Origin of the sequence: Streptomyces griseorubiginosus, assembly GCF_001514195.1 — a bacterium.
Lineage (GTDB): Bacteria > Actinomycetota > Actinomycetes > Streptomycetales > Streptomycetaceae > Streptomyces > Streptomyces griseorubiginosus.
The window spans coordinates 1397199-1454869 of the sequence record NZ_KQ948734.1 but is presented as its reverse complement, the minus strand read 5'-3'; the positions used below and the strand labels follow the sequence as shown (position 1 = coordinate 1454869).

Annotated in this window: 41 protein-coding genes (1 of these 41 only partly in view); 13 read left to right on the top strand and 28 right to left on the bottom strand. The window is 72.2% G+C overall.

Translation table 11 applies throughout. From position 1 onward, the window contains the following. From eccE to AQJ54_RS06450, 4 genes are all read left to right on the top strand, one after another. Positions 1-313 carry the 3' end of a type VII secretion protein EccE gene (eccE, locus tag AQJ54_RS06465; protein ID WP_062234679.1) on the top strand. It extends 1028 nt beyond the left edge of the window, so 313 of the gene's 1341 nt are visible here — the last part of the coding sequence; its start codon lies off the left edge, out of view; its stop codon occupies positions 311-313. Beyond that, positions 313-1140 (top strand): hypothetical protein, encoded by an 828-nt coding sequence (locus AQJ54_RS06460; RefSeq protein WP_062026674.1) that lies wholly within the window; start codon positions 313-315, stop codon positions 1138-1140. Before eccE ends, AQJ54_RS06460 begins: the two co-directional genes overlap by 1 nt. Before the next feature lie 135 nt (positions 1141-1275). Next, positions 1276-1593, top strand: a complete 318-nt coding sequence (locus AQJ54_RS06455; RefSeq protein WP_062026675.1) for a DUF397 domain-containing protein — start codon at positions 1276-1278, stop codon at positions 1591-1593. Between the two features lie 289 nt (positions 1594-1882). Beyond that, positions 1883-4891, top strand: a complete 3009-nt coding sequence (locus AQJ54_RS06450; RefSeq protein WP_062234675.1) for an SCO5717 family growth-regulating ATPase — start codon at positions 1883-1885, stop codon at positions 4889-4891. 156 nt (positions 4892-5047) lie between these two features. Here the strand turns inward: AQJ54_RS06450 and AQJ54_RS06445 are convergent, their stop codons facing one another. The 9 genes from AQJ54_RS06445 to rimP all read right to left on the bottom strand — a co-directional run bounded on the left by AQJ54_RS06445 (position 5048) and on the right by rimP (position 17589). After that, the gene (locus tag AQJ54_RS06445; RefSeq protein ID WP_062026677.1) at positions 5048-6001 is read right to left on the bottom strand and encodes a bifunctional riboflavin kinase/FAD synthetase; all 954 of its coding nucleotides are present in this window, start codon (positions 5999-6001) and stop codon (positions 5048-5050) included. 140 nt (positions 6002-6141) lie between these two features. Then, positions 6142-9639, bottom strand: a complete 3498-nt coding sequence (locus AQJ54_RS06440) for a trypsin-like peptidase domain-containing protein (protein ID WP_062234672.1) — start codon at positions 9637-9639, stop codon at positions 6142-6144. A 913-nt stretch (positions 9640-10552) separates the two neighbouring features. Then, positions 10553-11458 (bottom strand): tRNA pseudouridine(55) synthase TruB, encoded by a 906-nt coding sequence (gene truB / locus AQJ54_RS06435; RefSeq protein WP_062234669.1) that lies wholly within the window; start codon positions 11456-11458, stop codon positions 10553-10555. Then, complete coding sequence (rbfA, locus tag AQJ54_RS06430; RefSeq protein ID WP_020138838.1) at positions 11455-11907, bottom strand: 30S ribosome-binding factor RbfA; 453 nt, start codon at positions 11905-11907, stop codon at positions 11455-11457. Before rbfA ends, truB begins: the two co-directional genes overlap by 4 nt. 32 nt (positions 11908-11939) lie before the next feature. Continuing rightward, entirely contained in the window at positions 11940-12233 is a 294-nt protein-coding gene (locus AQJ54_RS06425) for a DUF503 domain-containing protein (protein WP_030315687.1), read from the bottom strand. Between the two features lie 146 nt (positions 12234-12379). After that, the gene (gene infB / locus AQJ54_RS43280; protein WP_079069752.1) at positions 12380-15523 is read right to left on the bottom strand and encodes a translation initiation factor IF-2; all 3144 of its coding nucleotides are present in this window, start codon (positions 15521-15523) and stop codon (positions 12380-12382) included. Positions 15524-15669: 146 nt separating this feature from the next. Beyond that, positions 15670-15966 (bottom strand): YlxR family protein, encoded by a 297-nt coding sequence (locus tag AQJ54_RS43275; protein ID WP_078616769.1) that lies wholly within the window; start codon positions 15964-15966, stop codon positions 15670-15672. 127 nt (positions 15967-16093) lie between these two features. Next, positions 16094-17089 (bottom strand): transcription termination factor NusA, encoded by a 996-nt coding sequence (nusA, locus tag AQJ54_RS06410; protein WP_030315690.1) that lies wholly within the window; start codon positions 17087-17089, stop codon positions 16094-16096. Positions 17090-17091: 2 nt separating this feature from the next. Continuing rightward, on the bottom strand, positions 17092-17589 hold the full coding sequence (gene rimP, locus AQJ54_RS06405) for a ribosome maturation factor RimP (protein ID WP_062026681.1): 498 nt from the start codon (positions 17587-17589) through the stop codon (positions 17092-17094). A gap of 176 nt (positions 17590-17765) precedes the next feature. Between rimP and AQJ54_RS06400 the strand changes: the two genes are divergently transcribed. The 3 genes from AQJ54_RS06400 (at position 17766) to AQJ54_RS06390 (ending at position 19779) form a co-directional block, all read left to right on the top strand. Then, positions 17766-18323 carry a hypothetical protein gene (locus tag AQJ54_RS06400; protein WP_062234663.1) on the top strand — a complete coding sequence of 186 codons (558 nt, stop codon included), beginning with the start codon at positions 17766-17768 and terminating at the stop codon, positions 18321-18323. Then, entirely contained in the window at positions 18320-18766 is a 447-nt protein-coding gene (locus AQJ54_RS06395; protein ID WP_062234660.1) for a ferritin-like domain-containing protein, read from the top strand. Before AQJ54_RS06400 ends, AQJ54_RS06395 begins: the two co-directional genes overlap by 4 nt. Positions 18767-18864: 98 nt before the next feature. Next, the gene (locus AQJ54_RS06390) at positions 18865-19779 is read left to right on the top strand and encodes an aminoglycoside phosphotransferase family protein (protein ID WP_062234656.1); all 915 of its coding nucleotides are present in this window, start codon (positions 18865-18867) and stop codon (positions 19777-19779) included. 42 nt (positions 19780-19821) lie between these two features. Here AQJ54_RS06390 and AQJ54_RS06385 read toward each other — a convergent pair whose 3' ends face one another. The 3 genes from AQJ54_RS06385 to AQJ54_RS06375 form a co-directional block, all read right to left on the bottom strand. Then, positions 19822-21525 (bottom strand): proline--tRNA ligase, encoded by a 1704-nt coding sequence (locus AQJ54_RS06385; RefSeq protein ID WP_062234653.1) that lies wholly within the window; start codon positions 21523-21525, stop codon positions 19822-19824. A 179-nt stretch (positions 21526-21704) separates the two neighbouring features. Beyond that, positions 21705-22235, bottom strand: coding sequence for a GNAT family N-acetyltransferase (locus AQJ54_RS06380; protein WP_062026686.1), 531 nt, complete (start codon positions 22233-22235; stop codon positions 21705-21707). A gap of 339 nt (positions 22236-22574) precedes the next feature. Continuing rightward, positions 22575-23423: a GNAT family N-acetyltransferase gene (locus tag AQJ54_RS06375; RefSeq protein ID WP_030315702.1), complete on the bottom strand. Its 849-nt coding sequence runs from the start codon at positions 23421-23423 to the stop codon at positions 22575-22577. A gap of 240 nt (positions 23424-23663) precedes the next feature. Here AQJ54_RS06375 and AQJ54_RS06370 point away from each other — a divergent pair, with 240 nt between their 5' ends. Further along, complete coding sequence (locus AQJ54_RS06370; RefSeq protein ID WP_062234650.1) at positions 23664-24401, top strand: hypothetical protein; 738 nt, start codon at positions 23664-23666, stop codon at positions 24399-24401. A gap of 10 nt (positions 24402-24411) precedes the next feature. Here the strand turns inward: AQJ54_RS06370 and ispG are convergent, their stop codons facing one another. From ispG to AQJ54_RS06350, 4 genes are all read right to left on the bottom strand, one after another. Further along, positions 24412-25569 (bottom strand): flavodoxin-dependent (E)-4-hydroxy-3-methylbut-2-enyl-diphosphate synthase, encoded by a 1158-nt coding sequence (ispG, locus tag AQJ54_RS06365; RefSeq protein WP_028809840.1) that lies wholly within the window; start codon positions 25567-25569, stop codon positions 24412-24414. A 170-nt stretch (positions 25570-25739) separates the two neighbouring features. Beyond that, positions 25740-27032, bottom strand: coding sequence for a M50 family metallopeptidase (locus AQJ54_RS06360; protein ID WP_107121021.1), 1293 nt, complete (start codon positions 27030-27032; stop codon positions 25740-25742). An 8-nt stretch (positions 27033-27040) separates the two neighbouring features. Then, the gene (gene dxr / locus AQJ54_RS06355; protein ID WP_062234643.1) at positions 27041-28297 is read right to left on the bottom strand and encodes a 1-deoxy-D-xylulose-5-phosphate reductoisomerase; all 1257 of its coding nucleotides are present in this window, start codon (positions 28295-28297) and stop codon (positions 27041-27043) included. A 73-nt stretch (positions 28298-28370) separates the two neighbouring features. Continuing rightward, the gene (locus tag AQJ54_RS06350; protein WP_062234640.1) at positions 28371-30302 is read right to left on the bottom strand and encodes an acyl-CoA dehydrogenase family protein; all 1932 of its coding nucleotides are present in this window, start codon (positions 30300-30302) and stop codon (positions 28371-28373) included. Positions 30303-30667: 365 nt separating this feature from the next. On the opposite strand from AQJ54_RS06350, the gene AQJ54_RS06345 reads away from it, so the two are divergent. Together AQJ54_RS06345 and AQJ54_RS06340 are read left to right on the top strand one after the other, a co-directional pair. Continuing rightward, the gene (locus AQJ54_RS06345; protein ID WP_062026691.1) at positions 30668-31681 is read left to right on the top strand and encodes a LacI family DNA-binding transcriptional regulator; all 1014 of its coding nucleotides are present in this window, start codon (positions 30668-30670) and stop codon (positions 31679-31681) included. Positions 31682-31813: 132 nt separating this feature from the next. Then, positions 31814-33862 (top strand): glycoside hydrolase family 31 protein, encoded by a 2049-nt coding sequence (locus AQJ54_RS06340; RefSeq protein WP_062234637.1) that lies wholly within the window; start codon positions 31814-31816, stop codon positions 33860-33862. Between the two features lie 65 nt (positions 33863-33927). On the opposite strand, the gene AQJ54_RS06335 is transcribed toward AQJ54_RS06340, so the two are convergent. The 8 genes from AQJ54_RS06335 to AQJ54_RS06300 all read right to left on the bottom strand — a co-directional run bounded on the left by AQJ54_RS06335 (position 33928) and on the right by AQJ54_RS06300 (position 45568). After that, positions 33928-34548, bottom strand: a complete 621-nt coding sequence (locus AQJ54_RS06335) for a chorismate mutase (protein ID WP_062234634.1) — start codon at positions 34546-34548, stop codon at positions 33928-33930. 35 nt (positions 34549-34583) lie between these two features. Then, positions 34584-35297 carry a glycoside hydrolase family 12 protein gene (locus AQJ54_RS06330; protein ID WP_062026694.1) on the bottom strand — a complete coding sequence of 238 codons (714 nt, stop codon included), beginning with the start codon at positions 35295-35297 and terminating at the stop codon, positions 34584-34586. 38 nt (positions 35298-35335) lie between these two features. After that, positions 35336-37609, bottom strand: a complete 2274-nt coding sequence (locus AQJ54_RS06325; RefSeq protein WP_062234631.1) for a glycosyl hydrolase family 95 catalytic domain-containing protein — start codon at positions 37607-37609, stop codon at positions 35336-35338. Beyond that, positions 37606-39585, bottom strand: a complete 1980-nt coding sequence (locus tag AQJ54_RS06320) for a beta-galactosidase (protein ID WP_062234628.1) — start codon at positions 39583-39585, stop codon at positions 37606-37608. Before AQJ54_RS06320 ends, AQJ54_RS06325 begins: the two co-directional genes overlap by 4 nt. Beyond that, the gene (locus AQJ54_RS06315; protein ID WP_062234625.1) at positions 39585-41792 is read right to left on the bottom strand and encodes a WD40/YVTN/BNR-like repeat-containing protein; all 2208 of its coding nucleotides are present in this window, start codon (positions 41790-41792) and stop codon (positions 39585-39587) included. Before AQJ54_RS06315 ends, AQJ54_RS06320 begins: the two co-directional genes overlap by 1 nt. Before the next feature lie 100 nt (positions 41793-41892). Further along, positions 41893-42819, bottom strand: coding sequence for a carbohydrate ABC transporter permease (locus tag AQJ54_RS06310; protein ID WP_020138813.1), 927 nt, complete (start codon positions 42817-42819; stop codon positions 41893-41895). Beyond that, entirely contained in the window at positions 42816-43877 is a 1062-nt protein-coding gene (locus tag AQJ54_RS06305) for an ABC transporter permease (protein ID WP_062234622.1), read from the bottom strand. The genes AQJ54_RS06310 and AQJ54_RS06305 overlap by 4 nt, the downstream gene beginning before the upstream one ends. Then, entirely contained in the window at positions 43877-45568 is a 1692-nt protein-coding gene (locus AQJ54_RS06300; RefSeq protein ID WP_062026700.1) for an extracellular solute-binding protein, read from the bottom strand. The genes AQJ54_RS06305 and AQJ54_RS06300 overlap by 1 nt, the downstream gene beginning before the upstream one ends. 323 nt (positions 45569-45891) lie before the next feature. Here AQJ54_RS06300 and AQJ54_RS06295 point away from each other — a divergent pair, with 323 nt between their 5' ends. Next, a complete protein-coding gene (locus tag AQJ54_RS06295) occupies positions 45892-48747 on the top strand; it encodes a glycoside hydrolase family 3 C-terminal domain-containing protein (protein WP_062234619.1) in 2856 nt (951 codons plus the stop codon). A gap of 153 nt (positions 48748-48900) precedes the next feature. Here AQJ54_RS06295 and AQJ54_RS06290 read toward each other — a convergent pair whose 3' ends face one another. The 3 genes from AQJ54_RS06290 to AQJ54_RS06280 form a co-directional block, all read right to left on the bottom strand. After that, positions 48901-50346, bottom strand: coding sequence for an aldehyde dehydrogenase family protein (locus tag AQJ54_RS06290; protein ID WP_062234618.1), 1446 nt, complete (start codon positions 50344-50346; stop codon positions 48901-48903). Between the two features lie 114 nt (positions 50347-50460). Further along, entirely contained in the window at positions 50461-52167 is a 1707-nt protein-coding gene (locus AQJ54_RS06285) for a PucR family transcriptional regulator (RefSeq protein WP_062234609.1), read from the bottom strand. Between the two features lie 130 nt (positions 52168-52297). Beyond that, entirely contained in the window at positions 52298-54403 is a 2106-nt protein-coding gene (locus AQJ54_RS06280; protein ID WP_079069751.1) for an ATP-binding protein, read from the bottom strand. Between the two features lie 236 nt (positions 54404-54639). Here AQJ54_RS06280 and gabT point away from each other — a divergent pair, with 236 nt between their 5' ends. Further along, entirely contained in the window at positions 54640-55974 is a 1335-nt protein-coding gene (gene gabT, locus AQJ54_RS06275; protein ID WP_062234606.1) for a 4-aminobutyrate--2-oxoglutarate transaminase, read from the top strand. 135 nt (positions 55975-56109) lie between these two features. After that, complete coding sequence (locus tag AQJ54_RS06270; RefSeq protein ID WP_248845305.1) at positions 56110-56934, top strand: phosphatase PAP2 family protein; 825 nt, start codon at positions 56110-56112, stop codon at positions 56932-56934. Between the two features lie 266 nt (positions 56935-57200). Here the strand turns inward: AQJ54_RS06270 and AQJ54_RS06265 are convergent, their stop codons facing one another. Then, positions 57201-57659: a hypothetical protein gene (locus AQJ54_RS06265; protein ID WP_062234600.1), complete on the bottom strand. Its 459-nt coding sequence runs from the start codon at positions 57657-57659 to the stop codon at positions 57201-57203. Between the last annotated feature and the right edge of the window lie 12 nt (positions 57660-57671).

Genomic DNA, 57671 nt, shown 5'->3' with positions numbered 1-57671 from the left:
GCACACCACGTACTGGATCTCGAAGTGGCCCCAGTTCGGCGGTGCCGGACCGGCCTTCCCCCGGCTGGTCGGTGCGCTGACCTCGGCGCCGACGCTCGCCAGCACCTTCTCGCTCACCATCAGCAGGCGGCGCGGCAAGCTCCTCGCCCTGTCCGGCCACGTCCGGCTGACCGGCCGCGGTGAGAACGAACTGGGCGAGGCCGCAGAGCACTTGGAGCGGGCCGCGTCCGCGTTCAAGGTCGGCCTGGTGCGGCTCGACCGTGAGCAGCTGCCCGGAGTCCTGGCCACCCTGCCGCTGGGAGGTACCCGCTGATGTCCGCTCCCACCATGCGTCCCGGCGGCCGCTCCGGCTTCGGGAACTCCGCCCCGGGCTTCCCCGGTCAGCGTCCCGGGCATCTGCCCCGCTCCCCCGAGCCCGCCCGGGTCGGTCCCGAGCGGCGCCTGCGGGAGGCGTTCGGCCTGCTCGGCCCGCGCCGTGAGCGCCACCTCGTCGACGCCGACGTGCTCGCACAGCTGACCCTGCCGGTCGGCGACGACGGCCTGATCCTCGGCATCGACCAGGACAACCAGCCCGCGGTGCTGGGCCTGTGCCGCCCCACCCGCCTCGACATGGTGCTGGTGGGCGGCACGTGGATGGCCCAGGTCATCGCCCTGCGCGCGGCGGCGATCGGCGCGCGCGTGGCCGTCGAGACGGCCCGTCCGCAGCTGTGGGCGCCGATGGCGCAGGCGGCCGGCGGCGGCCAGCAGTGCGTGACCGTGCACCAGGTCGGGCGGATCGCCCCGCAGGGGCCGTCCCCGGCCAGCCCGGTGCTGATCATCCGCGACCTGGGCATCCGCCCGCCGCGCAGCCGTCTGACCACGACGCCCTGGCAGTCGGTGCTGACCCTGCTCCCCTATCTCGGCCCCACCGCGCCCCGGCTGCTCGCCAACGCGGACGTCGTCGGGGTGCAGCGGATCTCCCCGCAGGAGTCCCAAGTGGTCGGCAAGTCCATGCGGTTGCCCCAGGGCGACTCCGCGTCCCTGTCCTCGCTCGCCGACAACGTCGCCCTGTGGTGCACGCAGAAGTCCCGGCAGTACGTGATGACCCAGCCCACCGACGCGGAGACCGGTCTGCTCGGAGCACCTCGCCGGATGGACTGACCGGCGCGGTCACGGCAGGCCAAGGCGGCACCCCCTCACGCGAGTTCGTGATCGCACCGTAGCGCTGTGTGAGGGGGGCCAGGCCAAGTAGGGTGCTCCTGCACGAGGTTCGCTCAGGAGAAAGGGCTGCCGACCATGGCTGACGCGGACGACATCGCCGCAAAGACACCGGACGAGGACGTCCGGGCGCGAAAGGCGAGGGAACGGGACGAGCTGTACGGCCTGGACATCTCCGGTGTCGAGTGGCACAGCGCGCCCGGCACCGAGGACCACGAGGAGCGCGTCGAGATCGCCTACCTCCCCGAGGGCGCGGTGGCCATGCGGTCCTCCCTGGACCCGGACACCGTGCTGCGGTACACGGAGGCCGAGTGGCAGGCCTTCGTACTGGGCGCCCGCGACGGCGAGTTCGACCTGGAACCCGCGTCGGACCCCGGCGGTCTCCCGGCGGAGTAGGGGCGGCGGCCGGGCCGCGGAACCGACCGTCCCTCCAGAAGTACCGACAACCGTCACAAGGCCGACATCGGGGCAGGCGGACGTCCGGTGCGTGCGAGCGCACAGCGGACGGGCCTGCCCCGCTGACGGTTGTGGCGTTTAGGCTTGATGCGGGTGCGACGCAGGAACCCACGGGTGGGTCGTTCGCGTCCAGGGACTTCAGTCGGACCGGACAACAGGAACGGTCGCCCCCGGCACGGCACATGAGTGCCCACACGGCACGAGGGTGCTCGACCAACCAGGAGGAATTGTGCAGAGCGATCGGGACGGGCTGCGCGCGGGCTGGACGACGCCCAGCGACGACCAGTCCGACGCGGAGTCCGCCACGGAGATGACGGGCGAGTTCACCATCGACTACGCCGCACCCGCCTGGTACACGCAGAGCGCGGCGCCCCAGCCCGAGCCCGAGCCCGAGGCAGCGCCTCCCGCGCCGACCCCTGCCCCTGCCGCACCCGCACCGCACCCCGGTCACCCCGATCCGTCCGGTCACTCGCCGTCGCCGGCCGCCGCGACCCCGCCGCCCCCGCCGTGGTCGGGCACCCCGGCGGCCCCTCAGCCGCCGGCACCCCCGCACCCCCAGGGCGGCTACGGCTACCCGCAACCGCCGAACCCGCAGGCCGGCTACGGCTATCCGCAGCCGCCCGCGCCGCCCAACCCCCAGAGTGGCTACGGCTATCCGCAGCCCCCGAACCCGCAGGCAGGCTACGGCTACCCGCAGCCCCCAGCGCCGCCCAACCCCCAGAGTGGCTACGGCTACCCGCAGCCCCCCACGCCTCCTACGGCGCCCCCCGCGGCCTCGGCACCCCCGGCGGCCCCGGTCGCTCCCGCGCCTCCGGTCGCCCCCGCTCCTCCGGAGGTCCCCGTGGCCCCCGCTCCTCCGACCGCGCCCGTGGCCCCCGCGCCCCCGGTCGCCCCCGTCTCCGCCGGTGACGCGGAAGGCCGTACCGACGCGCCCTCCGCCCCCGCCCCGACGACGAGCGCCCCCGAGCCCCCTACGGCCCCCTCGGCTCCGGCGCCCAGCGCCCCCGAGCCCGCGGTACCCGCCGTAGCCCCGCAGGCGTCCGCGGAAGCGGAAACCGAGGCGCAGGCGCAGGCGACCCCGGCCGAGCCCACCTCCCCCGGGGAGACCGGAACCAGCGGCGAGGACGCGGACACCGGCCGGGCCTCCGAGGACACGGCACCGGAAGCCCCCGAAGCCCCGGCCACGGCCCCCGCCGTCGATCCCGAGCCCGGCACCGAACCCCAGGCCGCCGCGCCCGAGGCGCCTGCCGTCCAGGCCGACGCCTCGGAGCAGCCCCAGGCCGCACCGACCGCACCCCCGGAGCAGCCGCAGGCACCCCAGAGTGCCTCCCCCGAGCAACCGCAGGCCGCCCAGGCCTCGCTGGTCCCGGCACCGGAGCAGCCCTCGACCGCAGCCCAGGCGCCCGCTCCCGAGCAGCCGCAGGCCGACGCCCAGCACGAGGGCTGGCGTCCGCCGCCTGCGCCGCAGGGCGCGGTCCCGCCGCTGCCGCCGCAGTTCGCCCAGGGGGCCCCGGGTGCGGCCCCCGCCCCGGCGCCGGAGTGGTCGACGGGTGGACAGCCGCAGCCACCCACCGCTCAGCCCGGCGCCCCGCTCCCGCCCGCCCAGCCGACGCCGACCGCGGGACAGCCACAAGCCGCCCAGGCTCCGCAGGCCCCGCAGCCCGCCCCGGGCACGTGGCCGGCCACCCCGCACCACCCCGACGCCCAGGCGGCACCGGGCGGTTACGGCTACCCGCAGCCGCCGGCCCCGCAGCCCGGCTACGGATACCCCCAGCCGCCCGCGCCCCAGCCCGGCTACGGATACCCCCAGCCCCCGGCGCCCCAGCCCGGCTACGGCTACCCGCAGCCCCCGGCACCTCAAGGGCAGCCCGGCCAGCCGGGTCAGCCGGTGCCGCCGCCCCCCGCGCAGCCGGGACCCCCCGCCCAGCCGGAGCAGCCGCAGCCGCAGTTCCCGGGGCAGCAGCCGCCCCAGGCGCCGAACCCCAACCCCTACGCGGGCGCTCCGGGCCAGCCCGGCGTGGACCCCCGTGCCGGTGCCGGGTGGCCGGCCGCCGTCCAGCACGACCAGCGGCAGCAGGTCGCCGGCGCGGGTGCGCCGCTCGGCTACAACGCCGCCGTCGAGCTGACCTCGGACCGGCTGGTCAACAGCAAGAAGCAGAAGGCCAAGAGCAGCCGGCCGGCGCCGGGCGGATCGAAGTTCAAGCTCGGCGGCAAGAAGGAGGAGGCGGAGCGGCAGCGCAAGCTCGACCTCATCCGCACGCCGGTGCTGTCCTGCTACCGGATCGCGGTGATCAGCCTCAAGGGCGGCGTGGGCAAGACGACCACGACCACCGCCCTCGGCTCGACCCTCGCCACCGAGCGCCAGGACAAGATCCTCGCCATCGACGCCAACCCGGACGCCGGCACCCTCGGCCGCCGGGTGCGGCGCGAGACCGGCGCCACCATCCGTGACCTGGTCCAGGCGATCCCGTACCTCAACTCCTACATGGACATCCGGCGGTTCACCTCGCAGGCGCCGTCCGGCCTGGAGATCATCGCCAACGACGTCGACCCGGCCGTCTCCACGACGTTCAACGACGAGGACTACCGGCGCGCGATCGACGTGCTGGGCCGCCAGTACCCGATCATCCTCACCGACTCGGGCACCGGTCTGCTCTACAGCGCGATGCGCGGGGTGCTCGACCTCGCGGACCAGCTGATCATCATCTCGACGCCGTCGGTGGACGGGGCGAGCAGCGCCAGCACGACCCTAGACTGGCTGTCGGCGCACGGGTACGCGTCCCTGGTGTCTCGGTCCATCACCGTGATCTCGGGTGTCCGCGAGACCGGCAAGATGATCAAGGTGGAGGACATCGTCACCCACTTCGAGCAGCGCTGCCGGGGCGTGATCGTCGTACCGTTCGACGAGCACCTGGCGGCCGGTGCCGAGGTCGACCTCGACATGATGCGCCCGAAGGTCCGGGAGGCGTACTTCGACCTCGCCACGATGGTGGCCGAGGACTTCGCGCGGGCCCAGCAGGAGCAGGGTCTGTGGACGGGCAACGGCACCAACCAGCCGCCGACCATGGCTCCCCCGATGCCGGGCCAGCCGCAGCCGCAGCCCCCGGGCGCACAGCAGCCGCCGTTCCAGGGCTTCCCCGGCGCCCAGCCCGGTCAGCCGTGGCAGACGGGTCAGCCCCAGCCCGGATACCCGCAGCAGCCGTACGACCCGAACGCGGGCCGGCCGCCGCAGCAGTGACCGGAACGTGAGAAAGGGGGCCGGCACCTCGAAGGTGCCGGCCCCCTTTCATGTGCCCACGGTCAGGACCGGTTCACGTGCCCACCGTCAGTGCCGAGATGTGTCAACGGTCAGCGCCGGCACCTGTCCACGGTCAGTGCCGGGACCTGTCCACGCTCAGTGCCGGGAAGCCGCCTCGATCAGCTCGCCGCAGCGCTTCACGTCCTCGGCCATCGCCTTCAGCAGCGCGTCCAGCGTGTCGAACTTCTGCTGCCCGCGGACGTAGGCGAGGAAGTCCACCGCCACGTGCAGGCCGTACAGGTCGAGCCCGACGCGGTCGATGGCGTACGCCTCCACCGTGCGCTCGGTGCCGTCGAACTGCGGGTTGGTGCCGACGGAGATCGCGGCCGGCATCGCCTCGCCCTGCGCGTGCAGCCAGCCGGCGTAGACGCCGTCGGCGGGGATGGCGGTGTGCGGGAGGGTCTCGACGTTGGCGGTGGGGAAGCCCAACTCCCGTCCCCGCTGGGCGCCTCGGACGACCACGCCCTCCACGCGGTGCGGGCGGCCCAGGATCTCCCCGGCTCCCTCGACGTCCCCCTCGGCGACCAGGCGCCGGGTCAGCGTGGACGAGAAGGGCTCGCCGCCGCCCGCCGTGCCGGACACGTACAGGTCGACGACCTCGACCTCGAAGTCGTACGTCTTGCCCTGCTCGGCGAGGAAGTCGACGTTGCCCGCGGCCTTGTGGCCGAAGCGGAAGTTGGGGCCCTCGACGACCGCCTTGGCGTGCAGTTTGTCGACGAGGACCTTGACGACGAACTCGGCGGGCGAGAGCTTCGAGAACTCGGTGGTGAAGGGGAGGATCAGGACCGCGTCCACGCCCAGGTCCGCCATGAGTTCGGCGCGGCGGTGGTGCGGGGCGAGCAGCGGCGGGTGGCTGCCGGGGCGGACGACCTCGCTGGGGTGCGGGTCGAAGGTGACGACGACCGAGGGAACGCCCAGCTCACGCGCGCGGTCCACGGCGTGCCGGATGATCAGCTGGTGCCCGCGGTGGACCCCGTCGTAGGAACCGATGGTGACGACGCTGCGCCCCCAGTCCTCGGGGATGTCCTCCAAGCCACGCCAGCGCTGCACTGTGACCGCTCCTCGTCGAACCCGTGTCCGTATTGACTCTCAAGACCTGCGCAGGTCTAAGGGTGCCATGCCGGGCGCCCGTCGCTCGCATCGGCATGGGGGTGTGACCCGACGCACGCGCGCCCGGGACGCCGCTGACCTCAGGCGGGGACCCGTACGCCCGCGAGGTTCCCGATCATCCTCCGGGTGCTGGGCCCGACCACCGCCGCCCACTCCTGCGGGGCCTCGGCGAGCCAGCCGGCCACCAGCGCGGCGAAGCCGGGCACATGCCGGCCGAGGTCGACGAGTCCCCGGTCGAAGCGGGAGGCGCCGTCCGGGGTGCGGACCAGCAGGAGGCCGATGCGGTGGACGAGCTCGCGGAGGTCGGCGTCCGCGCGCGCGGCGACCGCGGGCAGCAGGGCGATCAGGACCGCGGGCTCCTCCTCGTGGTCGAGGAGGTGGTCGAGGAGTTCGTCGCGCAGCGCGCGGGACGCGGGGGTGCCCGGGCCCGCGAGGACCGCCGCCAGCACGGCCCGTACGCGTTCGGGACCGCCGTCGAGGAGCCCGGTGACCAGCGGCAGGAGGACGGCCCGGGCGCTGGGCCCCTGATCGAGGCGCCGGTCGACGTACGCGGCCACGTCCCCGGCGGTCTCCGGGCGCCCCTGGACGGCCTCCCGCACCAGCGCGGTGACCCGGCGGGCCAGGGCGGGCGTGGTGACGTCGGCGAGGGTGCGCAGCGCGTCCCCGGCACCGGGCAGCCGCAGCCGCTCCCGGAAGGCGTCCAGGACCGGGCCGGGGTGGGTGGCGAGGGCGGGGACCAGCGCGCCGGGCGGGAACCCGGGGTCGCCGGACGCGAAGTGCCCGAGCGCCTGCGGGAGATGACGGTCCCGGGTGTGTGGGTCGCGCACGAGCAGGGCGTGCGCGCCGCCGTGCAGGGTGGCGTCCTCCGGGCGGGCCAGCAGGGCGAGGGCGGCGTAGCGCAGCAGCTCGCGGTCGGCCTCGGTGCGTACGTGCGGCGCGGCCCGCAGTCCGTAGGTCACCGCCGCCACCCGGCGGGCCGGCCGCTCGTCGTGGGCCCACCGGTCCACGGCCCGGCACACCGCCGACGGCTCGTCCTCGGCGAGCACGGCGAGCAGTTCGTCGCCCCGCCGGTGCGCGCAGGCGACGAGGACCTCGGTGAGGTCGTCCAGGGCCCGGGTCCGGTGGGTGTGCAGCAGCGCCTGGGCGGCCTCGGCGACGGTCGCGTGCGGGGTCGCGGGCAGCGCCCGGTCGTCGTCGAACCAGCGGGTCAGCTGCGGCTGTACGGCGGTGGGGTCGACGGCGAGCAGCTCCGCCACGGCGTCCAGGAACCGCGGTCCGGGTTCCTGCGGGGGCCCGTCGGCGAGGACGAGCCGGCGCAGCAGGTCGAAGCGGGCGGCCGGCGGGAGCGGGAGGGCGGTCCAGAAGGCGGGTCCGAAGGCGGCCGGGACCGGCTCGCCGCGGCGGCGTCCGGCCACGAGGCGGTCGGCGAGCTGCCGCAGGACGTCGGTGTACGGCGTCGCGTCGGGCAGCCGCAGGAGGGTCTCGGTGAGGAGCCGGGCGGCCCACCAGGACTCCGGATCGGCGTCGAGGGCGTGCAGCAACTCCTCCAGCCGGTGGGCCAGTTGCGGGGTGCCGTGCTGGCGGGCGACGAGGAGCAGGGCCTGGACGACAGGGCCGATGCGGTGGTGCGGGACGGGCAGGGGGTGCTGCGGACCGGAGCGGCGGCGGTGGACCAGGGCGCGCAGGGCCTCGTCCAGGTCGAGGTGCGTGCCCTGGATCCAGTCGGCGAGCTCTTCATGGGCGAAGCGGTAGCCGGTGCCGGCGGGGACCAGGAGGCCTTCGGCGAGGACGGCGGAGGCCCAGCCGGAGCCGCCGAGCCGCTTCGGGGCCGGGCCCCAGGGGAACACCGCCTCGAACGACGCGCGGTCCAGTTCGCCCTGGCCGGGACCGAGGCTGCGGCGGGCGGCCTCGTGGACCTGCCCGGAGACCTTCGCGGCGAGTCTGCGCACGGCGGTGCCGCGCAGCCCGGTCGGACCGGCCAGCCGGACCGCGACGCGCAGGCACATCAGGTCGAGGTAGGCCTCGAAGACCTGGTCGCGGTCGACGGGGGCGTGGGGGGTGCCGGGGAGGGCGGCGCGGACCTCGGAGAGCAGCCGGAGGGTGAGGGGGTGCCGGTCGTCCGGGGCGGTGAGGGTGCCGTCGGTGAGGGCGTAGCGGGCCCGGGCCCGGCGGGCCTCGTCGTCGGTGAGGTCGGTGAGGGGCACGCGGGGCGGGATGTGCCGGCCGGGGTCGCCGTGGAGCAGGTCCGCGGGGAAGTCCGTGCCCTCCCAGTACTCCTCCCGGCACGCCACCACCAGCCGGGCGCCCGTCTCCTGCAACCAGCGCGCCGTGCCCCGGGTCCACTCGGCGAGGCGGTGGGCGAGGACCGGGGGCATCTCCTCGGGGCCGTCGAGGAGGAGGAACAGGGGGCGTCCGGCGGCCCGCGAGAGGTGGGCCAGGCGTTCGGGGGTGAGGTCGCCGAGGTCGGCCGGGCCGGTGTCCGCGGAGGTCGCGACGATACGAGCGGCCCGGCCGAGCGCGCGGCGCGCCGCGTCGGCCACCGAGTCGTCGGTGTCCTCCAGGTCGGCGCCGCGCAGCCAGAGGGTGGGGGCCGGGGCGGGGCCGCGGTGGCGGCGGGCGGCGAGCGCGGCGAGTTCCGTCGTACGGCCGCTGCCGGGCGGCCCGACGAGGCCGAGGACGGTGGCCGTGCCGTCGGTGAAGGCGGCGAACTCCCGTGCCGTGGCGGCTCGTTCGACCGGTTCCGTCGCGTCCCCCCGGCCCACGTGGCCGACCAGGATGCCGGACGGACCGTCCTGGCCCACGGAGGTGGCGGTCAGCTCCAGCACTCCGGCGAGGTTGAGATCGGCACCGTAGGCGGGGACGGTGGCCGCGTTCTCCGCGAGGAGGTCGGCGAGGGGGTCGGTGGCGGGGTTGTCCTCGGGCCGTTGGGGGACGGGTTGGTCGCCGGGCCGTTGCGGGAGGGGTCGGTCCCCTGGCCGTTGCGCGACGGGGTTGCCCGCGGGCCGGTCGGGGACGGTGTTCCCCGTGCGCACGCCAGCGAGGGGGCCGGTGCCGGGGGGCCGGAGCGGGATCGCGTGAGCGGTGTCGCGGTGGCCGCTCTGGAGGGCGGTGCCGAGGACGGCGACGACGGCTCCGGTCGCGGCGTCGAGCACGGGCCCTCCGGCGGCCCCGCCGCCCAGCCGCAGCGCGTCGCGGCCCGCGGTGCCGATGGCCAGCTCCAGGACACCGTCGAGGAGATGGCGGCGGTCGGTGGCCGTGTAGGTCACGGTGGCCGGGCCGAGCACGCGAGCCTCGCGCCAGCAGCCCGCGGGCAGGCGCACATAGGTGCCGGGCTCGACGGTGTCGCGCGGGGAGAGGGGAAGCGGGTCCACGCCGAGGCCCTCGGTGCGGACCAGCGCCAGATCCCGGCCGGGCAGCGGGGTCACGGCGTCGGCGCCCACCACGCAGCTGCGGTCACCGGCGTGCAGAACGATCCGGGCCAGCCCGTCGACGGCCTCGTGACTGGTGACGACGGTGCCGTGGTGATCGGCCACGAAGCCGAGCCCGCGAAGCCGTCCGGCCAGGTCGTGCACCCGCACGAGATCCTCGTCCCGCCCGACACCGCCGCCCTGAGCACGCGCCGCCCGCCCACCCCCGTGCCGCAACCGCCGCCCCCACCCCGACGCCCGTCCCCCGACACACCCACCACCACCGATGCCCGCACCAGAACCGACCCGCTCGACGCCACCGACCGCGATGCCCGCACCAGAACCGGCCGACGAGAACTCACCAGCGGCAAGGCCCGCGCCCGAGCCGGCCCAAGTCGCGTCATCGGAGGTGCGATCCGCGTCCGAATCAACCCACGCGGCGTCACCATCCGCAAACCCCGCACGAAGACCGGCCTGCTCAACGTCACCAGCCGCAAGCCCCGCACGGAAACCAGCCCGCTCAGCATCACCAGCCGCAAGCCCCGCACGAAGACCGACCCGCTCAGCATCACCAGCCGCAAGCCCCGCACCCGAACCGGTGCAAGGGACCTCCCCGGCCGCAAGCCCCGCCCCCGAACCCGCCCAAGAGACCCCACCGGCCGGAAGGCTCCCACCCCCGCCGGAAATCCGCCCCGCGGCCCCCGCTCCGGCGTCGTTCCCCCGAGCACCCGGCCGGACCCTCTCCCCCGCGCCCCCGTCACCGCGTCCCCCGCTCTCCCCTGCGGAGCCAACCGCTCCGCCGACGGAGTCACCCCCTGCCGTCATGGTCGAGCCTTCCCGCCGTACGCACGTTCCTGTTTTCGACGGTAGGTGCGGGGTGATCAGCGGGACAGATCGCGTGCGGAACGCGCCCCCTTCCACTCCCCCGGTTCACTCCGAGCGCCTGCCCGCGCGGGTGAATGGAAGGGGACCGGCGGATACACCCTAGGGGTGGGGGAACCGAGGGGGGACCGTGGAGCGGCGGCACAACCCCGTGATCGCCGCTCCACGGGCGAAGACCGCCCCGGTGCCCCGCGAAGAGGCCTCAGCCGAAGACGGCCAGGCTCTTCGCCTTGCCCTTCTGTTCCTCGACCAGCGCGAGGAAGACGCCCTCGGGGCCGAAGACGGCGACCGTGCCGGCACCCGCGTACTCCTCGGGCATGTCGAGCCGTACGCCGTTGGCGAGCAGCTTGGCCCGACGGGCGTCGACCTCCCAGCGCGGGAAGGCGGCAGCCGCGGCCTCGCCGATGGGCATCACCGTCAGCTCCTGCTGGAGCTGGTCGAGGGTCCGCGCGGAGTCCAGCTTGTACGGGCCCACCCGGGTCCGGCGCAGAGCCGTCAGATGGCCGCCCACGCCCAGGTCGGCGCCCAGGTCACGGGCGAGCGCCCGGATGTAGGTGCCGGAGGAGCAGACCACGGAGACCACCAGGTCGAGGACCGGGGTGCCGTCCTCGGCGACCGCGTCCCGGACGTCGTACACCGCGAAGGACGAGATCCGCACAGGGCGGGCCGGGATCTCGAACTCCTCGCCCTCACGCGCCCGCTTGTAGGAGCGCACGCCGTCGATCTTGATGGCGCTGACCTTCGACGGCACCTGCATGATGTCGCCGCTCAGCTTGGCGATCCCGGCGTCGACGGCCTCCCGGGTGACCTTCGAGGCGTCGACCGACCCCGTGATCTCGCCCTCGGCGTCGTCGGTCAGGGTCGTCTGGCCGAGCCGGATCGTGCCCAGGTACTCCTTCTCGGTCAGCGCGAGGTGTCCGAGGAGCTTGGTCGCCTTCTCGACGCCGAGGACGAGCACGCCCGTCGCCATCGGGTCGAGCGTGCCGGCGTGCCCGACGCGGCGGGTCCTGGCGATCCCGCGCATCTTGGCGACCACGTCGTGCGAGGTGAAGCCCGACGGCTTGTCGACGATGACAAGGCCGTCGGGCGTCCGGTTCTTCTCGGTCATTCGGCGGCGTCGTCCGTCTCGTCCTCGTCGCCCGGCTTGCGGTACGGGTCGGCCTCGCCGGCGTACTTGGCGCCGGCCGAGACCTCGCGCACCTTCTCGTCGGACTGGCGGGCCTTGTCGAGTAGGTCGTCGATGGTCTTGGCGGTGTCGGGCAGCGCGTCGGCCACGAAGGTCAGCGTGGGGGTGAACTTCACGCCCGCCGCGGCTCCGACCGCGGAGCGGAGCACGCCCTTGGCGCTCTCCAGTCCGGCGGCCGCGGCCGCCCGCTCCTCCTCGCCCCCGTACACCGTGTAGAAGACGGTCGCCTCCCGCAGGTCACCGGTGACCCGGGTGTCCGTGATGGTGACGTGTGAGCCGAGCCGCGGGTCCTTGATCCCGCGCAGCAGCTTCTGGGCCACCACCTCTCGGATGAGGTCCGCCAGCCTCTTGGCGCGCGCGTTGTCGGCCACTGGTCCGTCTCCTTAAGTACTTACTTGTTGCGTCAGTCTTCGTCGCTGTGGAGCCTGCGTCGAACCGAGAGCAGTTCCACCTCGGGCCGCCCGGCCACCAGCCGCTCGCAGCGGTCCAGTACGTCGGTGAGGTGTCCCGTGTCCCCGGACACCACCGCCAGCCCGATCTCGGCCCGGCGATGGAGGTTCTGGTTCCCCGTCTCCGCCACGCTCACCGCGTACTTGCGCTGGAGCTCGGCCACGATCGGACGGACGAGAGAGCGTTTCTCCTTCAGCGAGTGCACGTCACCGAGGAGCAGGTCGAAGGACAGAGTCCCCACATACATGTGTGTCCGGATGTCCCGCCGGTTCGGGGTACGGGCGCCGCGTCGACGCCGATACGGGAACCGTACACGCAACGGCCGGGGCCGATCGACGGAAATTCCCAGAGGGAACGGCTCCGCCGATCGGCCCCGATCGCGTGCTGTGACGGTCAGCCTCGCGGCTTCTCGCGCATCTCGTACGTCGCGATGACGTCGTCGACCTTGATGTCGTTGAAGTTTCCGAGGTTGATACCGCCCTCGAAGCCTTCGCGGATCTCGGTGACGTCGTCCTTGAAGCGGCGCAGGCCCTCGATGTTGAGGTTCTCCGCGATGACCTTGCCATCGCGCAGCAGTCGGGCCTTGGTGTTGCGCTTGACCTCGCCGGAGCGGATGAGAACACCCGCGATGTTGCCCAGCTTGGACGAGCGGAAGACCTCGCGGATCTCCGCCGTACCGAGCTCGACCTCTTCGTACTCCGGCTTGAGCATGCCCTTGAGGGCCGCCTCGATCTCCTCGATCGCCTGGTAGATGACCGAGTAGTAGCGGACGTCCACGCCTTCGCGCTCGGCCATCTGCTGTGCCCGCCCGGCGGCGCGCACGTTGAAGCCGATCACGATGGCGTCCGAGCCCATCGCCAGGTCGATGTCCGACTCCGTGACCGCACCGACACCGCGGTGCAGGACGCGGATGTCGACCTCTTCGCCGACGTCCAGCTGGAGCAGGGAGGACTCGAGGGCCTCGACGGAACCAGAAGCGTCACCCTTGATGATGAGGTTGAGCTGCTGGACCTCGCCGGCCTTGAGCACCTTGTCCAGGTCCTCGAGCGAGACACGGCGCGTGCGCTTGGCGAAGGCCGCGTTGCGCTCGCGGGCGGCACGCTTCTCGGCGATCTGACGGGCCGTACGGTCCTCGTCGACCACCAGGAAGTTGTCGCCGGCGCCCGGGACGTTGGTCAGACCCAGCACCTGGACCGGCGTGGACGGACCCGCCTCGGCGACGTTGTTGCCGTTGTCGTCGAGCATGGCGCGCACACGACCGTAGGCGTCGCCCACGACCATCGTGTCGCCGACCCGCAGGGTGCCTCGCTGCACGAGGACCGTCGCCACGGCACCGCGGCCGCGGTCGAGACGGGACTCGATGGAGATGCCCTGCGCGTCCTGGTTCGGGTTGGCCCGCAGGTCGAGCGAGGCGTCCGCGGTGAGGACCACGGCCTCCAGCAGGGAGTCGATGTGCAGACCCTGCTTGGCGGAGATGTCGACGAACATGGTGTCGCCGCCGTACTCCTCGGCCACCAGGCCGTACTCGGTCAGCTGACCGCGCACCTTGGTCGGGTCGGCACCCTCGACGTCGATCTTGTTGACCGCGACGACGATCGGGACGTCGGCCGCCTTGGCGTGGTTGAGCGCCTCGACCGTCTGCGGCATGACGCCGTCGTTGGCCGCGACGACCAGGATCGCGATGTCCGTCGACCGGGCACCACGGGCACGCATGGCGGTGAACGCCTCGTGACCCGGGGTGTCGATGAAGGTGATCGCGCGGTCCTCGTCGTTGACCTGGGTCGAGACCTGGTAGGCACCGATGTGCTGGGTGATGCCGCCGGCCTCGCCCGCGATGACGTTCGTCTTGCGGATGGCGTCGAGGAGTCGGGTCTTACCGTGGTCGACGTGACCCATGACGGTCACGACCGGCGGACGGACCACCAGGTCCTCGTCGTCGCCCTCGTCCTCGCCGAACTCGATGTCGAAGGACTCGAGCAGCTCGCGGTCCTCCTCCTCCGGGCTGACGATCTGAACCTCGTAGTTCATCTCGCCCGCGAGGAGCTGGAGCGTCTCGTCGGAGACGGACTGCGTGGCCGTGACCATCTCGCCGAGGTTCATCATGACCGCGACGAGCGACGCCGGGTTGGCGTTGATCTTCTCCGCGAAGTCGGTGAGGGAGGCACCGCGCGACAGGCGAATGGTCTCGCCGTTGCCGCGAGGCAGCATCACGCCGCCGACCGACGGGGCCTGCATGGCCTCGTACTCCTGGCGCCTCTGCCGCTTCGACTTGCGACCGCGACGCGCGGGACCGCCGGGACGACCGAAGGCGCCCTGCGTGCCACCACGGCCACCGGGACCGCCGGGACGACCACCGAAGCCGGGACGACCGCCGCCACCGGCGCCGGGACCACCCGGACGACCGGCGAAGCCGCCGCCACCGCCACCGGGACCACCGGGACGACCGGCGAAGCCGCCACCGCCGCCACCGGGACGACCGGCGAAGCCGCCGCCACCACCCGGGCGACCGCCGCCGCCACCGGGACGACCGCCTGCGCCGGGACCGCGGCCACCGGGGCCACCGCCGCCGGGACGCGGGCCGGCAGCCGGACGCTGCGGCATCATGCCGGGGTTGGGACGCGGGCCGCCGGGGCCGCCGCCGGGACGGGGACCGCCCTGCGGACGGGGCATGCCGCCCGGGCTGGGACGGGCGCCGCCCGGAGCCTGCGGACGGGGACCGCCCGCCGCGCCCTGGGGACGGGGACCGCCCTGGCCCTGACCCTGCGGACGCGGGGCGCCGCCGGGAGCGCCACCGGGGCCACCCGGGCCACCGGGACGCGGGGCACCGCCCGGACGGGGCGCCTGCGGGCGCGCCATGCCGGTGGAGCCACCAGAGGTGAAGGGGTTGTTGCCCGGACGGGGACCGGCCGGACGGGCACCGGGACGAGCACCCTGGCCACCCGGACGCGGGGCGCCGGGACGGTCGGTGCGGTCACCGCGGCCCTGGCCGCCCTGACCGGGGGCACCGGCCGGACGCGGGGCGCCGGGACGCGGGGCCTGCTGGCCGGCCGGACGCGGGGCGCCCGGACGCGGGCCGGAGCCCTGGCCCTGCGCACCCTGGCCCTGGGAGGCCGGAGCGGCGGGGGCCGACGGGGGTGCCGTGAACTCGGGCGTGGTCGGAGCCGGGGACGCCGGCGCGGGGCGCGGCGCGGGCTTCGGGCCCGGGGTGGGACGGGGGCCGGGAGTGACCGGCGCGGCGGGAGCCGCGGGCCGCTCGGCGGCGGCCGGCTTGGGGGCCGGCGGGCGCGGGGCGGCCGGACGGGCTGCCTGCGCGGGAGAGGGGGCCGCCGGACGGGCCGGGGCGGCCTTGCGTGCGGGGGCGGGCTTGCCGCCTCCGTTGCCCTGCTGGAGGGCGTCCGTCAACTTACGGACGACGGGCGCTTCGATGGTCGAAGACGCCGAACGGACGAATTCACCGAGTTCCTGGAGCTTGGCCATGACGACCTTGCTCTCAACCCCGAACTCCTTGGCGAGTTCGTATACCCGGACCTTAGCCACTTCGCTCCTTTTAGGTCCGGGTGCGTCCGGACCGTCGCTACTTCATGGGCGTACTCATCGCGTGCTCATCGAGTGCTCATCGCAATCTCGACCTACTTCCAACTCGCGGGGTACCAGGGCCGCACGGGGGTTCCGCACGACCTTCCTTACGGTGTTGCCTGCCGGCAACTCTCTGTCTGCTCGACGTACTGGCGCAACGCGTTTGTGTCGAGCGCTCCCGGGGCGCGCAGCGCCCGCGTGAACGCCCGGCGGCGTACCGCCTGGTCGAGACAGACCAGGGCGGGGTGGATGTACGCACCCCGGCCGGGCAGCGTACCGCGATGATCGGGGACGCATGCGTCCTTGATCGCCACGATGCGCAGCAGATCGGTCTTGGCCGCTCGCTGCCTGCATCCCACACAGGTGCGTTCAGGGCATGCGCGGGCGTGCGTCCGGCCAGACACTCTTAAGTCTACCTCCCCGTAACGACCTCACCCCTTGGGGGCAGGGATCGAACGGTTGTTGTCGTGATCTCAGCGGCGTACGGCTTGGATCTATTCCTCGGCCCGTCCGCCGTCCTGTTCGGGGGTCCTAGCGGTCCTGGTCGGCGGGCTGCTCGGTGTCCGGCCGGATGTCGATCCGCCAGCCGGTGAGCCGGGCGGCGAGCCGGGCGTTCTGCCCTTCCTTGCCGATGGCGAGGGAGAGCTGGTAGTCCGGGACGGTCACGCGCGCGGAGCGGGCGGCCATGTCCACGACCTCGACCTTGGAGACCCGGGCCGGCGACAGCGCGTTCGCCACCATCTCGGCCGGGTCGTCCGACCAGTCGACGATGTCGATCTTCTCACCGTTGAGCTCGCCCATGACATTGCGCACCCGGCCGCCCATGGGGCCGATGCAGGCGCCCTTGGCGTTCAGACCCGAACGGGTGGACCGGACGGCGATCTTGGTGCGGTGACCGGCCTCACGTGCGATGGCGGCGATCTCGACGGAGCCGTCGGCGATCTCCGGCACCTCCAGTGCGAAGAGCTTCTTCACCAGGTTGGGGTGCGTGCGCGAGAGGGTGACGGACGGGCCGCGCACACCCCGCGCCACCCGTACGACGTACGACCGCAGCCGCATGCCGTGCGGATACGTCTCGCCGGGGACCTGTTCCTGCACCGGCAGGATGGCCTCCAGCTTGCCGATGTCCACGAGGACGTTCTTCGGGTCGCGGCCCTGCTGGACCACGCCCATGACGATGTCGCCCTCACGTCCCGCGTACTCGCCGAGCGTCGCGTCGTCCTCGGCGTCGCGCAGCCGCTGGAGGATGACCTGCTTGGCGGTGGTGGCGGCGATGCGGCCGAAGCCCGAGGGGGTGTCGTCGAACTCGCGGGCCTCCTGGCCCTCCTCGAGGTCGTCGGGGTCCTCCTTCGCCCACACGGTCACATGGCCGGTCTCCCGGTTGAGCTCCACGCGCGCGTGACGGCGGCTTCCCTCGGTGCGGTGGTAGGCGATGAGGAGGGCCGACTCGATCGCCTCGACCAACAGGGGGAAGGAGATCTCCTTCTCCCGTACCAAGCCCCGCAGGGCACTCATGTCGATGTCCACGGCTACGCCTCCTCTTCGTTCTTGTCTTTGCGGTTGAACTCGACCTGCACGCGTGCCCTGTCGATGTCGGAGAAGGCGATTCTGCGCGCGGTGGCCTTGCGGCCCTTCACGCCGGGGACCTCGAGGTCGAGGCCTTCGTCGTCGACGGTCAGGATCCGCGCGACCAGTTCGGCGCCGTCGGTCAGCTGGAACTTCACCAGCCGGTCCACGGCGCGCACGTAGTGCCGGTGCTCCTTGAGGAGCCGCTCGGCGCCCGGGGTGCCGACCTCGAGGGTGTACTCCCCCGCGCCCATCGCGTCGTCCTCGTCGAGCTTCGCCGAGAGCGCACGGCTCACATCGGCGATCTGGTCCAGGTCGGCACCGGTGTCGGAGTCCACGACGACGCGCAGCACGCGCTTCCGGCCGACGGAGTCCACGGCGATCTCTTCGAGATCCAGGCCCTGGGAGGTGACGAGCGGTTCCAGGAGCTCTCGCAGCCTCTCGCTCTGGGTGGTGCTCATCCGGGTGACTCCTCGGCCGCGTGTGCTGTTGTGGGTAGGTCGCGTGTCTGGTCAAAGGGTATCCGGTCGCGGGGGGTGTTGCCGTCCAGGTGAGGTCGGATGCGCGGGTACCGTGATCGCCGGCGGGCCCGACCTCCCGCCCGTGTGTTCGTACGAGCTTCCCGAGGACGTCTGCCGTGTCGTACCCCCCTCCGCCGCGCGTTCCCCCCGGGCCGCGCAGAAGATCCCTGCTCGCGTCGGTCGCCGGCGGCGTCCTGCTGACGGGGTGCTCCGACGGCGACAGGAGCGGCGGGGAGGGGACCTCCGGCAGTCCCTCCGTCGCGGAGCGGGTACGCGCGCGTGCGGCGCGGGACAGCCGGGGGATCGTCGAGCGGTACGACGCCGTCCTGGCCGCCTTCCCGACGCTCGCGGAGCGCGTGGGGCCGTTGCGCGCGGAGGCGGTGCGGCACGCGGAGGCGTTCGGGGAGACGGCTTCGAAGGCCTCCCCGAGCCCGTCGGTCAGCCCCTCCGGCACCCCGGACGGGGCCTCACCGTCGCCGTCCGCCTCGCCGTCGGCCACCGTGCCCGCGACCGAGAAGGACGCCCTCGCGCAGCTCGCCGCCGTCGAGCGGGCGCTCGCCGACCGGCGGGCCAAGGCGCTGCTGGAGGTGCCGGGCGAGCTGGCCCGGCTGCTGGCCTCGGTGGCGGCGGCCGGCGCGGCCCACGCCTATCTGCTGACGGAGGGTTCCCGATGAGCGAGAAGCGTGAGCTGGAGGCCCTTCAGGAGGCGCTGGCCGCCGAGCACGCGGCGGTCTACGGCTACGGCGTCGTCGGCGGCCGGATCGGCGCCGCCCGGCGCACGGAGGCCGTGGCCGCCTACGACTCCCACCGGGCCCGCCGGGACAGCCTGGCGCGCGCCATAGGGGACCTGGGCGGCACCCCGGTGGCCGCGTCGGCCGCGTACGCGCTGCCCTTCCCGGTGCCGGACGCGGCCGCGGCCGTACGGTTCGCCGCCCTGCTGGAGGACCGGGTGGCCGGGGTGTACGCGGACGTGGTCCGGGCAACCGAGGGCGAGCGGCGTGGCACGGCCGCCGAGGCGCTGCGGGAGGCCGCGGTGCGGGCGGTGCGCTGGCGAGGCGGCAGCGTAGCCTTCCCTGGGCTCGCGGAGCGGGCGGGAAAGGCATCGCCCACGGCGTGACACGGCGGTCGCACACAGCGGTCGCAGACGGCGGGAACGGCGGGACACGGCAGTCGCACACGGGGCGGGACACGGCATCGGAAGGGAACGACTCGCGCATGGCTTTCGAACCGCCGCAGCGGCTGGTACGGGCGCTCGCCGAGAGCGCGCCGGACGGTGACGCCTGGGTGGAGGAGCTGCCCGAGGCGACCGAACGAGCCGTCGCCGAGCGGGAGTTGACCGTGGAGCGGGTCCAGGTGCCGGGCGGGCGCAGCAGCCTGGTGGTGCTGGTGCGACTGGCCGACGGCACCCCCGCGGCGCTGAAGCTGGCCCCGCCTCGGTACCGGCCGGAGGCCGAGCGGGCGGCCCTGGCGCACTGGGGCGGGCTGGGGGCCGTACAGCTGATCGAGTCGGCCGCGACGGACGGTGTCCCGCCGATGGAGGGTGTCCTGTTGCTGGAGCGGCTGCATCCGGAGGTCTCCGTGCGCTCGCTGCCGGAGGCGAAGGCGTGGCTGGAGGCGGCGGGGACGCTGCGGCGGCTGTGGGTGGCGCCGCCCGAGGGCACCGTCTTCGAGACGGTGGCCGAGCGCACCGGGCGGCAGGCCGTGGCCATGCGGGGCGCGTCCGCCCCGGCGGAGGTGGCGGCGCTGGTGGACGCGGCGCTCGCGGCCCGCGAGGAGCTGCTGGCCGCGCCGCCCGAGGTGCGGTTGCTGCACGGGACGTTCCGGCAGAGCAAGGTGCTGGCGGGCGACCGCGCCCCCTGGCTGGCGGTGGGCCCGGATCCGGTGGTCGGCGAGTGCGCGTTCGACCTGGCCCGGCTGGTGCGGGACCGGGTGGAGGACCTGATCGCCTCGCCGTCCGGGGCCGCGACCACGCGCCGCCGGGTGAAGCGGCTCGCGGAGTCGCTGGACGTCGACCAGGAGCGGCTGCGCGGGTGGACGCTGTTCCGGGCCGTGGAGTCCGGGGTGCGGGCGCTGCGGGTGGGCCGGCCCCGGGACGCGGAGCTGTTGCTGGAGTTCGCCGGGTGGCTGTGAGGCGGCGTCGGTGCACGCCGCCTCACCCTGTACCGGTTCTCCCTACGCGCTGAGGCGGGCGATCGCCTCGTCCACCGTCAGCTCCTCGCGCTCGCCGGTGCGGCGGTCCTTGAGCTCCAGGACGCCCTCGGCGGCACGGCGGCCGGCGACCAGGATCTGCGGTACGCCGATGAGCTCGGAGTCGGTGAACTTCACGCCCGGGGACACCCCGGCCCGGTCGTCGACGAGGACCCTGAGGCCCGCCGCGCGCAGCTTCTCGGAGACGTCGAGGGCCAGTTCGATCTGGAGGGCCTTGCCGGCGGCGACGACGTGCACGTCGGCCGGGGCGACCTCGGCGGGCCAGCACAGGCCCTTGTCGTCGGCGGTCTGCTCGGCGAGGGCGGCGACCGCGCGGGAGACGCCGATGCCGTAGGAGCCCATGGTCACGCGGACCGGCTTGCCGTTCTGGCCGAGGACGTCGAGCTTGAGGGCGTCGGCGTACTTGCGGCCCAGCTGGAAGATGTGGCCGATCTCGATGGCACGGTCCAGCTTGAGGCCGGTGCCGCACTTCGGGCACGGGTCGCCCTCCTGGACGACCACGACGTCGACGTACTCGTCGACCTCGAAGTCACGGCCGACCAGGACGTGCTTGGCGTGCGTGCCCTCCTTGTTGGCGCCGGTGATCCAGTCGGTGCCGGGGGCCACGCGCGGGTCGGCGATGTACTTGACCTTCTCCCCCAGGCCCTGCGGTCCGACGTAGCCGCGGACCAGGTCGGGGCGGCCCGCGAAGTCCGCCTCGGTGACCATCTCGACGGCGGCGGGCGCGAAGTGCGCCTCGACCTTGTCCAGGTCGACCTCGCGGTCACCGGGGACGCCGACGGCCACGATCTCGCCGTCGACCTTCACGAGGAGGTTCTTGAGGGTGGCGGAGGCCTCGACGCCGAGGTGGGCGGCGAGGGTCTCGATGGTCGGGGTGTCCGGGGTGGGGATCTCCTCGAGGGCGGGGACGGCGGTTCCGTCCACCGGCTTCAGCTCGTAGGTGATCGCCTCGGTGTTGGCCGCGAAGTCGCAGTTCGGGCAGTCCGCGAAGGTGTCCTCGCCGGCCTCGGCGGGGGCGAGGAACTCCTCCGACTTGGAGCCGCCCATCGCACCGGCGGTGGCCGCGCAGATGCGGTAGTCGAGGCCGAGGCGCTCGAAGACCTTCTGGTAGGCCTGGCGGTGCAGGGCGTAGGACTGCGCCAGGCCCTCGTCCTCGGTGTCGAAGGAGTAGGAGTCCTTCATCAGGAACTCACGGCCGCGCAGGATGCCGGCCCGGGGGCGGGCCTCGTCGCGGTACTTGTGCTGGATCTGGTAGAGGATGACCGGCAGGTCCTTGTAGGAGGACGCCTGGTCCTTCACCAGCAGGGTGAAGATCTCCTCGTGGGTCGGGCCGAGAAGGTAGTCGCCGCCCTTGCGGTCCTGGAGCCGGAACAGTTCGGCGCCGTACTCGTCCCAGCGACCGGTGGCGTCGTAGGGCTCCCTCGGCAGCAGGGCGGGGAGCAGGACCTCCTGGGCGCCGATCGCGTCCATCTCCTCGCGGACGATCCGCTCGACGTTGGCCAGCACCTTCTTGCCGAGCGGCAGCCAGGACCAGATGCCGGCGGCGGTGCGGCGCACGTACCCGGCGCGCACGAGCAGCTTGTGGCTGAGGACCTCGGCGTCCGCCGGGTCGTCGCGCAGCGTCTTCGCCATCAACTGCGACATGCGCTGGACCGGTGCGTTCGCCATGGTTCTCGTACTCCTGCCGGGAAAGGGTGATGGCCGGGGATGCCTGGCACCTTCCCGTCGTCCGCCGGGAGGGCGGGCCGCGCGGGATCCGGTGCGGGTGATCGCGAGGCGCCGGAGCCACCCTCGACGGGGATCCCCGGCGCGAGTTTAAGCCGGGGGCCGGTGCCGGTGGAAATCCGTCAGCGGCGGCGCAGCGGCAGAGGGGCGCCCATCACGGCGTACGGCTTCGGGGCGCTCGGGAAGAGGACCTGGCGGGCGAGGTCCTGGTAGCCGAGGGAGTGGTACAGGCCGCGGGCCGGGCTGTCGGTGTCGATCGCGGAGAGGATCGAGCGCGGCTGGGTGGCGCCGTCGGTGATGGTGGTGATCAGGGTCCGGCCGATGCCGCGGTTCTGGTGGTGGGGGTGGACGTGCAGCTCGGTGATCACGAAGGAGTCGTCGAGCCAGATGTCGTTGTGCTGGGCGCGGAGGTAGGGCTCCACGACGGTGGACCACCAGTGGGTGCGGTCGTTGGGCATGCCGTACACGAACCCGACGAGGGCCCCGCCGGCCGTCGCGCCCAGCGCTCTCGCGCCGGGGTAGGTCATGTGCCGCAGCACGATCTGCCGCCGCACCGCGACCTCGTCGGCACCGAGACCGAAGGCGACGGCCTGCACCGCGAGGGCCTCGTCCACGTGGGCGGACAGGTCCAGGGGGCCGATGACGAGGTCCATGTCGGCAGGGTACAGGGGGTGTTCGGGTGGGGGGCGAGGGGCGGGGCGGCTGCGGGGCGGCGGTGTCGGCGGGCGGGTGGCCGCGGCGGACCGGAGCGCTGCGCCCCCTCCGGGCAGGGGCGCCCGCGGCCGGGTATGCCGGTCCGCCGGCTCTCGTCAGGCGCGGGGCCGCCGGGCGGGCATGCCGGTCCGCCGGCTCTCGTCAGGGCCGGGGCTGCCGGCCGGGCATGCCGGTCCGCCTGCTCGCGTCAGGGGCGGGACTTCTGGGCGAGTCCGTCGGCTCCCGTCACGGCCGGGGCTGCTCGCGGGTGACCGGGCCGGACCGGACGGCAGCCGGAGTCAGAACAGCACGCTCATGAACGCGCCTACCTCCTGGAACCCCACGCGCGTGTACGTCCTTCTCGCGGGCGTGTTGAAGTCGTTCACGTAGAGACTCACCACCGGGGCCACGTCCGCGAGGGCGTAGCGCAGCACCGCCGCCATGCCGGGGGCGGCCACTCCCCTGCCCCGGTACTCGGGGGCCACCCAGACGCCCTGAATCTGACAGGCCCGGTCCGTCGCCGCGCCGATCTCCGCCTTGAAGACGACCTTGCCGTGTTCGTCGAGGCGGGCGAAGGAGCGGCCGGAGCCGACCAGTTCGGCGACCCGGGCCTGGTAGAGCAACCCTCCGTCGCCGGCCAGCGGTGAGACGCCGACCTCCTCGGTGAACATCGCCACGCAGGCCGGCATGATCGTCTCCATCTCGTCCTTGCGGATGCGACGGACGTACGGATCCGGGGCGACCTCGGTGGACATGCGGTCGGTGACCATGAGGGGCTGGTGGGCGCGGACCTCCCGGGCCGGACCCCAGGTGGGTTCCAGCAACCGCCACAGCTGGGCGGTGGGTTCGGCGGGCCCGACGATGGAGGAGCAGCGGCGGCCGGCCCGTCTCGCCCGGTCGGCGAAGGCGCGGACGGCTCGCGGGGTCGCGCAGATGGGCACCAGGTTGGCGCCGGCGTAGCAGAGGGACGTCAGCATGCCGTCCTCGTACCAGCCCCACATCTCGCCGCCGAGCCGCCAGGGGTCGAGGCCGGCCACCTGAACCCTCGACGTCACGAAGGCGTTCGCGACCGGCTCACGGTCGAGGACGGCGAGCGCGGCGTCCAGGTCGCTCGGTTCGAGGACCCGGGAGGTCGTCTGGGTCAACACGGGCGGGGCCTCACGGTGGGGTCAGCTGATCTCCGCACTGTACCTGCGGAAGCTGAGCCGTGCCGACCCGTGTTTCGGTGCCGGTCGCTTTGGAGGCCACGGGAGTTCCGGTGACCGTCTCCGGGGGCTGCCGCCCCCGGGCCCCCGCTTCGGCCCCGAAAGGGCCTCGTCCTCAAACGCCGGACGGGCTGGGTGGCTGGACCGGCGCTTTGGGGCTCAGCCCTCTGATAGGAAAGGCGGATGATCTTCAACGCCGTACGGTCCGATACGCGGAACTGGCCCCCGGAGCAGGTCGCGGAGTTGTTCAGCGAGGGCTTTCCGCAGTTCATCACAGCGGACCGGCTGGTGAAGGGGTACATAGGCCGGGTGCGGGAGTTCTTCCCCGAGCTGGATCTGATGCTGCTGGACGCGGAGGAGGTGCCCGTCGCCGCCGGATGGGCCGTGCCCCTGCGGTGGGACGGTCGGGCCGACTCGCTGCCCTCGGGGTACACGGACGCACTCGTGCGGGCCGTCGAGGGGCATGAGCAGGGTGTCCGGCCCGACACCCTCGTGATCTGCGGAGCGCTCGTCACCCCGTCGCTCAAGGGGCGGGGGCTCGCCGGTCGTATGCTCACCGCGCTGCGGGACGCCGGGCAGCAGGCGAGGCTGCCACGCGTGGTCGCCCCGGTGCGGCCGACCGCCAAGGCCCGTTATCCGCTGACGCCGATCGAGTCGTACCTGCGGTGGCGGCGGCCCGACGGAACCGCCCTCGACCCGTGGATCCGTACCCATGAACGCCTCGGCGCCGAGATCCTCGCCGCCGCGCCCGAGTCGCAGACGATGACCGGGAGCGTGGCCGAGTGGGAGGGCTGGACGGGCCTCGCCCTCCCCGACTCCGGCGACTACGTCATCCCGGACGGGTTGTCGGTGCTGCGGGTCGACCGGGACGCCGACCTCGGCCTCTACCGGGAGCCGAACGTCTGGATGCGGCACCGGTGAGCCACCGGGGTCAGCCCGCCACCGACACCGACGGCTCGCCCGACTCCACGCCCGCGTCCTGCATCTGCTCGGCGATCTTCATCGCCTCCTCGATGAGGGTCTCCACGATCTTGGACTCCGGGACCGTCTTGATGACCTCGCCCTTGACGAAGATCTGCCCCTTGCCGTTGCCGGAGGCGACACCGAGGTCGGCCTCACGGGCCTCGCCGGGGCCGTTGACGACACAGCCCATGACGGCGACGCGGAGGGGGACCTCCATGCCGGTCAGGCCTGCCGTGACCTCCTCGGCCAGCTTGTAGACGTCGACCTGGGCGCGCCCGCAGGAGGGGCAGGAGACGATCTCCAGGCCGCGCTGCTTGAGGTTCAGGGACTCCAGGATCTGGTTGCCGACCTTGACCTCCTCGACCGGCGGGGCCGAGAGGGACACGCGGATCGTGTCGCCGATGCCCTGGGAGAGGAGGGCGCCGAAGGCCACGGCCGACTTGATCGTGCCCTGGAACGCCGGGCCGGCCTCCGTGACACCGAGGTGCAGCGGGTAGTCGCACTGGGCGGCGAGCTGCTTGTACGCCTCGATCATGACGACCGGGTCGTTGTGCTTGACGGAGATCTTGATGTCCCGGAAGTCGTGCTCCTCGAAGAGGGAGGCCTCCCACAGCGCGCTCTCCACGAGCGCCTCCGGGGTCGCCTTGCCGTACTTCTGGAGCAGACGGCGGTCCAGGGAGCCCGCGTTCACGCCGATCCGGATCGGGGTGCCGTGGTCGCGCGCGGCCTTCGCGATCTCCTTGACCTTGTCGTCGAACTGCTTGATGTTGCCGGGGTTGACGCGGACGGCCGCGCAGCCGGCCTCGATCGCCGCGAACACGTACTTCGGCTGGAAGTGGATGTCCGCGATCACCGGGATCTGCGACTTGCGCGCGATGGTCGCCAGCGCGTCCGCGTCGTCCTGCGTGGGGCAGGCCACCCGCACGATCTGGCAGCCGGACGCCGTCAGCTCGGCGATCTGCTGGAGCGTGGCGCCGATGTCCGACGTACGCGTCGTGGTCATCGACTGCACGGAGACGGGGGCGTCACCGCCGACCGCCACAGACCCGACCTGGATCTGCCGGCTCTTGCGGCGCTCGGCAACCCTGGTCGGAACGGACGGCATGCCGAGAGAAATCGCAGTCATCTGCTGTGCAACCCCAAGTCGTGGATCAAGGTCCAGGTCCCGTCAGCGGCGGGCTCCAGGCTTCGAGATTACGGCACCGACCCGGCCGGGAGCACATCCCGCCCGCCAAACCCACTCAATGGAAGGCGGCCCGGCACAGAGCGTGCCGGGCCGCCTTGAACGCCGTACGGCTACGAGATGCGGACCGGGTTGACGACGTCCGCGATCAGGACGAGGACCGTGAAGCAGATGAAGATCCCCGCCACCACATAAGCCACCGGCATCAGCTTCGCCACGTCGAACGGGCCCGGGTCCGGGCGCTTCAACAGCTTCGCCAGGTTGCGGCGCAGGGACTCCCAGAGGGCGCCCGCGATGTGGCCGCCGTCCAGGGGGAGCAGCGGGAGCATGTTGAAGAGGAACAGGGAGAGGTTGAAGCCCGCCACCAGCATCAGCGCCATGGCGAGTTGCTGGGTGGGCGGGATGTCCAGGGTGAAGATCTCGCCGCCGACCCGCGCCGCTCCGACCACGCCCATCGGGGAGTCCGGCTCGCGCGGGGCGTCGTCGAAGGCCGCGTTCCACAGGGCCGGGATCTTGCCGGGGAGGGCGGCCAGGGAGTCGACGGCCTCGCCGACGCGGTCGCCCATCCACACCACGGAATCGCCGAAGTCCTGCTTGACGATGCCGGTGGCGGCGCTGAAGCCGAGGAAGCCCGCGGTGACGTACTCGCCCTGGACGTACTGGCCGCTGGAGTCCTTCTTGGCGACCTGGTTGGAGGCGATCTTCGCGGTGAGGGTGAGGTCCTTGCCGTCGCGCTCGACGACGATCGGGACCGTCTTGTCGGGGTTGGCGCGGATGAGGTCGGAGAGCTTGTTCCAGTCGTCGGTGCGGACGCCGTTGAACGCGATGATCTTGTCGCCCGCCTTGAGGCCGGCGGCCGCCGCCGGGGAGGCGGGGTCGGAGGCCTTGCAGGTCTCGCGGTTCTGGCTCTGGGCGATCACGCACTTGGAGACCGAGCTGACCGTGTTGGTCTGCTGGGAGATGCCGAAGCCCATGAGGACGGTGAGGAACAGGGCGACGGCGAGGATCAGGTTCGCGAAGGGGCCCGCGAACATCACGATGACGCGTTTCCAGGGCTTACGGGTGTAGAAGAGGCGTTTCTCGTCGCCGGGCTGGAGTTCCTCGAAGGCGGCCGAGCGGGCGTCCTCGATCATGCCGCGCCAGGGGGAGGTCGAGCGGGCGCTTATCCGGCCGTCGTCGCCGGGCGGGAACATGCCGATCATGCGGATGTAGCCGCCGAAGGGGACGGCCTTGATGCCGTACTCCGTCTCGCCCTTCTTGCGGGACCAGACGGTGGGGCCGAAGCCGACCATGTACTGCGGCACGCGGATGCCGAACAGTTTGGCGAAGGACAGGTGACCCAGTTCGTGCCACGCGATCGAGACCAGGAGGCCGAGGGCGAAGAGCCCTATGCCGAGGATGAACATCAGGGTCGTCATGCACGGGCCTCCGCCGTCTGTGCCGTCAGTTCCCGGGCCCGGGTCCGCGCCCAGGTCTCCGCTTCGAGGACGTCCGCGACGGTGAGCGAGGTTCCCCGGCTTGGGGTGCCGTGCTCGTCCACCACCCGGGTCACGGTCTCCATGATCCCGTTGAACGGCAGTGCGCCGGCCCGGAAGGCCTCGACGCACTCCTCGTTGGCGGCATTGAACACCGCCGGGGCCGTGCCCGCGAGCTCACCCACGTGTCGCGCGAGGTTCACCGAGGGGAACGCCTCGTTGTCGAGCGGGAAGAACTCCCAGGTCGACGCCTTGCTCCAGTCGAAGGCGGGAGCCGCGTCGGGGACGCGCTCGGGCCAGCCGAGACCGATGGCGATCGGCCCCCGCATGTCGGGGGGCGTCGCCTGGGCGATCGTGGATCCGTCGGTGAACTCAACCATCGAGTGGACATACGACTGGGGATGCACGACCACCTCAATGCGGTCGAAGGGAATGTCGTAGAGGAGGTGTGCCTCGATGACTTCGAGACCCTTGTTGACGAGGGTCGCGGAGTTGATCGTGATGACCGGGCCCATGGCCCACGTGGGGTGGGCGAGGGCGTCCTCGACGGTCACCTGGGCGAGGTCTGCTTTGGTACGGCCGCGGAAGGGGCCGCCGGACGCGGTGACGACCAGCTTGCGGACGTCGGCCCGGGTCCCGGAGGCCAGGGACTGGAAGAGGGCCGCGTGCTCGGAGTCGACCGGGATGATCTGGCCGGGCTTGGCGAGCGCCTTGACCAGCGGGCCGCCCACGATGAGGGACTCCTTGTTGGCGAGCGCGAGGGTGCGGCCCGCCTCCAGGGCGGCGAGGGTGGGGGCGAGGCCGATGGATCCGGTGATGCCGTTGAGGACGGTGTGGCAGTCGGAGGCGGCGAGGTGGGTGGCCGCGTCGGGTCCGGCGAGTATGTCGGGGAGCGGTCGGCCCGGGCCGTAGAGACCGGTGAGCGCCTCCCGGAGTTGCGGTACGACGTCCTCGCGGGCGACCGCGACGGTCCGTACCCCGAGCCGGTGTGCCTGCTCGGCGAGGAGCGCGACCCGGCCGCCGTTGGCGGAGAGCCCGGTGACCCGGAACCGGTCGGGGTTGCGCAGCACGAGGTCGATGGCCTGGGTGCCGATCGATCCGGTGGAGCCGAGGATCACCACGTCCTTGGGGCCGTCGCCCGCGAGGGGGTCGTAGACCAGGTGCGGGTCGGCGAGGGGGGCTGGACTGTCGCTCATCGTTCCATTGTGGCCGTAAGGACGGCGTAGGAGGACAGCGCGTCCCCTCAGGGGGTGCGCTGTCCTCGCGGGGTCACCGGATCGGGCGGTGGACGTTCTCCTTCTCGGAGGGGCCGGGGGTGGCGTCGGCGATCCAGGCGCCTTCGCCGGAGGGGTCGACGATGCCGTCCTCCAACCAGGCGTAGGTGCCGGACATGACGCCCTTGACGACCTTGCGGTCCTGGTCGTCGGTGTTGTTCCAGAGGCGGCCGAAGAGTTCCTCGACGCGCAGCCGGGACTGGTGGCAGAAGGCGTCGGCGAGCTGGTAGGCCTCGCGGCCGTGGGACTCGGTGCTGCGCAGCAGTTCGGCTCGGACGCAGGCCGCGGACATGGCGAACAGCTCCGCGCCGATGTCGACGATCCGGCCGAGGAAGCCCTGCTTGGTCTCCATGCGGCCCTGCCAGCGGGACATCGCGTAGAAGGTGGAGCGGGCGAGCTTGCGGGAGGTGCGTTCGACGTAGCGGAGATGCGTCGAGAGGTCGACCTCGCGTTTGAACTCGGCGTAGGAGGTGGGGAGTTGTCCGGGCCCGGCGACCAGTTTGGGGAGCCACTTGGCGTAGAAGACGCCGGCGTTCGCGCCTGCCTTCGCCTTGTCGGACAGGGACTTGTCCGGGTCGATCAGGTCGCCCGCCACGGAGAGGTGGGCGTCGACGGCCTCGCGGGCGATGAGCAGGTGCATGATCTCGGTGGAGCCCTCGAAGATGCGGTTGATGCGCAGGTCGCGGAGGACCTGTTCGGCGGGGACGGCCTTCTCGCCGCGGGCGCGCAGGGACTCGGCGGTCTCGAAGCCGCGGCCGCCGCGGATCTGGACGAGTTCGTCGGCGACGAGCCAGGCCATCTCGGAGGCGTAGAGCTTGGCGAGGGCACCCTCGATGCGGATGTCGTTGCGGTTCTCGTCGGCCATCTGGGAGGAGAGGTCGAGGACGGCCTCCAGGGCGAAGGTGGTCGCCGCGATGAAGGAGATCTTGGAGCCGACGGCCTCGTGGTGGGCGATGGGCTTGCCCCACTGCTCGCGGGCCGCGGACCATTCGCGGGCGATCTTCAGGCTCCACTTGCCGGCGGCCACGCAGGAGGCGGGCAGGGAGAGGCGGCCGGTGTTGAGGGTGGTGAGCGCGATCTTCAGGCCGGCGCCCTCGGGGCCGACGCGGTTCGCGGCCGGGACCCGGACCTGGTGGAATCGGGTGACGCCGTTCTCGATGCCCCGGAGGCCCATGAAGGCGTTGCGGTTCTCGACGGTGACGCCGGGTGAGTCGGTCTCGACGACGAAGGCGGTGATGCCGCCCTTGTGGCCCTCGCTCTTCGGGACCCGGGCCATGACGACGAGGAGGTCGGCGACCACGCCGTTGGTGGTCCAGAGTTTCACTCCGTCGAGGATGTAGTCGTCGCCGTCGGGCAGTGCGGTGGTGGCCAGCCGGGCGGGGTCCGAGCCGACGTCCGGCTCGGTGAGGAGGAAGGCGCTGATGTCGGTGCGGGCGCACCGGGGCAGGAACTTCTCCTTCTGCTCCTGGGTGCCGAACAGCTTGAGCGGCTGCGGTACGCCGATCGACTGGTGGGCGGAGAGCAGCACGCCGATGGCGGGGCTGGCGGAGCCCACGAGGGCGAGGGCCTTGTTGTAGTACACCTGGGTGAGGCCGAGGCCGCCGTACTTGGGGTCGATCTTCATGCCGAAGGCGCCGAGCTCCTTGAGCCCGTTGACGATGTCGTCGGGGATGCGGGCCTCGCGTTCGATGAGGGCGCCGTCGACCTTCGTCTCGCAGAAGTCGCGGAGCTGGGCGAGGAAGGCCTCGCCGCGCCGGGCGTCCTCGGCGGGGGGCACGGGGTGCGGGTGGATGAGGTCGAGCCGGAATCGGCCGAGGAACAGTTCCTTGGCGAAGCTGGGCTTGCGCCAGTCCTGCTCCCTGGCGGCCTCCGCCACCTCGCGGGCCTCGCGTTCGGTGACGACGGGCTTGGTGGACGGTGCGGACATTGGGGCTCACCTCGTCGCGAATCGGGATCTTGGTGCCGATGCGTTACTGACCGGTGCTACTCGATCGTATGTACCTGATCCCGGGCGAGGTCACCACCCCGCGCGCGGCCGTTCGGCCGATGTCGACGGAACGCGACGCGGTGTCGAGCGGTCGGTGCGCCGGAGGGCCCGGCACCGGCTACGTACTCGTGTTCGGTGTTCCTGTCGTGGTAGGCAGGAGGCCTGGTCCCGCGCAGGACTCTCTGTCGAAGCGCTTCGACAGCCTATGGACACCCACTCGCGGGGGAGCTACTGTCGAACCACCCCCACCCTCACCTGTTCGCACTGCGCACTGTCGAAGCGCTTCACAAAGCTTGGAGAGCTGGATGGTCACCCTCGCCGAGGTCGCCCAGCACGCCGGAGTCTCGGCCAGCACGGTGAGCTATGTCCTCAGTGGCAAGCGGTCCATCTCCACGACCACCCGGCACCGGGTCGAGCAGAGCATCCGGGAACTCGGCTACCACCCGAACGCGGGCGCCCGCGCGCTCGCCAGCAGCAGGTCGAACATCATCGCGCTGATGGTCCCGCTCCGCACCGACATGTACGTGCCGGTGATGATGGAGATCGCCATCGCGGTGGCCACCACGGCCCGTACGCACGGCTACGACGTGCTCCTGCTGACCGGTGAGGAGGGTCCGGACGCGGTGCGCCGGGTGACCGGCAGCGGTCTGGCCGACGCGATGATCCTGATGGACGTCGAGCTCGACGACGAGCGGCTGCCGCTGCTGCGCGGCACCGACCAGCCGTCCGTGCTCATCGGCCTCCCCGCCGACACCTCGGGCCTGACCTGCGTCGACCTCGACTTCCGGGCCACCGGCGCGCTGTGCGTGGAGCACCTCGCGAAGCTCGGTCACCGCGACATCGCTGTCATCGGCGAGGCCCCCGCGGTCTACGAGCGGCACACCGGTTTCGCCGAGCGCACGCTCGACGGACTGCGGTCCCGCGCCCTGGAGTTGGGCGTACGACTGCTGCACCGGCCGTGCGACGGCGGGTACGACGCGATGGCCGTGACCGTCGCCCGCATCCTCGACGAGCGCCCGTCCACCACCGGGTTCGTCGTGCAGAACGAACAGGCGGTGGAGCCGCTGCTCGCGCTGCTGCGGCAGCAGGGCCGGGCCGTCCCCGAGGACGTCTCGGTGGTCGCGATCTGCCCCGAACAGGTCGCCCTCCAGGCCTCGGTGCGGCTGACCTCGGTCTCCATCCCCGCCCAGGAGATGGGCCGGCACGCCGTGGAACGACTCGCCGCGAAGCTGGAGGGCCGCGGTGAGGACGAAGTCGTCCTGCTCGAACCCGAGTTGACGGTCCGGTCGAGCACGGGGCCGGCGCCTTCGGCGTCCTGACCGGCCCGCACCGCGTCTCAAGCACCCCGTCACCTCACGCACGACCCCTCACTTCACGCGTCGCGTCTCACGTGCCTGCGCGGCACGGCCCTGCCCGCACTCGCCGTCTGCACTCCTTCAGGAGCCCCCCTCGTGAACCAGCCTGCCGCAGTACAGCCCAAGGTCAGCCTCGCGCAGTCCTCCCCCACCGTCGGCACGTTCCGGGAGCGGGACGGCGCGCTGGAGTGGAGCGGGCGCCAGGAGACCGTGCGCATCGAGCCCTGGGGCCCGGACGCGGTCCGGGTGCGGGCCCGGCTCGGCGGGCCGGTCCTGGAGGGGCTGCCGGGCGCCCTGCTCGACGAGCCGCCGGCCACCGAGAGCACGGTCAAGACCGGTGACGGGGAAGCCTGGTTGACCGTGGGCCGGCTGACCGTCCACGTCGACGCCGAGGGGCAGCTCCGCTTCCTGCGCACCGAGGACTCCGCCGAGCTGCTCGCGGAGGCCCGCGCCCACTTCTGGTGGCCGGGCTCGCGGCTCTACACCGCGGTCGGCAACGGCCACCACCGGCTGGAGCAGCGTTTCGCCGCCTACGACGACGAGAAGCTGTACGGGCTCGGCCAGCACCAGCACGGCAGGCTGGACCAGAAGGGCCTGGTGGTGGACCTGGTCCAGCGCAACGCCGAGGTCGCCGTCCCGGTCCTGGCCTCCAGCCGCGGCTACACCCTGCTGTGGAACAACCCGGCGATCGGCCGCGTGGAGCTCGCGCACAACGGCACGCGCTGGGTGGCCGACTCGGCCCGTCAGATCGACTACTGGATCACCGCGGGCGACCCGGCGGACGGCCAGCGCCGCTACAGCGCGGTGACGGGCCGTACGCCGATGCTGCCGGAGTGGGCGGCCGGGTTCTGGCAGTGCAAGCTGCGCTACCGCACCCAGGACGAACTCCTCGCCGTGGCACGGGAGTACAAGCGGCGCGGGCTGCCCCTCACGGCGATCGTCTGCGACTTCTTCCACTGGACGCACCTCGGCGAGTGGAAGTTCGACCCGGCCGAGTGGCCCGACCCGGCGGCGATGGTCCGTGAACTGGACGAGCTGGGCGTCAAGTTGGTGGTGAGCGTGTGGCCGTCGGTGTCACCGCTGAGCGAGAACCACCCCGTGATGGAGCAGCGCGGCTACTTCATCGGCACCCAGTACGGCCCGATGGCCCACGCCGACTGGCCGGACAAGGAGGTCGCCTCCACCGTCCAGGTCGCCTTCTACGACGCCACGAACCCGGAGGCCCGGGAGTTCGTGTGGTCGCGGGTGAAGGAGAACTACCTGGAGCCGTACGGGATCACGGCGTTCTGGCTGGACGCGTGCGAGCCGGAACTGAAGCCCGGCTTCCAGGAGAACCTGCGCTACTGGGCGGGCCCCGGCCTGGAGGTCGGCAACAGCTACCCGGCGGAGAACTCCCGCACCTTCCACGAGGGCCTGACGGCGGCCGGCGAGGAGGTCATCACCCTCAACCGCTCGGCCTGGGCGGGCAGTCAGCGCTACGGCGCCGCCCTGTGGTCCGGTGACATCGGCACCGACTTCGCCACCCTGCGGAGGCAGATCGCGGCCGGGCTCAACACCGCGATGTCCGGGATTCCCTGGTGGAACACGGACATCGGCGGCTTCCACGGCGGCGACCCGGACGACCCGGCGTACCGCGAGGTCATGGTCCGCTGGTTCCAGTTCGGCGCGCTGTCGCCGTTGATGCGGCTGCACGGGTTCCGTGACCCGGGGATGCCGCTGGGGCCGGACATGACGGGCGGGCCGAACGAGGTGTGGTCGTACGGGGAGGAGGCCGGCGCGATCCTGGAGAAGTACCTGCAGCTGCGGGAGCGGTTGCGGCCGTACGTGCTCCGGGTGATGCGCGAGGCGCACGAGGAGGGGCTGCCGCCGATGCGGCCGCTGTTCCTGGAGTTCCCGGAGGACCCGGCGGCGTGGGGGGTCGACGACGCGTATCTGTTCGGGGCGGATGTGCTGGTGGCGCCGGTGCTTTCCGCCGGCGCGAGGGACCGTACCGCTTATCTTCCGGCGGGTTCGTCTTGGACGGATGCGTGGACCGGAGTGACGTATGAGGGTGGGACCACGGTGACTGTCGATGCGCCGTTGGACCGGATTCCGTTGTTTCTGCGGGATGGGGCGCGGGTGCCGATTCAGGAAGTGGTCCAGTAGGTCCGTTGTCGGCTCAACGCTCGTCGTGGCTGGTCGCGCAGTTCCCCGCGCCCCTGAAAGCTCTTTCAGTCCCGGCAGATTGATGGCAGAGCCCTGTGCAGGGCCCGGGTGTGCAATGCGTCCAGGTGGTTCTCGTAGTGGACCTGGACAGTCGCCAGGGCCAGTTCGGGGCCGCAGACGAAGGTGCCGCGGTTGCCGGAGGTGTCGGCCAGGGCCTGGACCAGTGCGCTGGTGATCTGGTTGATCTGCTGGCGTACGACGGTCAGGTCCGGCTTCGTGGTCGGGGCCTCGTCGGGGTGGTCGGTCCAGCGCTGGAACAGGCCGCGCTGGACCACTTTGTTGGCCTCGATCTGGTCGCGGAAGATCGTCCGGATCTCGTCCGGGTCGGCGCCGAGCTGCTGGGCCTGGGCGGCCACGTTGTCGAGGACCTGCTGTTCGCGGGCCGGGTCGTCGATGGGGCTGTCGGTGCCCCACTTGGCGGCGGCGACGAGGTCGGCGGTGGCCAGGCGCTCGGCGGCCAGCTCGACGACCGGGTGCAGGGGGGACAGGGAGAGGGCGGCGGCGTGGGGGGCCGTGGCGGTGCCGGAGACCGGAACCGCGACCGCGGAACCCGTCGCAGTCAGGACGACGGCCGCGGTCGCGGTCACGGTGATCAGGGCACGTCGGAGGTGGGTGGTGGTACGCATGTGCCCATCCAACCCGACGTATTCCCAAGATCAGGTCAACTGCTGCTCACGGTCAGGTTGTTGGCCGTGAAGTTCAGGCCGCCGGAGGAGCTGGTGATCTCGAAGCCGAACTGGAGGTCACCGATGGTCTCGTTGCCGAACCAGCCCTTGGTGTTCTTGATCCACTTCAGGATCGGCAGGATGTCGACCGTGCCGGAGCTGGAGTTGGAGGTGCGGATGAAGGAGAAGACCTGGTTGGACCCGTTGGTGCCCTTGTAGACGGTCCAGCTGTGGCCGCCGAGCGACACGCTGCCCTGCGAGGTGCCGAGCGGGCCGACCGGTCCGGTCTTGTTGACCCAGAGCATGATCTCGTAGCGGTGGGCGGTGTCCCAGATGTCGTACGACGTGTTGTACGCGCCGGACGACGGGACCGAGACGTTGTAGTTGCTGGTGAGCGAGCCGAGCGAGTCGATCGACTTGTTGATCACCTTCTTGGAGTCCGGGTAGGACTTGATGCCGCCGGTGTTGGGGTGGTTCGCCCAGACGCCCCAGTTGGTGCCGGAGTTGGCCCAGATGCACTGGCTGCCCGCGCCGGAGCCCCAGATGTTGTTGTAGAGGGTGTAGCCGTTGAGGCTGGTGCTGCCCCACTGGTCGCAGCTGTTCCAGACGGCGGCGGACGCGGGGGCGGAGGCGAGGCCGACGAGGGCGCCGACGGCCATCGCCGGGGCCAGCACCGTTGTGGTGATCTTGGTCAGGGTGCTCTTTGCCATGGTGTCCCTTCCATGGGTGGGGGGAAATGCGGGGGGAGTCACCACGCCTCCAGACGGACGACGTGGTCTTCCCCGGCGACGAGGTCGAGCGGTTCGGCGCCGGAGGAAGTCCTCAGTTCGACCCGGTGGGTGCGCGTGGGGCGCAGCACCGCGGTCACTTCGGTGGGGTTCCAGGTGAGGTCGAGCTCCGCCCCGAACCGGGTGCGGATTCCGCGGAGCTCACCTTGGGGGCAGCCCGTGGGGAGCGCCGGCAGCAGCACCAGGCGGTCGGGGGTGGACTGCACGAGCATCTCGATCAGGACGGCGGGCAGGGTGTGGGCGGCGTCCGCGTTGTAGACGTGCCGGTGCGGGTAGTGCGCGCTCATCAGCGAGTCGTGGAAGTAGTCGCCGGCGAGCACCTGGCCCAGGGCGTGCGCGACCCGTTCGCCGTCACGCAGCCGGGCGGCGACGAGGGCGTGGTGCAGGTGGCCGTGGGCCGAGTCGTTCTCGGCGCCGCGCAGTTCGAGGGCGCGGTGGGCTGCTTTGGCCAGGTCGGGGGTGTCGTAGGGGGTGATCTCGTCGAGCGGCCAGACGCCGTAGAGGTGGCTGAGGTGGCGGTGGTCGTAGGTGTCGTCGAGGCCGGGCCAGGCCCATTCGGCGAGGGCGCCCTCGGCGTTGGTCCGGTGGGGCGGGAGCCGGTCGGCGAGGGCGAGCCAGTCCGCCGCCCTGCCGGGGTGGTACGCGGCGGCCGTGCGCAGGGCGTGCCGGGCCGCCGACAGGTCCATGGCCGCGTTGATCGCGCCCCATCCGGCGTTCGCGGGACGGTTCTCGGGTGAGTAGGAGGGGACGACGACGAGATGGCCGTCCTCGTCGGTGCGCTGGAGGAAGTCCTCGTAGAAGGCGGCCACTTCGGCGAGCGCGTGTGCGGTGCGCGGGTCCTGTTCGCCGTGGATCTCGTCGTGGTCGACGAGCGGTTTGAGCAGCCAGTCGGCTCCCGCCGTCCACAGGTGCAGCGGGTACTCGCGGTTGAAGTGGTACGTCAGCCCGGACTCGCCGTCGGAGTGCGCGGGGGCGACGGCACCGCGAGCGCCGAAGATCTCGCGGGCGTTGTCCTGCCAGTCCGGCAGCTGACGGTTGATCAAGGCTGCTATCGCTGCGGTGACTTCGGGGAGGGCGGCACAGGCCGCCGAGGCCGTCTGGAGGTTGACGTTGGCGTCGTGGGTGAACGCCCCGGACCAGGCGGTGTCCCAGTCGCCGGTCCACAGGCCGGTCAGGCGGGGCGGGTTGAGGCCGCTGGAGGAGAGCAGGTGGTAGCGGCCGGCGGCGAAGAGGCGTTCCAGCAGGGCCGGGCTCTGGGGCCTGCGGAGCAACTCCGAGCCTGGGAGGGCCCGTTCGTCGGGGTCCGCGCCGAGGTCCAGGGTCACGCGTCGGTAGGCGGTTCCGTGCAGCTCGGTGTGGCGGGCGAGGAGGTGGGCGTACGGGTCTCCGTGTCCCTCGGGCAGCAGCTCTCCCAGGGCCCTGGCCTCGGCGAGGACGTCCGGCTCGCCGGTGTGCCGCAGGACCCGGGTCAGCAGCAGGACGGAGTCGGCGCCGGTGATGCGCAGACCGGGGGGTGTGAGGGTGGTGCGCCCACCCTTGACCGCGACGAGGGTGACGCCGGTGTAGGCGCGGTCGCTGCCGGGGTAACGGGCCCGCAGGGTGAGCAGGGCGCCCTCGGCGGTGAGGACGGCGCTCTGGCCGACGGCGAGGTGGTGAGGTGCGCCGGGGAGTCGGTGGTCGAGGGAGATGTCCAGGGTGGCGGTCGTGACCTGCTGGACGATGACGTCGTCGGCGCGGGAGACGAAGACGCGGCTGAGACGGTCCTCGGACTCCGCCCGTACGACACCGGTGGCGAAGTCGACGGAGCGGTGGTGGGTGTCCTCGGCGAGGGGTCGGTGGTGGGTGTCCTCCGCGGGGGATCGGTGGTGGGTGTCCGCGGGGGGCCGGTGGTGGGTGTCCTCCGCGGGGGCCGTGCCGCGCAGCCGGATCTCGAAGGCCGGGTGGAAGGGCTGCACCCACTGGAGGGGGCGTCCGTCGGTGAAGCGCTCGGCGGCGTCGGGTTCTCCCGCGAGCAGCCGGTCCTGGAGAGCGGGGAGCCGGGCGGCGAGCCGGGGCGGGCGCGCGGTTTCGGCGCCGTTGGGACGGACCAGGGTGTGGTGGGTGACGACGACCCGCTCGTCCCGGGGGTCACCGAAGAGCAGGGCGCCGTGGCAGCCGTTGCCGCTCAGGTAGCCGTCCTCCCAGCGCGCCGCCGGTGCGGGTTCCCAGGTGCCGTGGGCGGGTCCGTCGTTCATCGTTCGAGTACCGCCACTCCGTAGCGGCCCAGCGTCAGCCGGTCGGTGCCGGTCTGGCCCGTCAGCAGGTCCCGGTGCGGGCCGGGCACCTCGACGGTGACCGCCTCACGGCTGTGGTTGAGGAGGAACAGCAGGTCACCGCGGTGGACCGCCTCGACCTGGTCGGGGAGTCCGGCGAGGGCGGGGCGCACTCCCGCGTCGTGGGCGATCCGGGCGAGCAGCTCACGCAGGGCGTGCGGTTCGGGGAGCGTGGAGAGGTACCAGGCGCGGCCCCTGCGGAGGATCGCGGGCATCCCGTCGAGCTCACCGCCCTTGTAGGCGGCCTCCGTGACGGCGTCCTCGGTCGCCTCGATCTCCTCGGACCACAGCGTGCCCCGGAAACCGCCCGGTGCGCTCTCGCACTCGGTGTGCTCGCCCGCGTCCAGCGGCCACCACTCGTGCAGGGTGCGGATGCCGAACAGTGCGCGCAGCCGGGCGTCCATGCCGCCGGGGCGTATCCGGTCGTCCTCGTCGGCGATGCCGGTGAGGAAGCCGGAGACGAGGGTGCCGCCCTGGCGGACGTAGGCGAGGAGCTTGTCGATCGCGGTGTCGGTGAGGAGGTAGAGCTGGGGGACGACGACCACCTTGTAGGGGGTGAGGTCGTGGTCGGGGTGGGCGAAGTCGGCGGTGAGGTGGGCCTCCCAGAGGGCGCGGTGCCAGGACGTGAGCACGTCCGCGTGGTCGACCTGGCCGGAGAGCCGGCCGTCCTGGGCACCGGCCCACCAGGCGTTCCAGTCGTGCAGGATCGCGACGTCGTTGACGGTATGACTGCCCATCACCTTCGGTGCCAGCAGGGCGAGTTCGGCGCCGAGCTGCTTGACCTCCTGGTAGGTGCGGCCCTCCTCCCCCGCATGGCTGACCATCCCGGAGTGGAACTTCTCCGCGCCCTGGCGGGACTGGCGCCACTGGAAGAAGCACACGGCGTCGGCACCGCGTGCGACGGCCTGGAGGGACCAGAGCCGGTTCAGGCCCCGCGGTTTGGGGTGGTTCACGCCCCGCCAGTTGACCGGCCCCGCGGCCTGCTCCATGAGCATCCAGGGTCCGCGGGCCTGGGAGCGGGTCATGTCCTGGACGAGGGCGCCCTGTTGGGCCCCGAGGGGGTCGCGCGGGTCGGGGTAGATGTCGACGGAGACGACGTCCTCCTCCTCGGCCCACCGCCACGCGTCCTGCCCGGACCACAGCGGCATGAAGTTGGTGGTCACGGGGAGGTGCGGGGTGGCCCGCCGGACGATGTCCCGCTCGGCGAGGTAGCACTCCAGGAGCATGTCGGAGGTGAACCGCCGGAAGTCGAGGACCTGGGTGGGGTTCTTCATGTAGTGCGCGTGCCGGGGCGTGTGCACCTCGGCCCAGTCTCCGTAGCCCTGGCTCCAGAACGCGGTGCCCCAGGCGGAGTTGAGGGCGTCGAGGGTGCCGTAGCGCCGCTGGAGCCAGACCCGGAAGCGGGCCGCGGCCTCGTCGCTCCAGTCGTAGGTGCAGTACTCGTTGTTGATGTGCCACATCGTGAGGGCGGGATGGCCGCCGTAGCGGGCGGCGAGGTCCTCGGTGATGGCGGCGGCGAAGCGCCGGTAGGTGGCGCTGGAGTGCGAGAAGTGCTGGCGTCCGCCCCAGTGCTCGGTGCGGCCGTCCTGGTCGACGGGCAGGGTGTCGGGGTGCAGGTGGCCGAGCCAGGGCGGCGGCGAGGAGGTCGGGGTGGCGAGGACGACACCGATGCCGTTGTCGTGCATCAGGTCCATCAGCCGGTCCAGCCAGCCGAACTCCCGCTCCCCCGGCCTCGGTTCGAGCTTCGACCAGGAGAAGACGCCCAGCGTGACGGAGTTGACGCCGGCGGCCTTCATCAGCCGGACGTCCTCCTGCCAGGTCTCCTCCGGCCACTGCTCGGGGTTGTAGTCGCCGCCGAAGAGGATGCGGCCGCGGGTCGCCGTGCTGAGGTCGGGCATCAGACCACGTCCCCGTACTGGATGCCCCGGCCGTTGGTGGCGATGTAGACACGGCCATACACCCGCGGGTCGCCGCTGATCGTCTCGCCGATCCAGCCCCACTGGTGCCGGTCGTCGTTGATCCGCACCCAGGTCCTCGCCTCGTCGTCGGAGCGGTACACGGCGGTGATGCTCTCGGTGGAGCCGACCAGGTAGAGCGCCGGATAGTCGGCGCCCTCGGCGGCCTTGCCGAAGCCGAGCGTGTACGAGGCCCAGCAGCTGGTGAGCTTGGTGAAGGTCGCGCCGCCGTCGGTGGACCGGTAGAGGCCGTTCCACTTGACGGAGAGCCACAGGTCACCGACCCGCCCGGGCGCCGCGACCAGCTCGAACTGGGTGTCCCCGGAGGGCAGTCCGGTGGCGCCCGCGGTGAAGGAGAGGCCGCCGTCGGTGCTGGCGTACAGCGTTCCGGTGTCGGTGTCGTAGGCGTAGAAGCGCCTGGGGTCGGCCGGGTCGGCGACCGGCGTGGCGCCCTTCGGGAAGGTCGGGACCTCGGACCAGCCGGCGCCGTTGTCCGTGGAGCGCTGGGCCGGGTACTTGGTGCCGTCCCAGTGCACGAAGGTCCACAGCAGCACACCGCCGTCGGTGTTGACGGCGATCGGTCCCGGCGCGTCCTTGGCGAGGGCGGGCTGGGTCGCGAAGGGCGCCCAGGTCCGGCCGCCGTCGTTCGAGAAGGCACCGTTGCCGTGGTCGCCGAAGCCCGTGCGGACTACGTACGACGGCTTGGCGGCGGCCTGGGCGAGGCCCGTCGCCGACCCGAACGCGGGGTTGCTCGCCATGCCCCGCGAGGGCGAGGCCGTGAGCCGCTCGTGGTACATCACCCCGACGTCCCCGAGCCCGCTGAGCAGGTGCGCCTGCCCGGCCGGCGGCGAGATCAGGTGCCGTACGGAGGTCTCCTCCAGGCCACGGATCTGCGGGGCCCAGTGCTTGAGGTCCCGGGTGCCGTAGAGGGTGGCGCCGGTGCCGTACACGATGTGCTTCGAGTCGTACGGGTCGAGGGCGAGGGCCTGGATCCACCAGCCGAACTTGGGCCGGTCCGCGCCGAAGGTGAGGAACGGCGTCTCGGAGACGTCGAGGACCGCGGAGTCCTTCAGGGAGGTCCAGGTGCGGCCGCCGTTCGTGGACCGGTACACGGTGTCGCCGGCCGCCCAGCGGTCGTTGGTGGAGACGACGAGGGTGCCGGGGCGGCGGGCGTCGACGGACACCCCGCCGTAGCCGAAGGTGTCGGAGGAGCCGTCGCTGGTGGTGCCGCCCGGCTTCACGGGCGTGACGTCCGTCCACGTGCCGTGGCCCTTGCCCGTGGCCAGCTTGTGCACGCTGCCGTCGGACTGCCCGTTGGGACCGGGTGCGTCGGCGTAGGTGACGTACAGCTCACGGGTGTGGCAGTCGTAGGAGGCCCGGATCGGCACCTTGGCAGCGGTGCCGGACGGCTGTCCGGGGACGGCCTCCCAGGTGGTGCCGTCGGCGGTGCGGAACAGGTTGGGGGTGGTGCCGTCGGAGTCGCCCCAGCCGGCGTAGAGGGTCCGGCCGGCGGCGACGAGCAGGGTGACGCCCTGGCCGCCGGCGCTCGGGGTCCCCGGGAAGCCGCTCACCGTGGACCAAGTGGTGCCCCGGTCCGTGGACTTGAGCAGCCCGTCGTGTCTGGTGCCCAGCCACAGCGTGTCACTGTCGCGGGGGTCGACGAGCAACCGCTCCCCCGTCCCCCGTCCGTCCTCGTTGCCGCCCAGCTTCACGGTGAGGTCGGTCCGCGCCCAGGTGGCACCCCGGTCCTCGGACCGCAGCACGGCACCGTTGCCGGCCCAGGACTGGGTGTAGGTGCCGAGCGCGAGATAGACCCGGTCGGGGTGGGCGGGGTCGACGGCCATGGCCTCGACACCGAGCAGGTTCCAGTCGTCCCACCCGAGATCGTCGTTGAGCGGGATCCAGCGCGCGCTCCGGTCGTCCCAGCGGTAGGCCCCGCCGATGTCGGTACGGGCGTAGGCGAGCCCCCGGACGGAGGGATGGAAGAGCACCCCGCTGACGAACCCGGTACCGCCGATGACGACTTGGCGCCAGCGGTAGGAGGGGGTGGCGGCCGCGGCCCGCCCTTGGAAAGCCGGAACAACGGTGAGCGCAGTGGCAGCCGCAGCCCCACCAAGAACAGCACGACGAGTAGGCCCGGACGCGCGCATGACACACACCTCGCTGATCGAGAAAGGGGGGAGACATCTACCTAGGGGCGCGGGGAACTGCGCGACCAGCCACAGCGCTGCCGCGGACGACACACGACGGTCAGCCCTTCACCGCTCCGGTCAACATGCCCTTCTTGAAATGCCGCTGCACGAACGGAGAAGCCACCGCGACCGGGATCAACGCCATGACCATCACGGCCATCTGAAGCCCCAGCGGCGACAACTGCCCGGTCCGTACCGCCTGTTGCAGCCCGGTCGGCGCTTCCGTGTTCTTCTGCACCAGCTGGATGAGCACGTTCTGCAGCGGCATCATCGACTGGTCACTGAGATAGATCGACGCGTTGAACCACGCGCTCCAGTACCCCACCGCGTAGAACAGCGAGATGACGGCCAGCACGGCCCGGGACAGCGGCATGATGATGGTCAGCAGGATCCGCAGGTCCCCGGCGCCGTCGATGCGCGCGGACTCGGTGAGTTCGGGCGAGATGCCCATGAAGAAGGCCCGCAGGACCAGGATGTTGAAGACGCTGACGGCACTCGGCAGGATCAGGGACAGATAGGTGTCCGTCAGACCCAGCGACTGCACCAGCAGATACGTCGGGATGAGGCCGGCGCCGAAGAACATCGTCGCCATCATGGTCACCAGGAAGAACCGGTGTCCCACGCTCCCCGGCCGCGACAGACCGTAGGCGGCGAGCACCGACACCGTCATCGAGAACAGGGTGCCGAAGAGCGTGACCCCGACCGACACCATGATCGCCCGGCTGACCTGGCCGCCGCTGAGCAGTTCGGTGTAGTTGACGAAGGTGATGCCCTGGGGGATCACCACGAGTCCGCCGACCCGGTCGATCACCGGTTTCGGGGAGAGGCTGGTGACGATCACGATCCACAGCGGACCGAGCACGCCCAGACAGCACAGCAGGAGGAACCCGCTCTTGGCGGTGAGTCCTGCCTTGCTGGGCTCCTCCTCCCACACCGGCCGGGGCGGCGCCTTGAGGCTGCGCACGAGCTGCGTGTTGAGGCTCATTTCTGGTACACCCCCTGCTCGCCCAGCAGGTGCGCGAACTTGTTCGCGGACAGGACGAGACACACTCCGATGAGGCCCTTGACGAGGCCGACCGCGGCCGCGTAGCTGAAGTCGCCGTTCTGGATGCCCATGTTCCACACGTAGGTGTCGAGAACCTCGCTGGCCCCGGCCCCGACCGCGTACCGCTGGAGCAGGAACTGCTCGAAGCCGACGCTGAGTGCGTCACCGACCCTCAGGACCAGCAGCAGCGCGATCACCGGGCGCAGCGCGGGCAGCGTCACGTGCCACATGCGGCGCCAGCGCCCGGCGCCGTCCATGGCGGCGGCCTCGTACAGGTCGGTGCTGACCGCGGCCAGCGCGGCGAGGAAGACGATGATCCCCCAGCCGGCGTCCTTCCAGACGGCCTGCGCGGTGACCAGGTACTTGAACAGGCTGGCGTTGGTCATCAGGTCGAATCCGCTCCAGCCGTGGTCCTCCAGGGTCTGGGCGATGATGCCCGCGCCGCCGAAGATCTGCTGGAAGACGGTGACCACGAGGACCCACGAGAAGAAGTGCGGCAGATACATGATCGCCTGCGCCACGGCTCGCACCCGGGGCCGGATGACGCTGTTGATGACCAGCGCCAGGGCGATCGGGACCGGGAAGAACAGCACCAGCTGGAGGGCGAACAGCACGACGGTGTTCTTCGTGGCGCTCCAGAACAACGGGTCGTCGATCATCCGCGAGAACTGCTCGACCCCCACCCAGGGGCTGTGGAAGATCGCGGTGATGCCGTTGCTGGAGATGTACGGGTCGTAGTCCTGGAAGGCGACGACGTTGCCCAGCAGGGGGACGTAGTTGAAGACCAGCAACAGGACCATGACCGGCAGGGTCATGAGGATGAGCGTGCGGTCGCGGCGCAGCCGGACCTTGAGGGGGACCTTCTCCGCCCTGCCCGCTCTGCCTTCCTTGCGCGGCACCCGCGCCTTCGTCACCGCGGCGGTGACCGCGGCCGTCGGTTCCTCCACGGCCGCGGGAGGACGCGTCCCGTCCGGCCTGCTCCCGGCGGTGAGGGACATCAGTTGCCGCTGCCGTTCTTGTCGATGAGCTCCTTGTACCAGTCGCGCAGCTTGTCGCCGCCGGAGGACTTCCAGGTGGAGATGGCCTGCTGGACGTCGGAGAGCTTGCGGTTGCCGCGCACGTAGTCGATCTCCAGCTGCTCGAACTGGCTGGAGAGGTTGGCGTAGCGGGTCGGCTCGACGATGTTCATGCCGAACGTGGACGTCTTCTTCATGAAGGCGCCCATCCGCTGCTGCCACTCGACCTGCTTGCGGGCGATCTCGGGGAGGTCCGGGTGGGCGTAGTAGGCGGCCGGCGCGGCCAGCATCACCCAGGCGTTGAGGACCTCGGAGTTGCCGAGGTCGTTCTTGACCGGGACGCCGTTCTTGACGGTGTAGTGGGTGCCCTCGACGCCGTAGTCGACGAGCATCCGCTCCTTGGTGCCGTAGGGCGCGGCCGAGAAGTCGGCGGCGGCGAGCGCGTTCTCGATCGTGGCCTTCGAGGCGCCCTTGCGGATCAGCGACCAGATGGTGGCGGGCGAGGACGCGTACAGCTTCGGGTTGCCGCCGTCCGCGCCGAAGAGGTCCATGGCGTCGATCTTCAGGCTCGGGTTGGACTGGGCCTGCTCGGAGGCCTTTCCGTACCAGTCGGCGAGGTTGGTGTTCCAGACCAGGATCTGCCCGGAGGTGAACCGCTGGCCGGCGTCGCCCGTGCGGGCCTTGTCGTCAGGGTGGACCAGGCCCGCGTCGAACACCTTGCGGACCCACTCCAGGGCTTCGAGGTACTCGGGCTGCTCGATGCGGTACGTCACCTTGCCGTCGGACCCCATGTCCCAGCCGCCCGGCCCGGAGCCGCGGACGCCGAAGAAGCTCCACGCCGACCAGGTCAGGTTGCCGTCGCAGGCCCACACCTTGGCCTTGGCGCTGGTGGCGTCCCTGGCCCAGCTCAGGAACTCGTCGGCCGACTTGGGGACCGTGTAGCCCTTCTTGTCGAAGATGTCCTTGCGGTACAGCGGTGCGATCCAGTTGGCGGTGGCGGCCGGCATCGGGATGCCCCGCAGCGCACCGCCGAAGATGCCCATGCGCCAGGCGTCGGAGGGGATCGCGGCCAGGTTCGGGTACTTCTTGACCTTGTCGCCCGCCAGGTAGGGGCTCAGGTCCATGAACTTGGCGGTGACCGCGTTGGCGATCTTGCCGACCAGTTCCCAGCTCGGCACGACCACCATGTCCGGTATGGAGCTGGAGGCGAGGACCGCGCCGAGCTTCTCGCCGTAGGTGTTGCCGTCCTGGTTCTGCCAGGTGATCTTGGTGCCGGCGGCGGCGTCGAGCGCGGTGTAGTAGGCGCAGTCACCCTTCGGCGGGGAGCCCCAGAACGGGGACATGATCTTGATGGGGGCGCCCGTGCCGAGCTTCTTCGGGACCGAGGTCTTCAGGGCCGCGAGGTCGACCTTGCCGGTGTAGCCGGCGGCCGAGCCGTTCTTCGACGGGAGGTCCGGCGTGGCGACGGTGCTGGCGACGTACGCCGGGAGCATCTTGTCCGCGGCCTTGCCCGAGGTGGTCCCGTCGCGCGACCCGCTGTCCGAACCACCGCAGGCGGCGAGCAGCGGCATCCCCCCGGCCACCGCGGCGGTGGCGACCGCGGTCGAGGCGAGGAAGCTTCTCCGGCTGGGCCCCGAGGAGGCGGCGGAGGAGGAAGCGGCATTCGGCGTCATTGCGTCAACCCTTCATGGCGCACCAGGACACCCGGCGGAAAGCCGTCGGCTGCGGTGTCTCGAGGAGAACTGGCTGAGCTGAAGCGCTGCGTCGATCGCTGCGAAATCCGTAGTCGAAGCGCTTCGATGCTGCTGTGAGGTTAAGTGAACCCCCCGGGGTGCACAAGGGTCGTTCCCAAGATTCCTCCGCGGTACGGGAGGTGACCTTTTCTTATGCACCGCTTGAAGTGAGGGTGTCGATCCCTTGACACCCGCCCTGGTGTCGAACCAGCATCGAAGCGCTTCGAAAGCATCGAACCGATCCATCGCAAGGGGATCCCCACGTGACCGCACACCCGCCGCCCACCCCGCCCTTTCGCGACCCTCAGCTGCCGTTCGCGAAGCGCATCGACGACCTGACGGCACGGCTGACCCTCGCCGAGAAGATCGGCTTCCTGCACCAGTTCACCCCGGCCGTGGAACGGCTCGGCGTCGGTGCGTTCCGCACCGGCCAGGAGGCGCTGCACGGCGTCGCATGGATGGGCCCGGCGACGGTCTTCCCCCAGGCGGTGGGCCTCGGCGCGACCTGGAACACCGATCTCGTACGACGGGTCGGCGAGGCGGTGTCGAAGGAGGTCCGCGCGATGCGAGCCCGCGACGACCGCGTCGGCCTCAACGTGTGGGCCCCGACGGTGAACCTGCTGCGCCATCCGCTGTGGGGCCGTAACGAGGAGGGCTACTCGGAGGACCCGAAGCTCACCTCGGCCATCGCCACCGCCTACACCCGGGGCCTGCGCGGCGACCATCCCACGTACTGGCGGACGGCCCCGGTGCTCAAGCACTGGCTGGCGCACAACAACGAGACGGACCGGGCCACCGCCTCCAGCTCGGTGCGCCCGCGGGTGCTGCACGAGTACGACCTGCGGGCCTTCCGCGAGGCCGTGGAGGCGGGCGCGGTGGCCGGGGTGATGCCGGCCTACAACCTGGTCAACGGCCGCCCGAACCACGTCGGTCCGTATCTGCGCGAGCAGCTGCGCACCTGGACGGACGAGGACCTGCTGGTCTGCTCGGACGCGGGAGCGCCCTCCAACCTGGTCGACTCCGAGCACTACTTCGACACCCACGAGGAGGCCACGGCCGCCTCCCTGAAGGCGGGCGTCGACAGCTTCACGGACCACGGCACGGACAGCTCGCAGATGGTCGGCCGGATCGAACGGGCTTATGAGCAGGGCCTGTTGACCGAGGCCGACATCGACACCGCGGTCCGCCGCCAGCTGTCGGTGCGCTTCCGGCTCGGCGAGTTCGACCCGCAGGACGACCCGCACGCCGACGCCAAGGAGTTCGACACCCCGGCGCACCGCGCGCTCGCCCAGGAGGCCGCCGAGCAGGCGATCGTCCTGCTCAGGAACGACGGCGTGCTCCCGCTGGCCCCCGGCTACCGGATCGCGGTGGTCGGGCTGCTCGCCGACGAGTGCAAGCTCGACTGGTACAGCGGCACGCTCCTCCACCGCTCCACTCCCCTGGAGGGGCTGTACGAGCGGTTCGGGGCCGAGCGGGTGGTGTTCGCGGAGGGGGTGGACCGGGTGCGCCTGAAGACCTCCGCCGGGACGTTTCTGCATGTCCCGGCCTCCGACACCGCCGAGGACGTGGTGCGCGGCGCCGAGGGTGCCCTGGACCCGGCGCTGCTCGCGGGCCGTACGGATCTGCCGCCGCTGACCACCGACGCGACCGGCACCGAGTTCGCGCTGATCGACTGGGACGAGGGCGTGCTCACGCTGCGCGCCCCCGACGGCCGCTACCTCTCGGTCGCCGAGGACGGCTACCTGCGCGCCTCCGCCGACCAGCCCGGAGGCTGGGTCGTCCAGGAGACCTTCCGCCTGGAACCGCACGCCGGCGGTCACCTCCTCAGGCATCTCGGCACGGGCCGCCACGTCACGGTCGCCGCGGACGGAGTGAAGGTTGCCGACGGGAACGACGGGAACGGCACGACCGCGGAGACCTTCGAGCTGATCATCGCCGAACGCGGCGAAGACGCAGTGACCCGCGTCACATCCGAGGCAGACGTGGTTGTGGTCGTCGCGGGCAACGACCCCCACATCAACGGCCGCGAGACCGAGGACCGCGCCTCCCTCAGGCTCCCCCCGCACCAGGAGCGGCTGCTGCGGGCGGCCCGCGCCGCGAACCCCCGCACGGTGCTCGCCCTGGTCTCGTCCTACCCCTACGCGCTCGACACGTCCGGCCTGGCAGCGGCCCTGTGGACGGCCCACGGCGGCCAGGCAGCCGGCACCGCCCTGGCCCGCGTCCTGGCCGGTGACGTCTCCCCCGCGGGACGCCTCCCGCAGACCTGGTACGAGAGCGACGCCGACCTGCCCGGCCTCCTCGACTACGACGTCATCGGCAGCCGCCAGACCTACCTCTACTTCGAGGGCTCCCCCCTGTTCCCGTTCGGCCACGGGCTGTCCTACGCCTCCTTCTCCTACGACGACCTGACGACCCGGATCGACGGCGGCACAGTCCACGTGTCGTTCGCTGTCACGAACACCGGTGAGGTCACCGCCGACGAGGTCGCCCAGCTCTACACCCGCGCGGTGGACCCGGCCCTGCCCCGCCCGCGCCGCGAGCTGGTGGCGCACCGGCGGGTGACGCTCGCCCCGGGCGCCCGGGAGCAGCTCTCCTTCGAAGTGCCGTTGTCCGCCTTCGAGTTCTGGGACGTGGCGCGCGGCGGACGGCGGCTGGAGCCGGGTCCCTACGAGCTGCTGGCCGGCGCCTCCAGCGAGGACATCCGGCTGCGGACGACGGTCCTGCTCGACGGCGAGCCCGGCGCGCCGCGCCCGCTGCTCCAACGGGGCCTGGAGGGCGCGGACTTCGACGACCAGAGCGGTGTGGAGATCGTCGACCGCACGCGGTCCGCGGGCGACGCGGTGACGGCGGCCGGGGGCCGTACCGGCGAACTGGTCTACTGGGACTGCGACTTCGGCGCCGGTGCGACCGAGGTGACGGCCCTCGTCTCGGGCACGGGATCGGTCGAGCTGGCGCTGGACGGGGGCCCGGTGCTCGCCGTGCTGGAGACGGCGGAGTCCGGTTCGGGACCGTACGACTACACCGCCCTGGGCGCCGCGATCGCCGTCGAGGGCGTGCACGACGTGCGACTGAGACTGCGCGGCGCACTGCGGCTCGCGCGGGTCGACTTCTCCGGTTGAGGGTCCGGACGAGTCGGCACACAGGAAGGGGCCCGGCACCGGAAGGCATCGGTGCCGGGCCCCTTCAGGGCGGCGGGTCAGCGTCGCTGCCGCAACACTACATGAAAATGGTTCCCATTTGCCAGTGGGAGCCTCAGAGGGTCACGAGGAGTCTCAGAGCGCCAGGCCGGTCAGCACCAGCACCCGCTCGTACGTGTAGTCGTCCATCGCGAACTTCACGCCCTCGCGGCCCACACCGGACTGCTTGGCGCCGCCGTACGGCATCTGGTCGGCCCGGTAGGAGGGCACGTCACCGATGACGACACCGCCGACCTCGAGCGCCCGGTGGGCGCGGAAGGCGGCCTGGACGTCGTGGGTGAACACGCCCGCCTGGAGGCCGTACTTGGAGGCGTTGACGGCGGCGAAGGCCGCGTCCTCGCCGTCCACCTTCTGCACGGTGAGGACCGGTCCGAAGACCTCCTCGCAGGAGATCGTGGTGTCGGCCGGGACGTCGGTGAGGACGGTCGGCGCGTAGGAGGCGCCGTCGCGGTCGCCGCCGGTGAGCAGGGTGGCGCCGGCCTCGACGGCCTCCTTCACCCACGACTCGACGCGCTGGGCGGCGTCCTCGCTGACCAGCGGGCCGACGTCGGTCTTGTCGTCGGAGGGGTCACCGGTGACCTGGGCCTCGACGGCGGCGACGATCCGCGGGAGCAGCCGGTCGTACACCGAGGCGTCGGCGATGACCCGCTGCACCGAGATGCAGGACTGGCCGCCCTGGTAGTTGGAGAAGGTCGCGATACGGGTCGCCGCCCAGTCCAGGTCCGCGTCGGAGGCGTAGTCGCCGAGCACGACCGCGGCGCCGTTGCCGCCCAGCTCCAGCGTGCAGTGCTTGCGCGGCACCGAGTCCATGATCGCGTAACCGACCTTCTCGGACCCGGTGAAGGAGATCACCGGCAGCCGCTCGTCCTGGACGAGGGCGGGCATCCGGTCGTTCGGGACCGGCAGGACGCTCCAGGAACCGGCGGGCAGTTCGGTCTCGGCCAGCAACTCGCCGATGAGGAGGCCGGAGAGCGGGGTGGCCGGGGCGGGCTTCAGGATGATCGGCACGCCGGCCGCTATCGCCGGGGCGATCTTGTGGGCGCAGAGGTTGAGCGGGAAGTTGAAGGGCGCGATGCCGAGCACGACGCCCTTCGGGAAGCGCCGGGTCAGCGCGAGCCGGCCCTGACCGCCGAGGTCGGTGTCGAGGCGCTGCGCCTCGCCGCCGTTGAACCGCCGGGCCTCCTCGGCCGCGAAGCGGAACACCGACACCGCGCGGCCGACCTCGCCGCGGGCCCACTTGACCGGCTTGCCGTTCTCGGCGGAGATCAGCTGCGCGATCTCCTCGGTGCGCTCGACGAGCCGGCGGCTCACGTGGTCGAGGGCGGCGGCGCGGACGTGGGCGGGGGTGGCGGCGAACTCGTCCCGTACGGCGTACGCGGCGGCCACGGCCTCCTCGGTCTGCGCGTCGCTCGGCACACTCACCGTGCCGACCAGCCGGCCGTCCCACGGGGAGGTGACGTCGAAGGTGTCCTCGCCGGTGGCCTGACGGCCGGCGAGCCAGAAGGCGGTGGTGGAAGTCATGCCTCCACCGTAGGGCCGGGAGGCCGGAATCAGATTTGTCCGGGGTGTAGTAGTGACGGGGATCCACACTCCAGCCCGGCCTAGTGGGGAGGCGGGTGCGCAGTCCAGCCCGGCCTACTCCGTCGTGGTCGCCTTCAGTGCCAGCCACAGCTCCATGCGGACGTCCGGATCGTCCAGGGAGCGGCCCAGGATCTCCTCGACCCGGCGCATCCGGTAGCGCAGGGTGTGCCGGTGGACGCCCAGGTCGGCGGCGGCCGCGTCCCACTGCCCGTGCCGGGAGAGCCAGGCCCGCAGGGAGGCGATCAGGTCGCCGCGGCCGGTCGCGTCGTGTTCGTACAGGGGCCGCAGCAGGCTGTCCGCGAACGCCCTGACCGCGTCGTCGGCGAGCAGCGGCAGCACGGACCCGGAGGCCAGCTGCTCGTGCTCGGCGTAGAGCCGGCCCCGCCGCCGGGCCACCGACAGCGCCTGTTCGGCCTGCTTGTATCCCGCGGCGGCGGCGATCGGCCCGACCGGCGCGGAGACCCCGATCACCAGCTCGTCCTCGTCGCGGACCGCGACCGGCCGGCCCTGGGCCCCGGCGCCGCCCTGCGCGGGCGCCTCGCGTGCCGCGCCGGCCCGCGCGGCCTCCAGCTCCGCCGCGTGGTCCGCGCAGGCGGCCACCGCGGCACCGCCGTCCGCGGCCAGCACGACCAGTCGCCGGCCCTCGCCGTCCGTCTCGGGCACGACCAGCACGGCCTCCCCCGCCCGCGCGGCGGCCGACTCCACGATCTCGGTGAGCGCGGCCAGCGGATCGCCGTTCGGGCCGCCGAGGGCTCCCGAGCCCGCCGCGGCGGCCTTGGCGTCCAGGTGTGCGTGCGAGTCGACGGACATCCGCACCGCCGCCGGTTCGGCGACGACCAGCCGGAAGGGCGCGTCCAGGAGCCCGCCGTACAGGTCGCCCGCGACCGTGCGCGCGTGCTCCGGCTCCCCCGCGAGCAGCATCCGCAGGACGGCGGCGCCGATCCGCTGCTCGGCCGCGTGCAGGGAACGGGAGCGCTCGGTGGTGAGGGTGAGCAGCGCGATCGCCGAGTGCACCGCGTACCGCTCGGCGGTGCCGGGGGCGGCGGCCGTGCCGACGGCCAGCGCGGCACGCGGCCGGCGCCCGGTGCCGAGGGTGTGCAGTTCCACCCGGTCGTCGTCCTCGGGGCCGGCGACCACGGAGGAGGCGGGTGCGGGCCGCTCCCGCAGCCGTTCCACGTCGGCGGTGATCCGCGCCGCCCGGCGGCCCGCCCACTCCGGGGCGGTGGCGACGACGGCGCCCGACGCGTCGTAGAGCGCCGTCCAGCCGTTCACCTGGGAGGCGAGCGCGGCGAGCAGCCCTTCCGGGCCGTCGGTGAGGGCCTGCCGGGTGAGCTCGCGCTGGGCGGCGAAACCGGCGGTGACGGAACGGTACTGGTCGGCCGCGATCGCCGCGGAGACCGCCTTGCTGATGGCGAGGAAGGGGGTGCGGCGCGGCACTTCGAGCAGCGGCAGTCCCTCGTCGCGGGCGGCGTCGACGAGGGCCGCGGGGATGTCCTCGTAGTTCACGCCGACGGCGAAACCGAGGCCGACGACCCCCGCTCCGACCAGCCGCTTCACGTACCGCCGCATGGCCTCGGGGTCCTCCGCGTCCAGCTTCAGCGCGGTGATCAGCAGCAGCTCGCCGCCCTCCATGTAGGGCACGGGATCGGCGAGTTCGCTGACGTGTGCCCAGCGGACGGGCACGTCCAGCCGGTCCTCGCCCGCGCGCACGGTCAGCTTGAGCGCGGAGTGGTGGACGAGCGAGGCGAGGGTGGGAGGCATGAGGCCTGGGACCTTCGGAGAGGTGTGATCTCGGGTGCGGGATGCTCGGGTGCGTGAGGCGTGATCTTTTGGCCGCCGTGTATGAACGGCCTGGAAGAATTCTGCCTCACTGTACGGTCCCCGGGTCACCTCATCCGCGCAGATCCACCAGCAGCGGCGGCGCGTGTTCTCCCTTCACGCTGGTCAGGGACAGCACCGCGTGCCCCGGCGGCACCCCGTGCGCGAGCTCGGAGGCGGACCACCGCTCCCGCTCGACCTGCCGAACGGTCACCGCCCGGGCGGTCGGCGCCTTGCCGGTGATCACCTGGCGCACGGCGTGCAGCACCTTGCCGGCCGGGGTCTCCGCGATGATCTGCCGGTCGGTGACGTCCCGGGCCTCGATCCACTCCTTGCCCCACACCTCGGCGAAGTCCTGCCCGTCCCACGGGGTGAGCCCCGACAGCGCCATCCGGCACCCGGTGGCCCCGAGGAGAGGTCCGCGCAGGGGCCTGGGCACGTCGTCGAGGGTCCGCAGGGTCAGTACGACGCCGGCGTTGCCGGACCGCAGCCGCTGGATGCCCCGCACGGCCTCCGGCGTCACGACCCCGGTGGCGTCGTCGAGGACCAGACAGGCGAACAGCGACCGGTCCTCGCGCACCGCGACACTCGCCGTGAACTGCGCGAGCACCAGCCGCGCCAGCATCCGCGAGGCGTCGGCGTGCCCGCGCTGGGGCAGGTCGATCCGCACCCGCACCGGATGGTCCAGGGCCTTCAGCGAGAACGGCCGCGACTGGCCCGACGTGTCGAAGAACGCGGCGAAGGCGGGCCGGTCGAGCAGCGCGACCCGGTCCGCGAGAATCCCGCCGACATCCCCCGGATTCCCCATCTGCCGCTCCCGCGCGTCCAGTTCGCGCAGCAGCGACTCCTGCCCGGAGGCCTGGAGCCCCTTGCGCAGCGCGGCCAGCGGGGCGGGCGCGCCGTCGAGCAGCTGCCGCAGCTCCGGTACGGAGGGAAAGCGGCCGTGCACCGCGCGGAACGGTCCGAGCAGCTGGGCGAGCACGGTGGTGGAGCGCCGGGTGTCGCCGCCCTGGTGCGGCTCGGCGAGGTCCCCCACGAGTGCTTCCGCGAGCACGGCGGCGGCCTCGTCGGGGTCGGTGGTCCCCCCGTAGAGGTCGAGGTCGTACACCGACTCCGGATTCCCGATCTGTACGACGACGTCGTAGGCGTCGGCCGGTCCGAGCCCCGCGCCCGCCGCACCGACCACCACGACGGCGGCCCGCCCGGCGAGGGCGTGCAGACACAGCGACTCGGCGAGCGGCCTGACGACGGTCCCGGTCTTCCCGGACCCGGCCGGTCCGACGGCGACCAGCGAGGTGCCGAGCAGTTCGGGGTCGAGGCCGAGGCCGGTCCCCCGGTAGGCGTACGGGTTGCGCGCGTCGTCCGCCGTGGTCCCGAGCCGCACCTGCCCGGTCAGCAGGTCGTGCCGGGCGATCCGGCCGGGCAGGTCGCGGGCGCCGGAGGGGTGCACACAGGCGGCGGCGCCGTCCTTCAGAACGGTGCCGGTGAAGGTGGCGAGACTGAACCGCCCACCGCGCACGCCCTGCCACGCCCTGAGGATCCGCGCATGATCCACATCCCGCATCACCCCGGCCCTGGCATCAGCAGCAAGCCGCTCGGCGGCGTCCACGGCACCGGCGGCACGGAGCTGGGGATATTCGGCCGGATCGTTCTCGGGAATCGAGGTCCGCTCAAGAGTTGGAACAGCTTTGCCCCAGGCCGACGGGCCAAAGCGACGCCAGACTTCTCCCCAGCGCCCGAGTCGACCGACAACCAGCATGATCGCAAGGGCGATCAGGGTGTAGTAGCCGTACCAAAGGATCGCCCCGCCCAGCCCGGTGTCGTGGCGCCACGAATCCGGAGTGAAAAGTTCCAGTGGCAGCACCCACCATCCACCGAGGTATCGATTCCACAGCAGCGACCATGCCAGCCAGCCGACCAGGAACGCGATGACGGCTCCGCTCAGAAGCTGCCGCGTCGGAGTCTCCTCCGCCTCCGCCTGCGCCCGCGCCGTGTACCCGAACCGCCACACCCCCGGCACCGCCTCCGGCCTGGGCGTCCGTAGCCACGTCAGGAAGGCCGAGCCGTCCTGGGGCCGTGCCGAAGGCGCTTCCGTGGGCATCGGCGGCATCACGGAGCGTGCTCGTGGCACAGGATTCGCATGCGTACCCCGCGCGTCCTGCGTCCCGTCGCTGTCCATCGCCCCTGCTCCCTGACCAGCCGTTCCGTCCACCGTCAGCGGTCAATCTAACGCGGCCGCAAGGGGAGTTCACCGATTGCGCGGCCGCGGCGTCACACCGCCGCGGAAACCGGCTATGTCCACCACGGACAACAGACCGCTCGGACAACGCCCACATGGAGCATGCCCACCCCCCGTCCCCCGACCTAGCCTGCGAGAAGAGAAGGTAAGCGTCGGCAACACCCCAGGAGCCCCTCATGACCGCACTTCCGCAGGAGCGCCGCCTCGTCACCCCCATCCCCGGCCCCAAGTCGCAGGAGCTCCAGGCCCGCCGCCTCGCCGCGGTCGCGCAGGGCGTGGGGTCCGTGCTGCCCGTGTTCACGGCACGCGCCGGCGGCGGGATCATCGAGGACGTCGACGGGAACCGGCTCATCGACTTCGGTTCCGGCATCGCCGTGACCAGCGTCGGCGCCTCCGCCGAGGCCGTCGTCCGCAGGGCGGGCGCCCAGCTCGCCGACTTCACCCACACCTGTTTCATGGTCACCCCGTACGAGGGCTACGTGGAGGTCGCGGAGGCGCTGGCCGAGCTGACCCCGGGCGACCACGCCAAGAAGTCCGCCCTGTTCAACTCCGGCGCCGAGGCCGTCGAGAACGCGGTCAAGATCGCGCGGGCGTACACCAAGCGCCAGGCCGTCGTCGTCTTCGACCACGGCTACCACGGCCGCACCAACCTCACCATGGCGCTGACCGCGAAGAACATGCCGTACAAGCACGGCTTCGGACCCTTCGCGCCCGAGGTGTACCGCGTCCCCGTCGCCTACGGCTACCGCTGGCCGACCGGCCCCGAGAACGCCGGCCCCGAGGCCGCCGCGCAGGCCATCGACCAGATCACCAAGCAGGTCGGCCCGGAGAACGTCGCCGCGATCATCATCGAGCCGGTCCTCGGCGAGGGCGGCTTCATCGAGCCCGCGAAGGGCTTCCTGCCCGCGATCAGCGAGTTCGCCAAGGCCAACGGCATCGTCTTCGTCGCCGACGAGATCCAGTCCGGCTTCTGCCGCACCGGCCAGTGGTTCGCCTGCGAGGACGAGGGCATCGTCCCGGACCTGATCACCACCGCCAAGGGCATCGCCGGCGGCCTTCCGCTCGCCGCCGTCACCGGCCGCGCGGAGATCATGGACGCGGCGCACGCGGGCGGCCTCGGCGGCACCTACGGCGGCAACCCGGTGGCCTGCGCCGGTGCGCTCGGCGCCATCGAGACCATGAAGGAGCTCGACCTCAACGCGCGGGCGAAGGCGATCGAGGCCACCATGAAGGCCCGGCTGTCCGCCATGGCCGAGAAGTTCGACGTCATCGGGGACATCCGTGGTCGCGGCGCCATGATCGCCATCGAGCTGGTCAAGGACCGTACGACCAAGGAGCCGAACCCGGAGGCGACCGCCGCGCTCGCCAAGGCCTGCCACCAGGAGGGCCTGCTGGTCCTGACCTGCGGCACCTACGGCAACGTGCTGCGCTTCCTGCCCCCGCTGGTCATCGGCGAGGACCTGCTGAACGAGGGTCTCGACATCATCGAGCAGGCCTTCGCCGGCGTCTGACGGCACAGCCGGAGCACAGCGGGATCCGGGGCTGAGGTGGCGAGGGTCAGAGGGTGTGAAGAAGTGGTGCGAGGTGACGGTGAGGACGGGATTCCGCCTGTCGTACGCCCTCGCGCTGCCGTAGGTTCTACCCAGATGAGAGATACACCCCGCCCACAGGGGACTGTGGGCGACGCCAGGCCGGGGCCTCCCCAGCTTCGACCTGGTCGTGCCCTCGCGCACACTACTGGAGCCTCTGGCTCCGGATCTCCTCACCGATCGGACAGTCGCCCGCCCCAAACCCCCCGGGGCGGCCGACGACCCGGTCTGATCGGCCGCCCCGGAACCACCCCCCCTGTTCCGGGGCGGCCGGCCTTCCTCATCCTCCTTCTCGGCATTCCGGCCCTCCTCTTCGCCCTGATCACCTGGCAGGTCGTCGAGGACGGGCCGCTTCTGCGTGTCGACGAACGGGTCAGCCGCGCGCTGATCCACCCGGACCGCGTCTCGGCGCTCCTGGCCGACCTCGGCAACATCGCCGTCGCGGTGCCGGTCCTGGTGGCCGCGATCCTCTTCTCGTCCTGGCGTGGCCGCCGTGCCGCCACGGACCGCTGGTGGCTCCCACCCGTCGCGGCGGCCGTCATGATGGCCCTGGTCCCGGCCCTGATCGTGCCGCTCAAGGTACTCACGGACCGCCCGGGCACCCCGGTCGTCCCGCCCGCGACCGGCTACTTCCCCTCCGGACACACCGCCACCGCGGCCATCGCCTACGGCGCCGCGACCCTCCTGGTCCTCCCCTGGCTCCGCACGCCCCGCTCCCGCCGAGCCCTCGTCCTCACCTGCACCCTCGCCGTCCTCGCCGTCTCCTTCGGCCTGATCCGCCACGGCTTCCACTGGCCCCTGGACGTGGTGGCGAGCTGGCTCCTCAGCGCCGACCTCCTGCTGGCTTTCCGTCTCCTACTCGCGCGCCACAGCCGCCACTGAACCCCCGGGGGCACCCTGGGCGTGGCCGCCGCTGTCTCCTCTGGTCCAATCCCTCACGATCGGCACTGGCCCCTGGACGCGCACGGCCCTCCGACTCCCCCTCACACGCCACAACCACCGCCGAACCCCTGAGCACACTGGACGTGGCCGCTGCCGGCGGGGGATGCCCGCAGCGCCGCACTCCCGCTGTGCACAGGGCGGTGCGGTCCGCGTCGGCCGCACGGGCGGCCGACGACAGCGCGGTGTGTGTTAGATCAGCCGTCGCCTCAGCCGTCCCCCTGTTCCGTCGCCAGGCCCGCCGCCGCCTCGTGCATCGCCAGTTCGAGCAGGGCCGGGTCGGTGAGGGTGCCCGAGCCGTCCGGTGGGACCAGCCAGCGCACGCCGGCGCCGGCCACCCGGCCCGGGTACGGCACCACGATCCACGTACCGGCGCCCGCCGTGCGGATGCCGGTGCCCAGCCAGCGGGCCGCGGTGCCCGGCGGCACGAAGAAGCCCATGCGCGCGTCGCCGAAGTCGACGAGCACCGGGCCGAGCTGGTCGAGGATGCGGGTGAGGACGTCGAGCGTGGGAAAGCCGAGCTCGCCCGGCAGGATCAGGACGTCCCAGGCCTTGCCCGCCGGCAGCAGCGCCACCCCGAGGGGGTTGCGCTCCCACTCCCAGCGGCAGGCCTCGGGATCCGGTGCGACGGATGCCAGCCACTCGACCGCCGTCTTCGCCCCAGTCATGAGAAGACCTCC

What these genes read in the sequence shown, in the direction of transcription:
- rimP (WP_062026681.1), bottom strand. Translation starts at nt 17,589, where the DNA reads ATGAGCACCACCCAGAGCGAGAGGCTGCGAGAGCTCCTGGAACCGCTC.
- gabT (WP_062234606.1), top strand. Translation starts at nt 54,640, where the DNA reads ATGACCGCACTTCCGCAGGAGCGCCGCCTCGTCACCCCCATCCCCGGC.
- AQJ54_RS06335 (WP_062234634.1), bottom strand. Translation starts at nt 34,548, where the DNA reads ATGCGTACCACCACCCACCTCCGACGTGCCCTGATCACCGTGACCGCG.
- AQJ54_RS06310 (WP_020138813.1), bottom strand. Translation starts at nt 42,819, where the DNA reads ATGAGCCTCAACACGCAGCTCGTGCGCAGCCTCAAGGCGCCGCCCCGG.
- AQJ54_RS06300 (WP_062026700.1), bottom strand. Translation starts at nt 45,568, where the DNA reads ATGACGCCGAATGCCGCTTCCTCCTCCGCCGCCTCCTCGGGGCCCAGC.
- AQJ54_RS06265 (WP_062234600.1), bottom strand. Translation starts at nt 57,659, where the DNA reads ATGACTGGGGCGAAGACGGCGGTCGAGTGGCTGGCATCCGTCGCACCG.
- AQJ54_RS06320 (WP_062234628.1), bottom strand. Translation starts at nt 39,585, where the DNA reads ATGCCCGACCTCAGCACGGCGACCCGCGGCCGCATCCTCTTCGGCGGC.
- AQJ54_RS06285 (WP_062234609.1), bottom strand. Translation starts at nt 52,167, where the DNA reads ATGCCTCCCACCCTCGCCTCGCTCGTCCACCACTCCGCGCTCAAGCTG.
- AQJ54_RS06325 (WP_062234631.1), bottom strand. Translation starts at nt 37,609, where the DNA reads ATGAACGACGGACCCGCCCACGGCACCTGGGAACCCGCACCGGCGGCG.
- AQJ54_RS06455 (WP_062026675.1), top strand. Translation starts at nt 1,276, where the DNA reads ATGGCTGACGCGGACGACATCGCCGCAAAGACACCGGACGAGGACGTC.
- AQJ54_RS06425 (WP_030315687.1), bottom strand. Translation starts at nt 12,233, where the DNA reads ATGTATGTGGGGACTCTGTCCTTCGACCTGCTCCTCGGTGACGTGCAC.
- AQJ54_RS06315 (WP_062234625.1), bottom strand. Translation starts at nt 41,792, where the DNA reads ATGCGCGCGTCCGGGCCTACTCGTCGTGCTGTTCTTGGTGGGGCTGCG.
- truB (WP_062234669.1), bottom strand. Translation starts at nt 11,458, where the DNA reads ATGACCGAGAAGAACCGGACGCCCGACGGCCTTGTCATCGTCGACAAG.
- dxr (WP_062234643.1), bottom strand. Translation starts at nt 28,297, where the DNA reads ATGAGCGACAGTCCAGCCCCCCTCGCCGACCCGCACCTGGTCTACGAC.
- AQJ54_RS06305 (WP_062234622.1), bottom strand. Translation starts at nt 43,877, where the DNA reads ATGTCCCTCACCGCCGGGAGCAGGCCGGACGGGACGCGTCCTCCCGCG.
- AQJ54_RS06370 (WP_062234650.1), top strand. Translation starts at nt 23,664, where the DNA reads ATGATCTTCAACGCCGTACGGTCCGATACGCGGAACTGGCCCCCGGAG.
- AQJ54_RS06385 (WP_062234653.1), bottom strand. Translation starts at nt 21,525, where the DNA reads ATGGCGAACGCACCGGTCCAGCGCATGTCGCAGTTGATGGCGAAGACG.
- AQJ54_RS06390 (WP_062234656.1), top strand. Translation starts at nt 18,865, where the DNA reads ATGGCTTTCGAACCGCCGCAGCGGCTGGTACGGGCGCTCGCCGAGAGC.
- AQJ54_RS06380 (WP_062026686.1), bottom strand. Translation starts at nt 22,235, where the DNA reads ATGGACCTCGTCATCGGCCCCCTGGACCTGTCCGCCCACGTGGACGAG.
- AQJ54_RS06460 (WP_062026674.1), top strand. Translation starts at nt 313, where the DNA reads ATGTCCGCTCCCACCATGCGTCCCGGCGGCCGCTCCGGCTTCGGGAAC.
- AQJ54_RS06350 (WP_062234640.1), bottom strand. Translation starts at nt 30,302, where the DNA reads ATGTCCGCACCGTCCACCAAGCCCGTCGTCACCGAACGCGAGGCCCGC.
- ispG (WP_028809840.1), bottom strand. Translation starts at nt 25,569, where the DNA reads ATGACTGCGATTTCTCTCGGCATGCCGTCCGTTCCGACCAGGGTTGCC.
- AQJ54_RS06360 (WP_107121021.1), bottom strand. Translation starts at nt 27,032, where the DNA reads ATGTTCATCCTCGGCATAGGGCTCTTCGCCCTCGGCCTCCTGGTCTCG.
- AQJ54_RS06395 (WP_062234660.1), top strand. Translation starts at nt 18,320, where the DNA reads ATGAGCGAGAAGCGTGAGCTGGAGGCCCTTCAGGAGGCGCTGGCCGCC.
- AQJ54_RS06345 (WP_062026691.1), top strand. Translation starts at nt 30,668, where the DNA reads ATGGTCACCCTCGCCGAGGTCGCCCAGCACGCCGGAGTCTCGGCCAGC.
- AQJ54_RS06280 (WP_079069751.1), bottom strand. Translation starts at nt 54,403, where the DNA reads ATGGACAGCGACGGGACGCAGGACGCGCGGGGTACGCATGCGAATCCT.
- AQJ54_RS06330 (WP_062026694.1), bottom strand. Translation starts at nt 35,297, where the DNA reads ATGGCAAAGAGCACCCTGACCAAGATCACCACAACGGTGCTGGCCCCG.
- AQJ54_RS06290 (WP_062234618.1), bottom strand. Translation starts at nt 50,346, where the DNA reads ATGACTTCCACCACCGCCTTCTGGCTCGCCGGCCGTCAGGCCACCGGC.
- AQJ54_RS06270 (WP_248845305.1), top strand. Translation starts at nt 56,110, where the DNA reads ATGAGAGATACACCCCGCCCACAGGGGACTGTGGGCGACGCCAGGCCG.